Below are 57,671 nucleotides of genomic sequence, written 5' to 3' on the forward strand. Positions count from 1 at the left end.
TGAGCTAGGCAAAGAAGAAGGCCGTCGCCTTATTTACGAGGAATATGCGGAAATGCTTCGGCGAGCAGCCGCAATTCTTGAAGAGGCGCCTGCTGTTAAGCGAAAAATGATAGCGGAAGCTGAACCTTTTGTGCTTAATTTGACGCTGGCCATTGCCCGGAAAGTGATCGGGGAGCATCTTGAGATGGATAAGGATAATGTACTCGCTCTTATTCACAAGGCACTATCCCATACCAAAGAGTACAAATCAATGGTTGTGGCGGTAAGCCCGGATGTTTACCCGTACGTTCAGGAAAATCGTGCAAAGCTGCTTGAGGTTTTGGACAGCCAAGTAGAAGTAACCATCGTGCCTGATGGGTCAATCTCCGACGGTGGAGCAGTGATTCGGACTACAATGGGAAGTGTGGATGCGCGGGTGGACACGCAATTAGAAGAAATAAAAAAAGCGCTCCTAGAAACGATCGGAAATGAAAGCGAGTCGTAATCATGCTGCAGCTTAACAAGTATTTGGATGTGTTACAGAGAGTAAATCCGATTCGTGTTAACGGAAAAGTTTCACAAGTGATCGGTTTGACGGTAGAGTCTATGGGGCCAAATGTAAAAATAGGGGAAATATGCAATATTTATCCTGAATCTTCTCCGGCCCCTGTTCCTGCTGAGGTTGTCGGATTTAAAGATAATAAAGTATTGCTCATGCCATTGGGAGAATTAGGGGCGATTGGCCCTGGATGCGATGTTGTGGCTACCGGAAAGCCGTTAACGGTTCGAGTAGGTATGGAATTGCTCGGGCAAGTGCTGGATGGGACAGGCAAGTTAATGAATGGAGGACAACTGTCCAATGCGATGGTCGAATACCCGGTTGACAATCAGCCGCCCAATCCGCTTTCGCGCCCACGGATTTGCGAACCCCTTTCGGTAGGGGTACGAGCTATTGATGGCTTACTGACAGTTGGTAAAGGGCAACGTATTGGTATTTTCGCGGGGAGCGGCGTTGGAAAAAGTACGCTTCTTAGCATGATTGCGAGAAATACGGAAGCGGATGTAAGCGTAATTGGATTGATCGGTGAGCGGGGACGTGAGGTGGCGGATTTTATTGAACGCGATTTGGGAAAAGAGGGATTAAAACGTTCAGTCGTCGTGGTCGCCACATCCGACCAACCAGCGCTTATCCGCATTAAAGGGGCTTTGCTGACGACAGCAATTGCCGAATATTTTCGGGATCAGGGATTAAATGTCATGATGATGATGGATTCGGTGACGCGGTTCGCGATGGCGCAACGCGAAGTAGGACTGGCGATTGGAGAACCTCCGACAACAAAGGGATATACGCCGTCGGTTTTTGCTTTGTTGCCGCGCTTGTTAGAGCGGGCAGGCACATCAGATAAAGGTTCGATTACGGCCTTTTATACCGTACTTGTAGAGGGCGACGACATGAATGATCCGATTGCCGATTCTACGCGGGGGATTCTCGATGGTCATATCGTTTTAAGCCGCCGTATTGCTCATACTGGTCATTATCCTGCGATTGATGTGTTGGCGAGCGTAAGCCGGGTGATGAAAGAAATTGTCACGCCTGAACACTACGCTGCAGCCAATGAATTGAAACGCTTATTGGCAGTATATCGAGACGCCGAAGATTTAATTAATATTGGCGCATACAAAAGCGGTGCGAACAGGGACATTGATCAGGCCATCCGTTATAAAGACGCAATTATGCGGTATACCGGACAAGGTATAGAAGAACATTCGAATTTGGAGGAAGCGATTCGTCAGCTGATGACTGACTTTATTCCAAAGTAAGCGGGTGGTTATCATGGCGTTTACTTATACATTTCAAAAAATCCTGAATATGAAAGAAAAGGAGAAGGAACAAGCGCAGATGGATTACAGTAAATCTGTGCAACTGTTACAAAAAGAGCAGCAGCGCCTTGTTTCTCTTGAAAAAAACAAACAGGAGATGGAACGACGTATAATGCAGCAGGGCAAAAACATATCTCTTGCGGAATTGAAAATAAATTATGAGTATATTGGGCACTTGCAGCGTCTCATTATACAGGCAAATGAGTCAAAGGCACAGGCGGAAAAAGAAGTGGAAGCAAAACAGTTTATTCTGTCTGAGCGGGCGATAGAGCATAAAGTATGGGAAAAACTGAAAGATCATGTTTTCGAAAGATATAAAGCGGAGACGCGGCAGGCGGAGCAAAAAGAGTTAGATGAAATGGCGGTCGCTCGTTATTATAGGCAAAAAGTGAATCCGCGCTAGGGGTGTTTTTATGGAAGAAATGGCAGAAGAACGGAAATATAGCAAACTGGAATGGTTTTTTTACATTATTTTTATTCCGCTATTATTTACTCTTGTGCTTTCGGCTGTGATTGCCCAGATGTTTGGTTATAACGTTATGGGCATACTGGCGAAAGAGTTGAACAAAGTTCCCGTTCTGGAAAAAGTGATCCCTGATGCTGCCGTTGATTCATCTGCCCCAGCAGAAGACGGGAATAAAGCGGATGAAAAAGATAGCAAAATTAGCGAACTGGAAATTAAACTTGAGGCGAAAGAAAGAGAAATTGCAGACTTAAAAAGAAAAGCTGAATTAGAGAAGCAAAAAATGGACCAGGTGCTGCAGCAAGCGCAGAAGCACCAAGAGGCGACGAAAGCGGCAGAAAAAAAAGCGACTGAAGAAGAGCAAAAGAAAATAAAGAATCTCGCCAAGATTTATACGTCAATGTCTGCGGGAAAAGCAGCGCCGATACTAGAAAAAATGGCGCCGGAGGAGGCGGCCCAACTTCTTTTGACCATGAAGGCGGAAGAACGTTCAGCCATTATGGCGAAGATGGATCCGAAAAAAGCAGCCGACTTATCATTGTTGCTAAAAGAAGCATCACCTGAGGACTTGGCTGAACCGAGTGCCATACAACAGCAGCTTTTGGAACTTAAATATAACGCTTCTGTGCGTGAATTGGCTTCTTCTATTTCAAGCATGCAACCGGCAAGCGCAGCTGATTTAGTAGAAAAGCTGTTTAAAGCGGATGAAAAAAGAGCGGTGCTCGTTTTGAGCCAGATGAATGCCGAGCAGCGCGGCCAAATTTTATCAAAGCTGGCAGAGAATCCGAACGGTGCAGCCGTGGCCGCAAAAATTAGTCAAAAGCTGTTGACATATTGATAGTAAAGAAGAAATACATCTGAATACATGTATTTTTGCTAGAAAGGGGGTGAATGAAATAAATGGATGATATTCTAATAAATAGAATTAGCTTTTTTACTAAAAACGTGCCGAGCGCTGCTAAAACAAACAATATGGGCAGTGTTTCCGGTTTATTTGCGAGCGAAATGCAAACAGCGTTAAGCGCGCTCTTTTTGCAACCTTTATCAGATGGTGCAGAAGAAAAGCAAAATGCGGTGTCGGAAGTAGTTGCGCAAATTGAAAAGCTGGTAACCGTTATTGAAGAGCAGGTTCAAAAGACAAAAGAAACGGACAGCAGTGAAGCAACACAGGAAATATTCGCGGCGTTGCAGCAGCTTTATGTATTATTGCAGCAATTGCAGCAGATAACCGGACAAACGCAGCGCCGAAGCGATCTGCTTGGTGTCGCGCAAGCTGAAGCAGCCTGGAAACAATTTCCTAATCTCATTCCATTCGGAAGCAGAGAGAAGGTTCAGGAGCTTTCTTTGATGGTACAAAAAACACAGAATGTACTTGATGGAATAGGAGAGACAAAAGGGAATGTTTTACCGCCAGAACTGATAACCAGACTAAAAGCAGCGCTTTTGTTTCTGAAAGAACAAAGCGGTGAAGTTGCGACGGTACGTTCTGGAAACATGAATGGAATAGGGGCGTTGAATGCTGGAAGCGATAGCGGGCAAAAAGTGGCGAGCATGTTGAATGCTGGAAGCAGTAGTGAGCAGAAAGTGGCGGGCATGTTGAATGCTGGAAGCAATAGTGAGCAAAACGTGCCAGGTACGGGAATACAATCGGAGGCTGGTTCCGGTAAACGGGAGTCTGGATTTGCGCTGGAAGAAGGCACGCTTACGAAAGCTATGCACCACCAAATGCAGGGAACAGCTGCAGCAGGAAAAGCAGAAGCAAGCGTTGTTTTTAGCAACCGAAATGCGCATGTGCCACTTGTTCCTGCAAGATTTTTCGCGAATGAGATGGAAGTGTATATCGTGAAGCATATGCGGTTGAACCAGGGTACGGGCGCGATGGAAACGACGCTTCGTCTCTTCCCTGAAAATTTGGGCCGAGTTGACGTGAAGATTACGGCATTAAATGGCGCAATTACCGCACAATTTACGGCTGCTACTTCCGCCGGCAAAGAAGCGATTGAACAGCAGCTGCACCAGTTGCGACAGGCGCTCATTCAGCAGGGGCTTCAGGTGGAAAAAATAGAGGTCAATCATGTTTCGGTCACATCAAGCGAATCAGATAACCGTACGTTAGATCAGGAAAAAGAAGGGGGTTCCGGGCGCCAGGAACATGAGCAGCCAAAGGAAGAAACGTCTGACGAAGCTGTTTTTAACTTAGAAGAACTGCTAGAAGAACGAGCGGAGATGTTGACTGAAGCGTAGTGAAACGCACAAGAAGGGAGGGAAAAAGATGACGGTTATCGATGCCACTCATTACCGTACTTCATATGGAGCGAAACCAAAAACATTCGAGGAACAATCATCGCTGGGAAAAGAAGATTTCTTGCGTTTGCTGGTTACCCAGTTGACGCATCAGGACCCGACCCAACCGTTGCAGGACAGAGAGTTTATCGCACAGATGGCCCAATTCAGTATGCTGGAACAGATGGTCAATCTGAACGATATGTTTACAAGGTTCATGGAAGTGCAAAGTTTGAATGGTTTGTCCAGTATGATTGGCAAGAAAGTCACGTGGACAGAACACGTAAAGGAATCGGACGAAAATGGCAATGAAGTAATAAAAGAAACGCCGAAAGAAGGCACTGTCAAGGCGATTAGTTTCAAGGATGGCAAAGTGCAGCTCGTATTGGCGGACGGCTCAAAAATTGATGTTGGTGTGGTAGAGACGGTGGAGATGCAAGCCGCCCCGGCCGCAGAACAGGAGTCGCAACGTTTGTCTGAGGGTTCAGGTGGCCAAAATGAAAGCCGGACCAAAGAGACAGAAGGAAATGGCAGCGGAGAACAGCGGCAAACGAATGAAGGTGCAGGACGATGAACAGGATTAAAGCCGGGCACATCTTTTATCCGCAGCCGTTTACGCATGCTGTTGCAAAACCGAAACAGTCGAACACCGGGACTTCGTTTGATGCGGTTATGCAGCAGAAGCTGACGGAAGCAACAGCCGAGATCGATTTTTCGAATCATGCGCGCAAGCGACTGGAGGAGCGCGGAATTACGCTGAGCGGCGAAGAAATCGCCAGACTGGCAGGCGCGGTAGAAAAGGCGCAGAACAAAGGGGCAAAAGAGTCGCTCGTACTGATGAACAATGTGGCATACATTGTAAGTGTTCCACACAAAAAAGTAATCACGGCGGTTGACGGGGACTCGATGCAGGAAAGCGTGTTTACCAACATTGACAGCGCAATTATTTTATAAAAATGATAAAGGGCCGGACCTTTAGTGGGAAGCCCTGCGCCGCCGAGCGATTGACGCGGCGCACGAAATAAAGGAGGTAAAAGACATGTTACGTTCCATGTATTCGGGTATTAGCGGGATGCGCAATTTCCAAAATAAGCTGGATGTTATCGGAAATAATGTTTCCAATGTAAACACTGTAGGTTTTAAAAAGAGCCGTGTAATGTTTCAGGATATTTTGAGCCAAACGTTAGCAGGTGGAACAGCACCTAATCCTTCTGGAACACCGCCTGTAGGAGGGGTAAATCCAAAACAAATCGGGCTGGGCGCTACCATATCTTCAATCGATGTACTTCATACGCAAGGTGCACCTATGACCACAGGATTGCCTTCGGATATTGCTATTCAAGGAAACGGCTTTTTTGTGGTAGGAACAGGAACGAATGATTTCAATTTTACGCGTGCCGGAAACTTTATCGTTGATGCAAAAGGTGATTTAGTTACAACAAACGGACAGTACGTTTTAAGTAAGAGTGGAAGCAAGATTAATCTTTATGATATAGGTAGAGGAACGGCAGGTACCGACAATATCAAATCTTATTCGATTGGTCAGGATGGTACGATAACGGTTTCTATTCAAAAATCAGACGGAACCACTATAACGAATTCGAGTTCTGATCATGAAAAACCTGATGATAAAAAAATAGGAATTGCTTATATCACAAACCCTAGCGGCCTTGAAAAAATCGGGAATTCAATGTATAAGTGGGCGCCGGCAGCAGATACCAAAAAGAATTTTACTGATTTGGTAGGTTTGCCGGGAACATCAGGGCGTGGAGTTTTAATTGCTGGCCAACTTGAAATGTCCAACGTTGACTTGGCCGAGGAATTCACCGAGATGATCGTGGCACAGCGTGGCTTCCAGTCGAACTCCCGAATCATTACTACGTCAGATTCGATCTTGGAAGAACTCGTAAATTTAAAACGATAAAACGACGATGATGCAGCAGGGGAGGGCCGCTCCTCCCCTGTTTTATGTGGAGGGAGCGATATGATTCGTTTGACCCGGTTAAACGGAAAAGAGTATGTGCTCAATGCTTTGCTTATTGAAAGTTTGGAAGCGACGCCGGACACAATGATCACGCTTATCAATGGCAAAAAGTTCGTGATTAGAGAGTCGATTCCTGAGGTCATTCACACTCTTAAAGAATTTTACAGAGACATCAATGCCATAAAAGCAAGCATCATACAGCATACAGAAATCGAAAAAGGGGGGATGGAGAATGGCTAACAGCAGACTGCTGAGTATAACGCTAATTATTTTGATGTCGATCACACTTATCGTTGTCGTCAGCTTTATCCTGTGGCAGACTTACAAAAAACCTGAATCGGCTATGCAGATTCAGCAGGTTGAAGCAAAAGTTAGCGCTGAGGAATTCGAGAAAGCCACGCTGGAAACGGAAGAAATCCGTACGAACCTGCTCACAGGTGACTTAATTCTCGCGAAATTTGCCATCCAGGCGCAAAATGAAAAAACGAAGCATGAACTGGAGCTTCGTAAGCCGCAGGTAATACATATCATTTTAAAAACCCTTTCCTCCATGAAGCCGGAAGAAATTCAGGGGCCGGCCGGAATGAAGAAAGTGGAAGAGGCTATTAAGAAAGAACTGAATCAGCTTTTGGAGGAAGGAAAAGTAGTCAATGTAATAACCACTCATCGAATTGTTGATGTATAAAATGTATATAACGATGATTTATACTATTCGTTTCGTGCCTACCAGATGAGGAGAAGGGGGTGACACTTATGACAGAGGTATTGTCCCAGGCAGAGATAGATGCTTTGCTCGCAGCGATTTCTTCCGGAGAAATGAACGCGGAAGATCTAAAAAAAGAAGAAGCGGAGCGAAAAATAAAATCGTATGATTTTAAACGTGCGCTTCGCTTTTCAAAAGATCAGATCCGCACGTTGACACGCATTCATGAAAACTATGCCAGACTGCTTACCACTTATTTTTCGGCACAGCTGCGAACATTTGTCCAAATAAGTGTTGCGTCTGTTGACCAGCTTCCTTATGAAGAATTCATTCGTTCCATTCCGAAAATGACGATTCTGAATATCTTTGAAGCTGAACCGTTAGAGGGACGAATGGTCATGGAAGTAAATCCGAATATCGCCTATGCTATGCTGGAACGCCTGCTGGGCGGTCAGGGAGCGGCTCCTAATAAGCTCGGCGCGCTGACCGAAATCGAGACCATTATTATGGAGCGGATGTTTAGTCGGGCGCTATGTAATTTTGCGGAAGCATGGAAAGATGTGATTGAACTTGAACCGGAATTGGAGTTTCTTGAAATGAATCCGCAGTTCATGCAAATTGTTTCTCCAAACGAAACGGTGGCCGTCATTTCTTTTAGCACGAAGATTGGGGAAACGACGGGGATGATTAACCTTTGTTTGCCGCATGTCGTGCTTGAACCGTTGATGGTCAAGCTTTCGGCCCATTACTGGCTGTCCACGCAGAAAAAAGCGCGCAATGAAGTCGAAAAACAAGTTCTTGAAGAAAGAGTGCGGAAAGCGAAACTTCCTCTTATCGCAGAACTTGGAACTTCCGTCATTTCCGTGGGTGAATTTTTGAATTTAGCAATTGGGGATGTCATTCAGTTGGAACAACGTACGGAAGATAAAATTAGAGTTCGGATCGGGCAGAAGGTAAAATATCTCGCGCGACCGGGAACATCGAGAGGCCGCGTGGCGGTAATGATTGAAAACGTGTTGGAGGAAGAGGTGGAAGACGATGAGTAGGGAAATGTTATCTCAGGAGGAGATTGACGCCTTGCTGCGGCAGAATCATTTAGAAGATGAAATGGATGATGACAACGAGAGCGATGCGTTGGATATTAATGAAGTTTTGACACCGTTAGAACAGGACGCTCTCGGTGAGATAGGAAATATCACGTTTGGTAGCGCCGCCACCGCCCTGTCCAATTTGCTCGGGCAGGTGACAGACATTACGACCCCAAGAGTCGACATTATCCGGCGCGATGAAATTCAGACGGAGTTTCCGCGACCTTATGTGGCTGTACATGTTGAATATACAGAAGGGTTTCAAGGGATTAACTTGCTTGTGATCCGTACGGAAGACGCGAAAGTGATCGCTGATTTGATGATGGGCGGAGATGGAAGTTCCCCGCCAGAGGAATTGTCGGACATTCATTTGAGCGCTGTACAAGAAGCGATGAACCAGATGATGGGTTCAGCTGCTACGTCCATGTCGACGGTTTTTAATAAGCTTGTAAACATCTCCCCGCCGGGCATTGATATGATGGATTTGCCGCGCGGCAAGGGAGTGGAAAATGTTCCTGATGATGATATTCTCATAAAAGTTTCTTTTCGGCTAAAAGTCGGGCAATTAATTGATTCGAATATTATGCAGTTGATTCCTGTTCCGTTTGCCCGTTCTCTTGTCTCGACGTTGCTGGGCAATATGGGGAACGAAACAACGACAGCGGCATCGGAATCGGCGCCAGAAAGCCAGCAGCCGACTTCTTCGCCGGCGTCGGCATACGCCGAAACGACCGCTCAAGCTTCAGGAGGTTATGGAATGAATACCCCTTATCCACCACAGCCCCCTGCTTCAGCGCAAAGCCGTCCGGGAGGAATGCCTTATCCGCAGCAACCTGGGTATCAACAGCCGCCACAACAGCCGGCTTATGGAGGAAAGCAGACGCCGCCGGCGAATGTGCAACCGGTACAGTTTGCTTCGTTTGACACAGGATTCTCCCAGCAGGGAAATCCACAAAATCTAGGAATACTTATGGATGTTCCGCTTAAAGTTACAGTGGAGTTAGGAAGAACGAAAAAACAGATTAGGGAGATTTTAGATTTGTCGCCTGGTTCGATTATTGAATTAGATAAGCTTGCCGGAGAACCGGTGGACATTCTTGTAAATAACAAGCTGATCGCTAAGGGCGAAGTTGTTGTAATTGATGAGAATTTTGGTGTGCGCGTGACCGATATTATCAGCCAGTGGGATCGTATTCAAAACTTGCAATAAAAATCTATATTTTAAGGAGGAAATTACATTATGAGCAATCGTATACTCATTGTGGATGACGCAGCTTTTATGCGCATGATGATCAAGGAGATTTTGACGAAGAACGGGTACGACGTGGTGGGGGAAGCAAGCGATGGTGCACAGGCCGTTGAAAAGTACAAAGAATTATCTCCTGATCTCGTAACGATGGATATTACCATGCCGGAGATGGATGGAATTACAGCGCTTAAAGAAATTAAGAAAATCAATCCGGATGCTAAAGTGATTATGTGTTCAGCAATGGGGCAGCAGGCTATGGTTATTGACGCGATTCAATCTGGGGCCAAAGACTTTATCGTAAAGCCGTTTCAGGCGGATCGCGTCATTGAGGCAATTAAGAAAACGTTGGGATCATAGATGATGTTGAAGAAGTGTTTCTAAAGGGAAAGGATACGACCAATGAAACTGGATGAAATGGGGACGACGGCGCAGGAGTCGACTTCGATGTTTGCTTTGTTGCTGCAAACGATCATTGCACTGGCGTTAATCATTGCGGTTATTTATTTTTTGCTTCGCTTTGTTAGCAAGCGTTCAAACGCTTTGTTTGGAAGAACGGGAATTCGCATGCTGGGCGGCTGTTTGCTTGGGTCGCAGAAGTCGCTGCAAATTGTGCAAATAGGGACGACGCTTTATATCGTAGGCGTGGGAGAAAACGTTCATTTGCTGCGCTATATCGATGACCCTGATGAAGTGAATGAACTTCTTGATCTTCTGGAAGTGCGGGGAGCATCGGCATCGAACCCTGTATTTATGGGAGAGCTGGTGAATCGATGGTTCAGAAAGAAGGCTGGCACAGGAGAAGCCTTTGAAAGTATGTTTCAAATGAAGGTAAAAGAGGCAAGACAGCGGCGGGAATCTATGGAAAAAGAATTGTTCAATAATGGGGAGAAGGAAAAGGGAGAAGAGAAATGAAAAGAATGGGTATATTTGTGAGTCTGGCTACGCTCTTTATATTTTTTCTTCCCGAACATAGCGCCGCCGCTCAGGTATCGATTCCCGGGCTGGATATTAAGATAGGAGCATCTGACAAACCGGAAGATGTATCGCTGACATTGCAAATTCTCTTATTATTTACTGTTCTGTCGATCGCTCCTTCTATTCTTGTCATGATGACTTGCTTTACGAGAATCGTGATCGTGCTTTCCTTTACTAGAACGGCGCTGTCCACGCAGCAGGCGCCACCGACACAAGTATTAATTGGGCTTGCTCTGTTTTTAACGTTTTTTATTATGGCGCCGACGTTTTCCCAGGTGAATAGCCAGGCGTTGCAACCATATTTCAAAAAGCAAATTACTCAGGAGCAGGCGATTGAACGGGCGGTACTTCCCTTTAAAAATTTTATGGTGAAACATACAAGAGAAAAAGATTTAAAGCTTTTTCTTGATTATGTGAAGTCCCCAAAGCCAAAAACGGTAAAAGACATTCCTTTAACTGCTCTGGTGCCGGCCTATGCGATTAGCGAATTGAAAACCGCGATGCAAATGGGATTTATGATATTCATCCCATTTCTCGTGATCGACATGGTTGTAGCGAGCGTATTGATGGCCATGGGAATGATGATGCTTCCACCAGTTATGATTTCACTTCCTTTTAAAATTCTATTGTTTATTTTGGTCGACGGTTGGTACCTTGTCGTAAAATCGCTGTTACTAAGTTTTCAATGAGGTGAAGGGATAGGATATGTCACAGGAGTTTATTATTTCACTTGCGCAAAAAGCTGTATTTACGGTTCTGCTAACAAGTGCGCCTCTTGTAGGTGTGGCGCTGATTGCCGGGCTCATTATTAGCATATTCCAGGCTACAACATCCATTCAGGAAGCGACGCTGGCATTCGCCCCGAAAATTGTCGCTACACTCATTGCACTCGTTATTTTTGGACCGTGGATACTGAGTCATATTCTGGAATTCACCTCAAATATACTATCGAACCTCTACAAATTTATAGGATAACGAAAGTATGCAATTGCTAGAGTTGTTGCCTGCGTTTTTGCTTGTATTCGTTCGGCTTACTGCTTTCTTTGTAACAGCACCTATTTTTTCGACAAGAAGCATTCCGGCCGTATTCAAAATTGGTCTTTCTTTTTTTATTGCTTTTATCGCTTTTCCGCTTGTGAAAGCGAATCATGTGATTCCGGTTGACTGGACTTATGTATATCTTGTTATAAAAGAAGTGCTAACCGGCCTATTGCTTGGATTTCTTGCAGCCTTGTTTCTGGCTGCCGTCCAGGTAGCGGGTTCCATTATTGATATGATGCTGGGATTGGCAATGGCGTCGGTCGTTGATCCGCTAACGGGAACACAAGCACCATTGATGGGAAACTTTAAGTACATTCTTACGATGTTATTTATTTTATCGGCAAATGGTCACCATTTATTAATTCAAGGTGTACTGTCAAGCTATCAAGTTGTGCCGCTGGATCGTTGGTTTAGCGGGATGAGTGATGGGACATTGTCCACGTTTTTGATCGAGAAGTTTTCATATATGTTCATGTCGGGAATGTTGCTGGCCGCACCGTTGGTAAGCTCTTTGTTTGTCATTGATCTTGCGCTTGGCATCATGGCGAAAACGGTGCCGCAAATGAATATTTTTGTAGTGGGGATGCCGGTCAAAATTCTCGCAGGCTTTCTGATTCTGGTTGTTGTTTTTCCGGGTTACTTTTTTGTTATGACCCGCCTTCTGGAAGTATTGTTTTCCGCAATGGCACGCATGATCGAAATAATGGGGGCAGTTCCATGAACACGATTCGCTTTCAGGTAGACTTGCAGTTTTTTTCAGGGGAAAAAACCGAGAAAGCAACGCCGCATAGACGGAAGAAAGCGAGAGAAGAAGGACAGGTTGCCAAAAGTCAGGAAGTGCCTGCCGCCCTTGTTCTGTTCAGTTTGTTTTTGTTTTTACTCTTTATGGGCAAGAGCATGGGAGATAGAATCTATCAATTTTTTCAAGCTTTTTTTAATAGGTATTTGTTATTTGAACTTACTGAAGAAACAACGGAAAAATTAATGACGGAGATGGTATACCAAGCTGCGCTGATGGTCTGGCCGATTTTTTTGATTTCCATGGCCATTGCTTTTTTTGCGAATTATCTTCAGTTTGGTTTATTGTTTACCACAAAGCCTTTGCAACTGAAGCTGGATAAGCTTGACCCGATTAAAGGAGCAAAAAGAATTTTTTCGTTGCAGGCTCTGGTTAATTTAATCAAATCCATTCTAAAGGTCGTGTTTGTTGGAATAGCAGTATGGCTGGTACTGTGGGCTGGCAAAGAGGAATTATTGACGCTGGCGACTAAATCCGTAGGGGACATGCTGACCGTTGTAGGAAAGCTTACACTGCAGATGGGATTTATGGTCGCCGGGTTGCTCGTTGTTTTATCCATCCTTGATTATATGTATCAAAAATTCCAATACGAAAAGCAGCTTCGCATGTCCAAGCAGGATATTAAAGATGAGCACAAAATGATAGAAGGCGACCCGCAAATTAAAGGAAAGATTAAACAGAAGCAACGTGAAATGGCTATGCGGCGCATGATGCAGGAGGTGCCAAACGCTGACGTCGTAATCACGAACCCGACGCACTTTGCAGTGGCGCTTAAGTATGATGGAACCACAATGCAGGCGCCGACTGTGGTGGCGAAAGGACAGGATTTTGTTGCGTTGCGAATAAAAGAGATTGCTGAACGGCACGAAGTTGTGACAATAGAAAACAAGCCGCTTGCGCGCGCATTGTACGCGCAAGTAGAAATCAACCAGCAAATTCCTGAAGAATTGTTTCAGGCGGTAGCTGAGATTTTGGCTTACGTCTACAGAGTAAAAGGAAAAATTTAAGGAATGAAAGGGGGAGAAAAAGATGAATCGCAAGGATTTACTTGTTATGGGATTTGTTATCTGCGTCGTTATTATGCTTGTTATTCCCATGCCGAATCCTCTCCTCGACTTTCTTTTAATCATTAATCTTTCATTGTCTCTAACGATTCTTTTGGTGGCAATGAACACTAATGAGCCCGTTCAATTTTCGATCTTCCCGTCCTTGTTGCTGATTACGACGATTTTTCGTTTGGCGTTAAACGTTTCGTCAACGCGTAACATCTTATCGCTAGGGGAAGCGGGAAATGTCATTGAGGCTTTCGGCTCGTTTGTGATCAGCGGGAATGCAATTGTCGGCTTTGTCGTTTTCTTAATTTTAACATTGATTAATTTCATGGTTATCACGAAGGGCTCGGAGCGTGTCGCTGAAGTGGCGGCCCGTTTTACGCTTGACGCGATGCCCGGAAAACAGATGGCCATTGACGCTGACTTGAACGCTGGTGCGATATCGGACGCGGAAGCGCAGGCGAGACGGAAGAAAATCAGTCAGGAGTCCGAATTTTTCGGCGCGATGGACGGTGCGACCAAATTTGTCAAAGGTGATGCGATTGCCGGCATTGTTATTTTTATTATCAATATTATCGGCGGACTTGTCATAGGGATGGTTATTCATGGGATGGATTTTGCCGAAGCAGCCAAAACCTTTACCTTGCTTTCGGTTGGTGACGGCTTGGTGAGTCAAATCCCCGCTTTGCTGTTATCCACCGCGACAGGGATTATCGTAACCCGTGCGGCATCGGAGGATAATATCGGCGATGATCTAATGAAGCAAATGCTTTCTTATCCGCGATTATTGTATGTGGTAGCGGCCACTGTCGCTTTGATGGGAATCTTTACACCGATTGGCGTGTTGCGCACGTTTCCGGTGGCAGGGGTGCTTGCATTTGGCGGATTTCGCCTGCAAAAAAGCATAAGAGCAAAAGAAATCGAACTCGAGTCTGTGCCGGAAGAGGCGGATATGGAAGATGTGCGCAGTCCGGAAAGCGTGGTGAGCCTGCTCTATATCGACCCGATTGAGTTTGAATTTGGTTACGGGCTGATTCCGCTTGCTGATGCGAATCAGGGAGGGGATTTGCTTGACCGGGTCATTATGATTCGCCGGCAATGTGCGCTTGAACTCGGTCTTGTCGTGCCTGTTATTCGCATTCGCGACAATATCCAGCTACGCCCGAACGAGTATGTGATTAAGATAAAGGGGAATCAGGTAGCACGCGGCGAGATTATGCTTGACCACTATTTGGCAATGAGCCCTGGGATTGATGACGAATCCGTTGTCGGAATTGAAACGGTTGAGCCAGCCTTTGGATTGCCGGCTCTTTGGGTAACGGAAGAAGTAAAAGAGCGCGCGGAAATGGCCGGTTATACGGTGGTTGATCCACCTTCTGTAGTAGCTACGCATCTTACCGAGATCATTAAGCGGTATGCGCACGAACTGCTGAACCGTCAGGAAACGAAGGCGTTAATTGACAATGTGCGTGAGACCGCCCCTGCTTTGGTAGAAGAGCTAATCCCGAACATTATGGGGGTTGGAGATGTACAAAAAGTACTGCAAAAGCTGCTGAAAGAGAAGATCTCGATTCGCAATTTGCCGACCATTCTCGAAACACTGGCAGATTACGGTACATATACGAAAGATACAGATCTGTTAACGGAATATGTACGTCAGGCACTTTCGCGGCAAATTACGCTACAATTTGCTAACCCGGGTGAACCCCTGCAAGTCATTACCGCGGGTCCAAGTTTGGAAAAAGCGATTTCTGATTCTATCCAGCAGACGGAGCAGGGGAACTATATGGCGATTGATCCAGATACGTCGCAACGGATTTTTAACGCTTTATCCGAACAGGTAAACCGTATGCTCCAAATGGGTCAGCAGCCGATTATTTTAACTTCGCCGGCCATTCGCATGTATTTGCGCCAATTGGTGGAGCGAATGATGCCGGAAGTCCCTGTTTTATCTTATAACGAATTGGAGCCGCAAATTGAAATTCAAAGCGTAGGGGTGGTGAGCATCTAATGCGCGTAAAAAAATATGTTGTTAATTCGATGGCAGAAGCGCTACAGCAAATCCGAAGCGATTTGGGCAAAGACGCGGTCATTCTTACTACAAAACCCATCAAAACAGGTGGGTTTTTAGGTATGTTTCGCAAGCGACAGCTTGAAGTGATCGCCGCTATCGAGCCAGAGGAAGAAAAGGGGGCCGAGCGTTCCCAAAAAACAATGTTGTCGCCCTCGAAACATTCCAGGCTTTCTACGCCCGTTCCAGCAACAAAAGAAGAAACAGGAGAAAAAGCGCCATTTTCCGCTATTCTTCAAACGGCGGCTTTTCGGACGCAAAGCGCATCAAACCATGATCGGAAAAAAGAGGAGCAGGAAAACCGCGTTTCGCGGGAGTTGGACGAGATGCGAAGCATGCTGTGGAAACTTGTGATGGCGGATACAGCCGGAGCTTCGCTTCCTAAGCCCTTTCTTCCTATTCGTCAACGCCTGATAGGTCAAGATGTTGCGCAAGATATCGTAGGCTTGATTTTCGAAAAAGTAATAAAAGAATTGGAACTGGAAAAGTTGCAAGATGAACGGCAGGTGCGCCAAAAAGTAAAAGAAACGATTATTGATATAGTAAGGGAAGCCAATTCCGCCCATGGACCGCTCCGAGATACGACTGCATTTGTGAATGTTGTCGGACCGACCGGAGTGGGAAAAACGACGACACTGGCGAAGCTGGCCGCGGAAAGTGTACTTCGGGACAAAAAAAGGATTGGAATGCTCACATCTGATACGTATCGGATGGCGGCTGTGGAGCAATTGAAAACATACGCCAATATTTTAAATGTGCCGCTTAAAGTCGTTTATTCACCGGAAGAGCTAGCTACTAGTGTGGAGCGTCTTGCCGGGTGTGATTTACTATTTATGGATACCGCAGGACGCAATTACCGTAATAAAGAGTATGTAGATGAAATTAACAAGCTTTTACAGTCCCCTTTGCCGAGCGAAACGTTTCTTGTGTTGAGCCTGACTGCTAAACATGGCGATCTGGAAACTGTTGTTGAAAGTTTTAAAGAAACGCGGATTGACAAGGTGATTTTTACGAAAATCGATGAGACAGGAACGTATGGCTCGATCCTGAATTTGGTGGTAAAGTACAAACTCGCTCTTTCTTATTTTACGACAGGACAAAATGTACCTGATGACATTGAAATCGCAACCCCGGAAAAAGTGGCGACCATGCTTTTGGGAGAGTTATGCGAATGAGTGATCAGGCACAGCGCTTAAGGGAGAAACTTAGCGTACGCTCAGCCGCGTCCTCAAGCTATTCTTCCAAAACGGCAAAAACAAGGGTGATTGCGGTAACAAGCGGAAAGGGCGGAGTGGGAAAATCGAATGTTTCCCTTAACTTTGCTTTGTGTTTACAGCAAAAAGGGCAAAAAGTTGTGCTTTTTGATATGGACGTAGGGTTCGCTAATATTGATGTGTTAATGGGTATTTCGACCCGAAGAAATATTGTCGATTTAATAGACAAGAGGCTCTCTATTTGGGATATTATTGAAAGAGGGCCTAATGACCTAGAATTTGTTGCTGGCGGATCGGGACTCTCGCAAATTTTTGAGCTTGACGAGATAAAATTACATTATTTTTTCGAACAATTAACCCATTTGCACGGATATGCTGATACAATTATTTTAGACACGAGTGCAGGTATGTCCAAAGACACGCTTCGCTTTTTGCTCGCTGCGGATGAAGTGATCCTGGTCACGACTCCTGAACCGACTGCCATAACAGATGCTTATGCTTTGGTTAAAATGGCGCATAGCCAAAAGTATGATATTCGCTTCAACATTGTGGTTAATCGTGCGGTAGGCGGGAAAGAAGGGAAAGTGACTGGAGAAAAATTAGTGCTTGTAGCCCGGGAATTTCTAAATTTAGAAATGAACATGCTTGGCTTTATATACGACGATGTTCATGTTTCAAAAGCGGTAAAAAAGCAGCAGCCTTTTTGTCTTGCTTACCCTCGAAGCAAAGCGGCGAACTGCATTCGAAACTTGACAGAAGCATATCTTACGGGTGGCAAAGAGGCAAACACAGAAGGGATGAAAGGGTTTATTTCACGGCTACGGGTGTTATGGAAATAAAGCAGAAGGGAGGGAGCATGCAGTGTATCCAATTCGAGCTGTCGTTGTCGATGACTCAGCTTTTATGAGAAAAATAATCAGCGATTTGCTTGCGGGAGATCCCGATATTCAAGTAGTGGGAAAAGGGCGCAATGGCTTGGAGGCCATCGAGTTGGTAAAAAAGTTGTCGCCTGACGTGATCACGTTAGATGTGGAAATGCCGGTGATGAGTGGGATTGAGGCGCTTGAGCAAATTATGAAAGTTTCTCCTCTTCCGGTTGTCATGTTGAGCAGCCTTACACAGCACGGGACAAGTGAAACCATTCGCGCCCTTGAAATGGGAGCGGTTGACTTTATTTCTAAGCCGTCTGGAGCCATTTCCCTTGATCTGCACAAGATAGGCGCAGAGATTGTACAGAAGGTGAAAGAGGCAGCGGGTGTAAAAGTTTCCCGGCTTATTAAGAGTGAAATAGCGCCGCTTCGTGTGTCCCCCTTGCTTCGGTCAGGCGGTCAGCACCATCCGGGTTCTGTCTTAGCTGAAAAAGAAACGGTTCGAGACGACAACGAGAAAAAAATATGGCATGCAGAAGATGGAAGAAGAAATGTGCATAATTTGGTAGCGATCGGTACTTCTACAGGAGGGCCAAAAGCGCTTCAGGTGCTATTGCGTGATTTTCCCCGCGATTTTAGAGGAGCGGTGGTAATCGTCCAGCATATGCCCCCTGGTTTTACAAAGTCGTTGGCCCAGCGTCTGAACTCGTTGTGTGAAATTGAGGTAACAGAAGCGGAAGATAATCAGGTTCTTAAGGAAGGTCACGCGTACATCGCGCCTGGAAACTATCATATGGAAATCAGGCAACGTACTGATGGAGAGCTGTACATATCGCTGAACCAATCACAGCCGCGTGGAGGACACAGACCTTCTGTTGATATGTTGTTTGAATCCATTGCACGCATCCATCATCCCGCTAAATACGCCATTATTATGACGGGAATGGGAAGCGATGGTACAGCAGGGTTAAAAAAGTTAAAAGAAACTGGAAACTGTACTGTGATTGCTCAGGATGAATCAACATGCGTCGTATTTGGTATGCCAAGGGCTGCCATTCGAGCTGGAACGGTTGACATTGTAGCGCCGCTTCATGAAATTTCTGTCCAGCTTATGCGGTGTTTAAGCAGTTAGGGAGGGGGATGGTTTATGGAAATGAATCAATATTTAGATATGTTTATTGAAGAATCAAAAGAACACATTCAGGCGATCAATGACAATTTGCTCGTATTAGAGAATGAGCCGGAAAATGTAAATTTGATCAACGAAATTTTTCGCTCTGCTCATACGTTGAAGGGAATGGCGGCTACCATGGGCTTTGAAGATATGGCGGCCCTTACTCATGAAATGGAAAATGTGCTTGATCAGGCTCGGAACCATAAGCTTGTACTTAACACGGACATTATGGATGTGATTTTTCAGTGCGTAGACTTATTGGAAACGATGTTGTATTCCATCGCGGGAGGCGGTGACGGAAAGGAAGACGTATCTCGTGTTGTTTCCGCGCTTAAAGCGATTCTGCGGGGAGAGGCGCCAGGAACTGCGCAGAAAAATACAGGCGAACATATCGTGACGACCGGGGAAACAGCCGCCACAACGGAGGTAGTTGCAGCGCCCAGTCACTATAGCTTGGATGCCTACGAAATTACAGTCATTGAGCAATCGATTCAGTCGGGATTTTGCGCCTATTGGATTAAAACGTTAATTCGGGATGATTGCGTGTTGAAAGCGGCGCGTGCGTATATGGTATATGACGGTTTGGAATCGCTCGGGGAAGTCATCAAAACGACGCCTCCCGTCGAAGAAATTGAAGAAGAAAAGTTTGATAAGTCGTTCGAAATCGTTCTGATCAGCAAAGAACCACGCGAAAAAATAGAGCAAACGGTAATGAACGTATCAGAAATCGAAGCGGTAGAAGTGGAAGTTATTGACCTTGCAGCCCATAAGGTAGAGAAAAGAAAGCAGGAAGAAAAGCAGGTATCAGCAGTCACGGCTGCACGGACGGCACGAAAAGGGGCGGAAAGTATCAAAGAAGAGAAGACGTCGCAGACGCCCGTACTGAAAAAAGCAGCAGCAAGTAAGACCATTCGTGTCGATATTGAGAGGCTTGATGTATTAATGAACCTGTTTAGCGAGCTGGTGATCGATCGCGGCAGGCTGGAGCAGTTGGCTCGCGAATCTGGACAAAGTGCCCTGATGGAAACGGTGGAGCACATGAGCCGTATTAGCGGCGACTTGCAAAATATCATCCTTACGATGCGCATGGTGCCGGTGGAGCAGGTGTTTAATCGTTTTCCGCGCATGGTTCGCGATTTAGCGAAAGAATTAAACAAGAAAATCAATCTCGAAATTGTCGGTGCCGAAACAGAGCTTGACCGTACCGTTATTGATGAAATTGGTGACCCCCTTGTTCACTTGTTACGCAATTCTATTGACCATGGCATTGAATCGGTGGAAGAACGGCGCGCGGCCGGTAAGCCAGAGGAAGGGTTAGTACAGCTTAAAGCGTATCACAGCGGCAATCATGTATTTATTGAGGTAAAGGATGACGGCAGAGGCATTAATCGCGAAAAAGTGCTGAAAAAAGCGATTGAGCGCGGGATTGTGACAGAGCAAGCGGTAAGCTCTTTTTCGAATAAGCAAATCGATGAATTGTTGTTTGCTTCTGGTTTAAGCACAGCGGACAAAATTTCCGATGTTTCCGGTCGCGGTGTCGGGCTTGACGTTGTAAAAACAAAAATCGAGTCGCTTGGCGGTTCATGCAGCGTCGATTCAACCCCTGGAGCAGGAACTACATTTTTGATTCAGCTTCCGCTTACGTTGTCTATTATTTCGGCGATGCTTGTGCAGGTGGAAGATGAAAAATTTGCTGTACCTTTAAGTTCCATTATCGAAACGGCCATCTTTTCGCCAGATGAAATTATGCATGCACATCAGCAGAACGTCATCGATTTTCGCGGGCGGATTGTGCCGCTTGTTTCGCTCAAGTCGATTTTCAACATTCCGGATAACGGAAAGCCGAAAGAAAGTGACATTTCGGTTGTTATTGTACGCAAAGGGGACAAAATGGCCGGACTTGTTGTAGATTCTTTTATCGGTCAGCAGGAAATCGTATTGAAATCGCTTGGCAAATATCTTACGAATGTCTTTGCCATTTCCGGAGCGACGATTCTTGGGGATGGTCAGGTAGCCCTTATTATCGATTGTAACGCCTTAATTAAATAGAGGAGGAATAACCATGCTGGATCATAAAGATATTGAAGAAGAAATTAAAGTGATCGTGTTTCGTCTAAAAGATGAAGAATACGGGGTCGAGGTGGGTCAGGTTAAGTCTATTGAACGCCTTGAACATATTACCCGGGTTCCGCGTACGCCGCATTTTGTTAAAGGGGTCATTAATTTGCGCGGCGTTGTCACTCCGATCGTCGACTTGCGCCGCCGCTTTGGTATTGAAGAAACCGCTTATAACGAGGTGACGCGGATCATTATTGTGGCTGTTGGGGAAGTGGAAGTTGGTTTGATTGTTGATTCAGCAAATGATGTTATTGATATTCCTGTCAATGCGATCGAGCCGCCACCGGCAGTGGTCGGAGGCGTTGAGGCGGTATACTTGCGCGGTGTGGCGAAGCTGGATCGCCGTCTGCTGATTCTTCTTAATCTTGATAAAGTATTAAGCACTGAAGAAATCAAGCAACTGGAGAATATTGAGGCATAGGGCGATGAAATTCGAAAGTTTTGGTGATTTTCAGCTTGATGTCCTGCGGGAAATAGGGAATATCGGGGCCGGGAATGCGGCCACCGCTCTTTCAAAGCTGATTTCAAAAGAAATTGATATGCAGATTCCGCAGGTGAATATTATTTCTTTTGACGAAATTGCAGATGTTGTCGGCGGAGCGGAGGCACTTGTCGTGTGCGTATTTTTGCGGGTGTTAGGAGATGTCCCGGCCAGCATGTTTTTTATTATCTCTATAGAATCGGCCAAAAATTTAATGAAAGAACTGCTGGGAATGGAAACAAAGGAAGAAGGCTCTTTCGATGATATGGAACTGTCCATGCTTAACGAAATCGGCAATATTCTTGCTGGTTCCTACTTATCCTCATTGGCCGATTTTACGAACCTGAACATGCAACCGTCAGTACCGGCGGTTGCCATTGATATGGCCGGTGCAATTTTGTCTTATGGTTTGCTTGAAGTTGGTTACAGTGGAGATTTTGCCCTTACTATTGACACGGCCTTTTTTCAGGGGAATGAAGAGATATCCGGTCACTTCTTTCTCATTCCTGATCCAGACGCTTTCTCTCGACTTTTCCAGGCGCTAGGGGTTCCTTTTGAATGAATATTATTAAAGTAGGTATGGCGGATTTAAACGTGGCAAAATCTCCAGATCGGATTCGCACGACAGGTCTAGGCTCCTGTGTAGGGGTTGTATTGTTTGATGGACAGAACAAAATAGGAGGTATGGCTCATATTATGCTTCCTGATTCCTCTTTGAGCAAAGGGCCGCTAAATGTGGCGAAATACGCGGACACGGCCATTCCAAAATTAATAGAAGATATGGAAAGAGCGGGAGCAAATCGCCGCAAGCTGGTGGCAAAGCTGGCCGGAGGAGCGCAAATGTTTGCGTTTTCTGTTGCGAGCGATACCATGCGAATTGGCCCACGCAATGTGGAGGCTTGCAAGCAGGTGTTACATGAGGCACGTATTCCAATTGTTGCCGAAGATACGGGAGGAAATTGCGGGCGTACGATTGAACTAGATAGCTATACCGGTATTTTAAACGTTCGTACGGTAAATCAAGGAGTAAAGGAATTGTAATATGCGGGTAGGTTCAATAAAATGGAACTTTATTGTTGCGGGAATGATCGGCGGTTTCACGCTATTGTTTTCGCTTATGAATAACCTCTTTTGGGAGAGCTTTTTACGTTCTCTGCTTGCTTTTTTGCTATTTTTTCTTCTTATGTTTTTGTTTCGTTATCTAGCAGGTAAAGCCGTCGGCAAAGAAGCTTTGCAGCATATCCCTTCGGAGACAAAAGGACGGCACGTAGATTTGATAACGCCGGAAGATCTTGAATATGAACGCAGTCAGCAGAGCGGTGAAGACGAGAGCCGGGAGAAGCAACCGTCCCGGGCGGACTTTTCGCAATTCACCGCTACTGATTTCCCCACCATTACGCGCAGCAACAGGGAAAATATCAACCCGGAAGAGATCGCGCGGGCTCTGCGTGTATTCTCCGATGAATAGAAGGGAGTGGGCGTATGATGGCGCGAAAACCTAAGAAACAAATTGATATGAATAAATGGAAACGGTGGCGGGAAGAAGGGGATCGGCAGGCAGAAATTGAATTAATTGAGGAGTATCTACCGCTGGTTAACTACGTTGCTAACAGGTTGTCCATCGGCTTGCCGGATATCGTGGACAGAGATGATTTAATTAGCTTTGGTCGCTTGGGCTTGTTAGACGCTTTAAAGAGATTTGATTATACGCGCGGGCTTCAATTTGAAACGTATGGAATGTGGAGGATCCGGGGGGCGATGATTGATGGCTTGCGTGAGAATGATGTGCTTCCCCGTTCTATCCGCGATAAAGCGAAAAAAATCGAAGAGGCGTATGCACAATTGGAGCAGCAATATCTTAGATCCGCTACCGATGAGGAGGTAAGCAGGCATCTAAATATGTCCGTAGAGGAACTGAATCAGATATTGCAGGATGTAGCATTCGCTTCCATGTTTTCACTAGATGAGCCGATTCAGGACGAAGAGGATCAGAAGCATTCCCGGCAATCGGTGATTATTGATGAGCAAGCAGAGAGACCGGAGGCGGCGCTTCACAGGGAACAAAGGAAACAAATTCTCGCGGAAGCCATTGATCGCCTTCCGCCAAAAGAAAGAACAATTGTCGCGTTGTTTTACTATGAGGAATGCTCTTTAACGGAGATTGCGGAAATCATGGGGCTGTCCGCCTCGCGTATTTCCCAGCTGCATTCCAAAGCTATTTTTCGGATGCGGGGAGCGTTGCAGCGGGCGAGAGATTACTTATTAAATGAGTAAAAGGGGGAGAAGGAGTTTGAATATGGAAGAATCAGAAAGTAAAGTAGAGCAAACTTCTACCTCAGAAGCGCTGGCGGATATGGTGAAAATCAAGATTTCCAAAGATAAAATGGAAGCAACCATGGAATTGTTTTTGGAAGATAAAATAAATGTCACATATGAAGAACTTCTGGCGATTTTACACCGTAACCGTGTTACATTTGGAATTGATGATGAGCTGCTTCGGCAAGTCGTCGAAAATCCTTACCTTTATACAGGAAAAAGGTTGATCGTTGCGCGTGGAAATCCGCCGGTTGCCGGCAAAGATGGTTCTATCGAACTTCTTGTGCGTTCGTCCGGCAAAAAAGGCCCGCAGGAGCGCGAAGACGGAAGTGTCGACTATTATAGCGTTCTGGAATTGCTAAATGTTAAAAAAGGACAGTTGCTTGCTAAGAAAATTCCACCGACCAAAGGGCAACCGGGAACAAATGTTAGCGGGGAGAGCGTGCGGAGCAAAGATGGGAAAGAAGCGCGTTTTCGAATCGGAAAAAATGTGTTGCTTGATCAAGATAAGATGCGTGCTTACGCTGCGATAGATGGCCAGCTTTCTATGACTGGAAGAGGAAGGCTGAATGTTCTTCCGGTGTTTGAAGTAAAAGAGGACGTGGATTTCAGCGTTGGAAATATTGACTTTATCGGCAATGTGATTGTACATGGAAACGTGCACCCTGGTTTTACCATTCGGGCGGGAGGCGATATCCGGATCGCTGGTACTGTGGAAAGAGCAACGTTGGAAGCGAAAGGAACCATTGAAATCAGGGGAGGTGTTATCGGTCATCATAAAGGGACAATTACAGCAGGCGTTGATGTGAAAACAAGCTTTATTCAGAGTGCGGTTGTCAAAGCAGAAAATGATGTCATTGTGTCACAGGTCATTATGCACAGCAACGTGAGCGCGGGTCGTGACATTATCTGTAGGTCGACGAAAGGTCTGATTGTCGGTGGGATCGTGCAGGCCGGGCAGAAGGTTGTGGCTAACATTATCGGCAATGCCACGAATACTCCGACCACCGTTGAAGTAGGGACGAATCCTCAATTGCGTGAAGAATTGCACACTTTGCGGAAAGACATAAAAGAATGTATGGAGTCGATTGAAAAGTCGGCTCAGGGGCTTCGTTTTATTGACCGATTGGCGATGCAAGGGAAGCTTACTCCTGAGAAGCAGGCCATGCAAATCAAGCTCAAAAACACTAAACTATTGGCTGAAAAGAAACTGGCTCAGGCAAAAGAAAGAATGGATGAAATCGAAGCAAAATTAAATGGAATGGAAAATGCACGGGTGGAATGTCGTCATGTTATGTACAGCGGAACCAAGTTAGTTTTTGGTAATGCGGTGCGGTTCATTAAGGATAATTGTAGCAAAGTCGCATTCATTCTTGGAGAAGACGGTCAGATTACCTCAACGCTGTTGGAAAGCAAATAAGGGAAAGAAGGGACTCGGATGACGTTACGCGCCCTAGAATTGCAAATTGCGATTCCACGTATGCAGGATATTGGAAAAATTCAGGAGCATTTGAAGGAAAGACCTCAGCAGGAGCAGATGAATCTTAGTTTAGAGCGGGAACAAAAAGATGAAGTGAACCGAACGCGTGTGGCAAAAGCAGAAGAAGCGGTTGAAAGCCGTGTGGCCCGTGACGGAAAGCAAGGAGCTGATTACAGGGGACAGGACGAAGCTAAAAAGCGCAGGCGAAAAAAGAAATTCATTCAGAGTGAAAAGCAAAACCTGCATCCTTATAAAGGACATAGTTTGGATATTTCGCTTTAGATTCCCTTTAATCTTTTGATATTCGTTGTGTAGTAAGAGAGAGGAAATACAGAGGGACGCCAAAGGAACTCATAAAATATCCAAGAATATTTGTATAGTTGGTGAATGTGCATGGTTGAAATTTGGCTTTCCGGTCTTACTGTTGTTATGCTGCTGATAGTGCTGCGTCTTTTGAAAAACAGTGGGGGAGGATCGCAGAACACGGCAGATGAAGAGAGGCTTCAAACATTGATCACCGAGTTTGATCAAGAAAATAAGGAGCTTGTACGTTCGATTGCCCAGTTAAAACGGACGACGGATTTAGAATTGACCGGAGTGAAAGAAGAACTGAAAACGCTTCAGGAACAAGTAAAGGCGCTTACGAGGCAAAATGAGCAGTTGCGACAGTCGCTATCTTCGCTTCAATATCACCATCAAGCTGGTCTTTCAAGTGGTGTAATGTTTTCCGGTTCGACTTCTATTCCTGTTTTTTTGAAGGATGACTACAAAGACATCCCCGATCTATACGTGCAGGGGATGTCTTCGCATGATATCGCCCGCAAGCTCGGGATCGGCAACGGAGAAGTTGAGATGGTATTGCAAATGTTGAAAAAACAAGGTTTTCTTTCCTAAAATATAGCCTTGCTTCATTTGTCATAAAATTTTCTTGACGGCTTGTTGCATTTTTTTAACACCTATGGTATATTTACAGACGGTGTAAAAATACACACGTTCTTCAATTTGGGTGAGGGTGCTTGCGCTTTCAGGTGTGAGTCTCATCTAAAAATGCGAAGGGCGGAGGAATTTTTAAAAACCATTTAAGGAGGTGTCGTTGAAGATGGCAGTAATTTCTATGAAGCAATTACTGGAAGCCGGTGTACACTTTGGTCACCAGACTCGTCGTTGGAACCCAAAGATGGCCCGCTATATCTTCACGGAGCGTAACGGAATTTATATCATTGACCTGCAAAAAACTGTGAAAAAAGTGGAGGAAGCATACAACTTTGTTCGTGAGTTGGCTGCTTCTGGAGGTAAAATCCTGTTTGTAGGTACAAAAAAGCAAGCGCAGGAATCTGTAGCTGAAGAAGCTGAACGCTGCGGTATGTACTACATCAACCAGCGCTGGTTAGGTGGTACGCTGACGAACTTCGCTACAATCCAAAAACGCGTAGCACGTCTTCACCAACTGGAAGAAATGGAGAACGACGGCACTTTTGAAATTCTTCCGAAAAAAGAAGTGATTTTGCTTCGTAAAGAAAAAGAGCGCCTGGAGAAATTCCTCGGCGGTATTAGGAACATGAAAGAACTTCCGGATGCGATTTTCGTAATCGATCCCCGCAAAGAGCGCATTGCAGTTGCTGAAGCTCGCAAGCTTGGTATCCCGATCGTTGGTATCGTTGATACAAACTGTGATCCGGATGAAATTGATTACGTAATTCCTGGTAACGATGACGCGATTCGCGCTGTGAAACTGCTCACTGCAAAAATGGCAGACGCGGTGCTCGAAGCGAACCAGGGTTCTGGTGAAGAGGTCGCAGCTACTGTATAAGTTCCGCAAGCAATGTAAGGGTGGGCGGAGGGTGTAACCTTTCTCCACCCTTTTGTTACACTAAGAACATGAAGCACAACATAAGTGTATCCTTTTATTTTCTGAACATAACTAAGGTGTAGGAGGATTTTCTCATGGCGATTACTGCAAGCATGGTAAAAGAACTGCGCGAAAGAACAGGCGCGGGCATGATGGATTGTAAAAAAGCGCTGCAAGAAGCGAATGGAGACATGGAAAAAGCGATTGACATTCTTCGTGAGAAAGGAATCGCAAAAGCCGCGAAAAAATCTGACCGGATCGCTGCCGAGGGTCTCACTGCTGTGGCTGTTCAGGGAAATGCGGCTTGCATTGTAGAGGTAAACTCTGAAACAGATTTCGTAGCTAAGAATGAACAATTTCAAAGCTTTGTAAAAGACATTACAGAACATCTTTTGAGCCAGCGTCCGACGAACGTAGAGGAAGCGCTTGAACAACCGTTCAAGGGAGAAGGCGCAAAACTGCAAGATGTGCTGAATGAGAAAATCGCTACCATTGGCGAAAACATGAACATTCGCCGTTTTGAAATTCTTGAGAAGCCGGAAGGTAATCTGTTCGGGCAATATTTACATATGGGTGGCCGCATCGGCGTGCTGGTTGAACTTGCAAACACGACAAATGAAGAATTGGCCAAAGATATTGCGATGCAAATCGCGGCTGCGCGTCCGACTTACGTAACTCGCGACCAAGTAGACGCGAAAGAACTTGAAAGAGAACGTGAAGTTTTGACAGCGCAAGCGCTTAACGAAGGCAAACCGGAAAATATTGTGCAAAAAATGGTGGAAGGCCGCCTGAACAAGTATTATGAAGAAGTTTGCCTTGTCGAGCAAGCATTCGTGAAAGATCCTGATAAGAAAGTAAAAGATTTGCTGAAAGCTGAAAACGCGGAAGTTGTGCGTTTCGTTCGCTATGAAGTGGGCGAGGGCATCGAGAAAAAAGCTGATAACTTCGTGGAAGAAGTAATGGCGCAAACGAAAAAACAATAATGCCTAATGACCGAATAGGGAACACACCGTGTTCCCTATTTTATAAACTGCTGAAAAGCAGGAATTTGCCTTTGTATTCACGAAGAATTTAAAAAGGATTGGAGTTGTTTTTCAATGCCACTTCCCGCGTATAAGCGTGTTGTATTAAAATTAAGCGGAGAGGCCCTCGCCGGAAATGTGGGGTATGGGATCGATTCCGACGTAATTACATCCATTTCCCATCAAATCAAAGAAATCGTGGAGCTTGGCGTGCAGGTTGCCATTGTGGTCGGGGGTGGAAATATTTGGCGTGGCCTTGCTGGAAGCGCTAAGGGCATTGACCGTACAACCGCCGATTATATGGGAATGCTTGCTACGGTTATGAATAGCTTGGCACTGCAGGATGGTCTTGAGAAAGTAGGCGTTCCGACACGCGTGCAAACCTCGATCGAAATGCGGCAAGTTGCCGAACCTTACATAAGAAGAAAAGCCGTGCGCCATCTGGAAAAAAACCGTGTCGTGATTTTCGCGGCCGGTACGGGTAATCCTTATTTCTCTACCGATACAACAGCGGCGTTGCGTGCGGCTGAAATTGAAGCGGAAGTTATCCTTATGGCCAAAAACAAAGTGGACGGGGTATATTCTGCCGATCCGGTGCTTGACCCCAACGCCGTGAAATACGAAACACTTACGTTCCTCGAAGTGTTAAATAAGGGATTGGGCGTGATGGATTCCACCGCTTCAAGCCTGTGCATGGATAACAATATTCCGCTTATTGTTTTCTCGATTCTTGAAGAGGGGAATATTAAGCGAGTGATTATGGGCGAAAAAATCGGTACGATTGTGAAAGGAGAATAGCGACGATGCCACAGCAAGTAATAAAAGAAGCCGAAGAAAGAATGGATAAAGCGATCGCTTCTTTAAAACGCGAGTTGTCAACTCTGCGTGCCGGTAGAGCGACTCCGGCTTTGCTTGATAAAGTAATGGTTGATTACTACGGCTCTCAAGTACCGGTGAACCAGACTGCGAATATTAGTACGCCGGAGCCGCGCTTGATTGTTATCCAGCCGTGGGAAAAAAGCATGCTGGGACCGATTGAAAAAGCGATTCTTAAATCCGAACTTGGATTGACGCCGACAAACGACGGAAACGTCATCCGTATCGCGATTCCGCCGTTAACAGAACAACGCCGGACGGAGCTGGTGAAACTGGCGAAAAAAGAGGGCGAGGAAGCGAAAATCGCCATCCGCAACATTCGCCGAGATGCCAACGATGCAATTAAGAAAATGGAGAAAAACGGCGAAATTACGGAAGACGACATGAAGCATAATCAGGATTTGGTGCAAAAAGTAACGGATAAACATGTGAATCTGGTGGATCAAATCGTTTCTGAAAAAGAAAAAGAAATCATGGAAGTGTAACGCGTAAACCCCCTCTTCGATGAGGGGGTTTATGATATATTCCTTTGTACGGGGGAACGTACGTATGCTTAATAAACTAACCAGGTGGATGCAAAGAAGTGAAGAAGATTCTCTGCCGGGCGAATGGAATCTGAACCCGCATAACATTCCGAAGCATGTGGCCATTATCATGGATGGAAACGGCAGATGGGCGAAGCAGCGCGCTTTGCCGCGCGTAGCTGGGCATCGAGCCGGGATGAAGACAGTGAAAGAAATTACGAAAGCAGCGGACGAAATTGGGATTGAAGTGCTGACGTTGTACGCTTTTTCAACGGAGAATTGGAAGCGCCCCGCGGATGAAGTTGAATATTTGATGCGCCTGCCACAGGAGTATCTGGCAACAGAACTGAAAGAACTGATTGAGCGCAATGTGCAGGTGCGCATGGTGGGATATGAGGAAAGTCTCCCCGAATATACGTTGAAAGCGGTTCGTGAAGCAAGGGAAAAAACACGCCACAATACCGGGCTGATTTTGAATTTTGCGCTGAATTACGGTAGCCGTGCGGAAATGGTCACGGCCGTGAAGCAAATCGTGCAGGAAGTGCAAGAAGGTAAATTGGATATAGAGCAGATTAATGAAGAGATGTTTGGCTCTTACCTGACTACAAGAGGACTGCCTGATCCTGACTTGCTTATCAGAACAAGCGGCGAGCTTCGTCTGAGTAATTTTATGCTATGGCAGCTTGCGTACAGTGAATTCTGGTTTAGCGACGTGTATTGGCCTGATTTTTCCCGGAACCATTTTTTTGAGGCTATTAAAGCGTATCAGCAGCGCAACAGAAGATACGGAGCGCTAACGTAACAGCGGGCGCGCCGGATAAGAGGTGGAACGCTTGAAAACACGGGTAATTACAGGGATTTTTGGAGGGGCAGGCTTTCTTCTTGTTGTTTATCAGGGGGGAATTTGGTATACTGCCCTTGTTTTTTTTCTTGCTACGCTTGCATATTATGAGCTCATTTGCATGAACCGAATCCGCCTGGTGGATTGGCATGGGCTGACAGGCCTTGTTTTTCTTTGGGTTTTGCTTTTCCCAAATGTAGTATGGGATGAAAAAATGTTGCGCGGCGATGTCGTGTTCCTGTTTGTATTAGCGTTTTTGTTTATTACCGTTGCCTCTAAAAACCGTGTCGAATACCACCAGGTCGCTTACCTTTTGTTTAGCGCGTTTTATTTGGGCATCGGGTTCCATTTTATGAATGAAACCCGGATTACAAACGGGCTGATGGTGACACTGGCTATTTTATTCAGTACGTGGGCGACGGACACAGGCGCCTACTTCGTCGGAAAAGCGCGGGGAAAAACGAAGCTATGGCCATCTATCAGCCCGAACAAAACGGTGGAAGGTGCCCTTGGCGGAGTGATATTGGCTATTCTTACGATGGTTATTTTTTCCCTCGTAACAGATTCACTGACGCTTCCGCGCGCTGTGCTGATCGCATTTATTATTTCGATAAGCGGCCAGATTGGTGATCTAATGGAATCGGCCATCAAGCGTACGCTGAACGTTAAGGACTCGGGTACAATTCTGCCCGGTCATGGGGGCGTGCTTGACAGGTTTGACAGTTTAATCATTGTCTTCCCTGTTCTGCATTTGCTTCATTTGTTATAAAATGAGAAAAAGAGAGAAAGAAGGTAGACCATCCATAGGAGGAAATATGAAAAAAATCGCCATCCTAGGTTCTACAGGATCAATAGGGACACAGGCGCTCGATGTGGTACGGCAGCATCCGGAGCGCTTTTCCGTTGCGGCACTCGCGGCGGGACAAAACATTGGGCTTTTGGCCGAGCAGGCCAGAGAATTTAAGCCGCGTATTGTTTCGGTAAGTACAAAAGAACTGGCTGAAAACATTAAACTGCAACTGCCTTCTGAAATTCAGGTAACATGGGGAGAAGAAGGAGCCTTTGCTGTAGCGACTCATCCTGACGCAACTTTTGTCATTTCTGCTATGGTAGGCAGCGCAGGTCTAGCGCCGACGCTCGCCGCCATTGAAGCGGGGAAGTGCATTGGCCTGGCCAATAAGGAAACGCTGGTTACCGCCGGCCATATTGTGATGCAAAAAGCGAAAACGCGTGACGTTTCCGTCATTCCGATAGATAGCGAGCATTCCGCCATTTTCCAATGTTTACAGGGAGAAGATAGAAGGACGATAAAACGCCTGATTATTACTGCATCTGGCGGATCTTTTCGCGATTTAAGCCGGGATCAGCTTCGGAATGTAACCGTGGAACAGGCGCTTGCCCATCCAAATTGGAGCATGGGGGCTAAAATTACAATCGATTCGGCTACAATGATGAATAAAGGGCTGGAGATTATCGAAGCCCACTGGCTGTTTGATTTGCCGTACTCGAAAATCGACACGATTCTCCATAAAGAAAGCATTATTCATTCCATGGTGGAGTTTACGGATCGAGCGGTAATGGCCCAGCTGGGGACACCCGATATGCGCATTCCGATTCAATATGCGCTTAGCTATCCAGAAAGGGTGCCGCTGGAAACGGAACCGTTAGACCTCGTAAAAATTTCTAGCCTTCATTTTGCGACGCTGGATTTTGAGCGTTACCCCTGTCTTCGTTTTGCTTATGAAGCGGGCCGAATAGGCGGTACGATGCCGACTGTGTTGAACGCTGCTAATGAAGTCGCAGTAGCGAGATTTTTACGTAAGGAAATTCCGTTTCTGGCCATTGAGGATACGATCGCGCACGTGATGGCAAAGCACCAGGTCGCGGAACATCCGAACCTGGATGAGATTTTTGAGGCGGACATGTGGGCGCGTCAGGTAGCGACGCAGTATCAACCGGTCTAATGGAAAGGTCAAACAATCAGGAAAGGTGGAACCCCGTTGGTACAAGTTTTAGCCATTGTTCTTGTGTTCGGACTGTTAGTGTTTATTCATGAGTTAGGACATCTTCTTCTTGCCAAACGCGCAGGAATTTTATGTCGAGAATTCGCCATTGGCATGGGGCCGAAATTGTTTTCGTTTGTAAAGGGCGAAACGCGGTATACGCTTCGCCTGCTGCCGATTGGCGGATTCGTGCGCATGGCCGGAGAGGATCCGGAAGTGATTGAGATTCATCACGGACAAGATGTAGGCCTTACGTTTGACAAAGACGGGAAAGTGACGCACATTATTCTTACGAACATCCGCAATCACCCGGAAGCGACTGTAGTGACGGTGAAAGAAGCTGATTTGGAGCATCAGCTGTTGATCCGGGGGATAGAGGACGGGGAAGAAGTGAGTTATCCTGTCCATCCGAAAGCGGTGATTTTGCAGCATAACCAAGAGACGCAGATCGCGCCTTATGATCGTCAGTTTGGCAGCAAAACGGTAGGACAACGCGCGGCTGCCATTTTTGCAGGACCGCTGGCTAATTTTTTGCTTGCGTTTGTATTGCTTACTGGATTGGGACTGGCTTACGGCGTTCCTGTAGATAAACCGATCATCGGGCAGACGATCCCGGATCAGCCAGCGGCGCAGGCCGGCCTGAAACAAGGGGATAAAGTGCTGTCCGTGGCCGGCAAGCCGATGAATACGTGGAAAGATATTGTTCAAATTGTGAGTGCATCACCCGGAAAAGAGCTAACTTTTGTTATTGAGCGAGAGGGAGAACAGTTTTCCGTGCCTGTTACCCCGGTGAAAGAGGGAGAGATCGGGAAGATCGGCGTGTATTCGCCGACATCCAAATCTCCGCTCGGCGCAGCCAAGTACGGGGCGGTAACGACATACGAGTTTTCCAAATTGATTTACCAAATGCTTGGTAAATTGTTTACCGGTCAAGTTCCGGTACAGGAGCTGTCGGGGCCGGTGGGGATTTTCAATTATACCTACAAAGCAGCGGAAAACGGGCTTGTCGTTCTTGTTCAGTGGGCGGCAGCGCTTAGTGTGAACTTAGGGATCATGAATTTGCTTCCGTTGCCGGCGCTCGATGGAGGAAGGCTGGTGTTTATTGGGATTGAAGCGTTGCGGGGACGACCGATTGACCCGCAAAAAGAAGGCATGGTTCATTTCCTTGGCTTTGCTTTCCTAATGGTGCTTATTCTCGTGGTAACATGGAACGACATTCAACGTTTCTTTTAATAAAACCATCATGGTTTGTCAGTTACAAGCCCCGGTATGAAAGCAACATATTCATGCTGTCATCCATTTTCACAGAAGTTACAAGTCGTATTTATGAGGAGGTAGAGTGTTGTGAAGCAATCCAAACTATTTCTCCCGACGCTTCGGGAGGTGCCGGCAGAGGCGGAAATTGCAAGCCACCAGCTAATGGTGCGCGCGGGGCTGATGCGTCAGCTTGTATCTGGCGTTTATACATATTTGCCGCTTGGACTTAGAGTTCTGCGCAAGGTGCAGGAGATCGTCCGCGAAGAGATGGATAGAGCAGGTGCGCAGGAAATTTCCATGCCGGCCATTCAACCCGCTGAATTATGGCAGGAAACAGGACGCTGGGATGCCTATGGCCCTGAATTAATGCGCCTCAAAGATCGCCATCATCGCGACTTTGTGCTCGGTCCGACGCATGAAGAGGTTGTGACCAGCCTTGTGCGGGATAACTTGAATACGTACAAAAAATTGCCGATTAACCTTTATCAAATTCAAACAAAATACCGTGACGAGGTGCGGCCACGCTTTGGGGTCATTCGTTCCCGCGAATTTATCATGAAGGACGCATACAGTTTTGATGTAAGCCGGGAAGGGTTGGACAAAAGCTACCAAAGCATGTACGATGCGTACACCCGCATCTTTACGCGGGCCGGGCTTACATTCCGGGCGGTCGAAGCGGATGCGGGAGCCATTGGAGGCAAGGGCACGCATGAATTTATGGCGCTGTCTGAAATCGGGGAAGATACCATCGCCTATTGCACGTCTTGCGACTACGCGGCAAACCTTGAAAAGGCCGAAGTTGTGTACAAGCCTGTTGCAGAGCGTACTGTGACAGAAGCGCCGATGGAAAAAGTGCCGACACCGGGCGTGAAAACGATCGAACAACTAATGAATCATTTCAATATGGAAGCGCGTCAGTTTATTAAAGCGCTCGTCTTTAAAGCGGACGATCGCTTTGTTGTTGCCCTTGTGCGCGGGGATCATGAGCTGAACGATGTGAAACTGAAGAATCTTGTCGATGCCAACGTGCTAGCGATGGCAACGGAAGAAGAAATGAAGAAACTAGGCATTCCGCTCGGCTTTGTCGGTCCGTTCCATCTGCCGGAGGGAGTGGAAGTGTACGCTGACCTCGCTGTGCAGGATATGGGAAGTGCGGTTGCGGGCGCAAACGAAAAAGACTACCACTATACACATGTGGTGCCAGGTCGCGATTTTACGGTACAAGCGTATGCGGATTTGCGCAATATTGTAGAGGGCGATGAATGTTCGCGCTGTGGCGGCCATATAGCGTTTGCACGCGGAATCGAAGTGGGTCATGTCTTCAAGCTAGGTACACGCTACAGCGAGAAGATGGGCGCAAAGTTCCTCGATGAGAATGGCAAAGAGCAACCGATGATTATGGGATGCTATGGTATCGGCATTTCTCGTATGGTGGCTGCGTGCGTGGAGCAGAACCATGACGAAAACGGTATTATTTGGCCTTGGTCGCTGGCGCCGTACCACATCCATGTTGTGCCGGTCAATGTGAAAAATGAAGAACAAAAACAACTGGCAGAATCCATTTACGAAATGCTTGGGCGAGCGGGATATGAAGTGCTACTTGATGACCGTCCGGAGCGCGCTGGTGTAAAATTCAAAGACGCGGATCTCATCGGCTTGCCGATTCGTGTGACGGTGGGCGGCAAAGCCAGTGAGGGGATTGTGGAATGTAAGGTGCGTAAAACCGGTGAAAGCCAGGATGTGCATGTGGACGAACTTTTGGCCCATATTCAACACTTTGCTACTTCACTACAATAATAAATAAGAAGCGGACAGGGTACTCCTTTTTTGGGGTACCTGCTTACTCTTGCAGGAGGAAGGTGCTATCATGGGGAATCACTTGGCGAAGCAGGAGCGTTTTAACCTTTTGCTTCAACAATTGGCCATTCCGCCTGAATTTGTCGAGAAATATTTTGTCGGCGGCCTGATTGATAAAGTGGATGTCTACCGACAGGAAAAGCGCTGGCACTTTTTTTTTGAGCTTCCGGAACTTTTGCCGTTGAATGTATATCAGGCATTTTATGCTAAGCTAACGCAAACGTTCAGCAATATCGCCGCCGTTGATTGCGATATGCGCTACGCGCAGCCGGTTCCGTTAGCGGGTTTTGTCAAAGAATATTGGCCGCTCATCGTGGAGAAAGTAACACCTCACATCAACTCCACGGCAACCTATTTAAAGAACGCTACTTATGAGGTGGAAGATAACAAATTGAAGCTGGGCGTGCTTGACACGTTTGCGATAGAAAAAATGAAGCAGCGCAAAGTGGATGACTGGATTAACCAGACGGTAAAAAAGCTGTGCGGGGAATCGTTGGTGGTCACCTATTACGTGGCGCGAAACGAAGAAACGTATCAACAGTTCGTGGAGCAGCGGGAGGAAGAAGATAGAACCCGTGCGATGGAGGCGCTGCTTGAAAAGCAGAAAGAGAAAGAAAAAATCGAAGCGAGCAAAGAGGCTGCCGTGGCAGGGAATGAACTGCAAATCGGTTACGAAATCAAAGAAGAGCCAATCCCGATCCGTGAGATTCAAGAAGAGATGGGCCGCACGGTTATTCAGGGACTGGTGTTTGGTACGGATATTCGCGAACTGCGCAGCGGGCGCACGCTGTGTATGTTTAACATTACCGACTACACGGATTCCCTACAGGTAAAAGTTTTTGCCCGCGACAAAGAAGACGTGCCAAAGCTGATGGCGATTAAAAACGGCATCTGGGTCAAAGTACGTGGTACAATCCAAGAAGATACATTTGCACGTGAGCTTGTCATGACGGCAAAAGATATTGTCCAGGTGCAGCCGACCGCTTCCCGGATGGACAACGCCACGGAGAAGCGCGTAGAATTTCATTGTCATACCAACATGAGCGCGATGGATGGCGTTGCTTCAGCGGAACGGTTAATCAAGCAGGCAGCTGAATGGGGACACAAAGCGATTGCCATCACCGATCACGCAGTAGCGCAGGCATTTCCAGAGGCGTTTTCTGCTGCGAAGAAATACGGCATTAAAGTGATCTACGGTATGGAAGCGAACGTGGTGCCTGACTCTGCAGTGATCGTGCACCAGCCGCAGAGCAGGGAACTTGCAGACGATACGTATGTTATTTTCGACGTGGAGACGACCGGTCTTTCCGTTGTTAACAACACGATTATTGAGATTGCTGGCGTTAAAATGAAAAACGGTGAAATTATCGGCCGCTACGAATCGTTTGTCAATCCGCACGAGCCGATTCCGCTGAATATCCAGCAACTGACCAACATTACTGACGATATGGTAAAAGATGCCCCGGAACTTGATCAAGTCATTCGTGAGTTTGTCGACTTCGTCGGTGACGCGGTGCTTGTAGCGCATAATGCGAAGTTTGATATGGGTTTTTTGCAGGCAAGCTTAAAGAAGGTTGGTTTGCCTCCGATCGGGAATCCGTTCTTTGATACGCTCGAACTTGCACGATTTCTATACCCCGGCATGCGCAACCACCGGCTGAATACGCTTGCGGAAAAATTCAATGTTAGCTTAGAGAATCATCACCGCGCTGTGGATGATTCCGAAGCAACCGGTCATATCTTTTTTCATATGCTAAAAGACGTGCTGGCACAGGATATTACCAACTTGGACGATTTGAACAACCATGTTGGGCTTGATCTGCAAAATGCGCGTCCGTTCCATTGCAATATTTACGCGCTGAATGAGATAGGCAAGAAGAACCTGTATAAGCTCATTTCCTTGTCTCATACTGAATACTTGTACAAAACGCCGCGCATTCCGCGCGCGCAAATTCAAAAGCATCGAGAAGGTTTGCTGATTAGTTCAGGCTGCGAAAAAGGCGAATTTTTTGAAACGGTCTTGAATAAAAGCCAGGAAGAAGCGGAAGAAGTTGCCCGTTTCTATGACATCTTGGAAATTCAGCCGATTGAGATCAATCGCCATCTGATTGAAAAACAGTTGGTGCCGAACGAGGCGGCGCTAATGGAAGCAAACCGCAAAATCGTGGAAATTGGTGAGAAGCTTGGTATCCCGGTTATTGCGACAGGCAATGTGCACTATGTGCATCCTTACGAAAAAGATTACCGGGAGATTTTAATTCACGGCATTACCGGCTTCAGCCCGCTGAAAGAGCAGTACAAGCCGGATGCTCATTTCCGCACGACCGAAGAGATGCTGGAAGAGTTCAGGTATTTGGGCGAAGAAAAAGCGAAGGAAGTTGTTATTACGAACCCGAATATGCTGGCCGACCAGTTTGAAGAGCTGGAAATTATTCCGAAAGATTTGTACACTCCGAAAATCGAAGGAGCGGACGAAGAAATCCGCACGATGAGCTATAACAAAGCAAAAGAATTATATGGAGACCCGCTCCCGGAAATTGTGGAGAAACGGCTGGAAAAAGAATTAAACAGTATTATCACGCATGGATTTGCCGTTATTTATTTGATTTCGCACAAGCTTGTAAAAAAATCAATCGAAGACGGCTATCTTGTTGGTAGCCGGGGCTCGGTCGGTTCGTCATTTGTCGCCACTATGACGGAAATTACGGAAGTAAATCCACTGCCCCCGCATTACCGCTGTCCAGAGTGCAAGCATAGCGAATGGTTTACGAAAGGCGAGTATGGTTCCGGGTTTGACCTTCCATCTAAGGATTGTCCGAAATGCGGCACGACGATGGTAGGCGACGGCCACGATATTCCGTTCGAAACGTTCCTTGGGTTTAAAGGAGATAAAGTTCCCGATATCGACTTGAACTTCTCAGGGGAATATCAGCCGCACGCCCATAACTACACGAAAGTGTTGTTTGGCGAGGATTATGTGTATCGCGCGGGAACGATCGGTACAGTGGCTGAGAAAACGGCGTATGGCTTTGTCCGCAAATACGCAGAAGAAAAAGGAAAGAACTGGCGCAACGCTGAAATGAGTCGCCTTGCGGCCGGGTGTACAGGTGTTAAACGAACAACGGGTCAGCACCCCGGGGGGATTATCGTCGTACCGGATTACATGGAGATATATGACTTTTGCCCGATCCAGTATCCAGCGGACGATAAAAATGCGGAATGGCGTACAACCCATTACGACTTCCACTCCATCCACGATAACCTGCTCAAGCTGGATATTCTCGGTCACGACGATCCGACGGTGATTCGGATGCTGCAAGATTTGACAGGCCTTGATCCGAAAAAAATTCCAGTCTGCGATCCGAAGGTCATGAAGATTTTCAGTGGCACTGAAGTGCTAGGCGTAACGCCTGAACAAATTGAAAGCAATGTCGGAACACTTGGTATTCCGGAATTTGGAACAAAGTTTGTCCGTCAAATGCTCGAAGATACCCGTCCATCTACATTTGCGGAACTTGTGCAGATTTCCGGTCTGTCACACGGCACAGACGTATGGCTCAACAACGCCCAGGAACTTGTGCGCAATGGTACATGTGAATTAAAAGACGTGATCGGATGCCGCGATGATATTATGGTCTATCTTATGCACAAAGGGCTTGAGCCTTCGTTTGCGTTTAAAATCATGGAGTCCGTAAGGAAAGGGAAAGGTCTTACGCCGGAGATGGAAGAAGAAATGAAGAAACACAACGTGCCGGATTGGTACATCTGGTCATGCAAGCAGATTAAGTACATGTTCCCGAAAGCGCACGCGACAGCGTATGTACTGATGGCGGTGCGGATTGCGTACTTTAAAGTGTATTATCCGATTCATTTCTATGCGACGTATTTTACCGTACGTGCAGACGACTTTGATATTGAGCTTGCAGTGCAGGGTTCCGCTGCGATTCGTGCACGTATGAAAGAAATTGCTGAAAAAGGCAATGACGCGCAACCGAAGGAAAAATCGCTGTACACGGTGCTTGAGATGTGTCTGGAGATGTGTGAGCGCGGTTTCAGCTTTAAAAATGTTGATCTGTACCGCTCGGACGCCACTAGGTTTATTATTGACGGCAATAGTCTGATTCCGCCGTTTAACGCGCTGGCAGGCGTGGGTACAAGCGCCGCGATTAACATTGTTAAAGCACGCGAGGAAGGCGAATTTCTGTCGATTGAAGACTTGCAGCAACGCGCACGTTGCTCGCGTTCCGTTATCGAATTGCTACAGCAACAGGGATGCCTTGACAGTTTGCCGGAAACGAACCAGTTGTCCCTATTCTAAAGAACGGCAACGCTCCTTGTTGGCACGTTATAGATGGCACCTGTTGCCTGAACGCGGTAATTATGCTATAATGCGTTTTGGTAATACTAAGTATACGTATCTAATGACGCGAAGAGTGGGGAAACCCACTCTTTCCTTTTAGCCAAATAAGCGTTCTAGCTATTTGCTGCACGATTCTATCGAACTTTGCTTAGGGGGTTTATGTTCTTGAGCCAACACGTAATCGCCGTGACAGAAGAACTTGTCACACCGATTCTTGAAGAAGAAAACTTGGAACTTGTCGAAATTGAGTACACAAAAGAAGGCGCTAACTGGTTTCTTCGCGTCTATATCGACAAAGAAGGAGGTGTGGATATCGAGGACTGCGGACGAGTCAGCGAAAAGTTAAGCAAGAAGCTGGATGAAGCGGATCCGATTCCAGGAGCTTATTTTCTCGAAGTTTCTTCTCCTGGAGCTGAGCGCCCGTTGAAAAAAGAAAAAGACTTTGAACGTGCCGTGGGCAGGCATGTGCATGTTACCACATACGAACCGATTAACGGAGCTAAAGTGTTCGAAGGCGAGCTCATATCTTACGATGGAAAACAATTGGAGATTAAAGAAGGGAAAACAAGCGTGGTCATTCCACGGGAAAAAGTGGCCAGTGCCCGGCTTGCCATTGTGTTTTAATGTTTGAAAGGAGGATAAGGGATAACGATGAATGCCGAATTCATTGAAGCTTTAAACGAGATAGAAAGAGAAAAAGGAATTAGCAAAGAGGTGCTAATTGAAGCGATTGAAGCGGCGCTGGTCTCCGGTTATAAACGCAATTTTAACTCCGCGCAAAACGTGCGTGTTGATATTAACCGCGAGCTGGGGAACGTCCGAGTTTTTGCCCGCAAAACAGTGGTAGAAGAAGTAACAGACCCTCGTTCGCAAATTTCACTCGAAGAAGCCCAAGAAATCGATCCTAACTACATGGTTGACGACATTATTGATATGGAAGTTACGCCGCGTGATTTCGGCCGCATTGCCGCACAGACGGCCAAGCAGGTTGTAACGCAGCGCATTCGTGAGGCTGAGCGTGGCATTATTTATAACGAGTTTGTCGATCGTGAGCAAGATATTATAACAGGTATTGTCCAACGCCAGGATCATCGTTTTTATTATATTGATCTTGGCAAAGTAGAAGCGCTTATGCCGCTCAATGAAAAAATGCCGAACGAGACATTTAAGCAGGGAGATCGCGTTAAAGCATTTATTACGAAGGTTGAAAAGACGACGAAGGGGCCACAGATCTTTGTGTCTCGCACGCACCCGGGTTTGCTCAAGCGTCTATTTGAATTGGAAGTGCCGGAGATTTTTGATGGTGTAGTAGAGATTAAATCGGTAGCGCGCGAAGCAGGCGATCGCTCCAAAATTGCAGTATATTCATCCGATCCAAATGTGGATCCGGTTGGCGCTTGTGTTGGACCTAAGGGAATGCGCGTGCAGACGATTGTCCAGGAGCTAAAGGGCGAAAAGATCGATATCATGAAATGGTCAGAAGACCCCGCAGAGTATGTAGCCAATGCTCTTAGCCCGTCCAAAGTCATGCACGTAACGGTATACGAAGCGGAAAAAATGACGCGCGTCATTGTACCTGACTATCAGCTATCTCTCGCCATCGGCAAGCGTGGACAGAACGCGCGTTTAGCTGCTAAGCTGACCGGTTGGAAGATTGACATTAAGAGCGAGAGCCAGGCCGCAGAGGAAGGTTTTGTCTACAGTGAGCCGGTGTCCGTCGTATCCAAAGACAAAGCCGATGAGTCGAAAGACGAATGGATGCAGAACGAGGCGTACGAACAGGAGAACGAAGAGGAAAACAAGCCGGTGGAAGAAGCACCTGCTTCAAATGCCGGGGATGAAAGGGAGTAGATTTTCGTGAAAACGAGAAAAACTCCACAAAGAAAATGCATCGCCACCCAGGAGATGTTCGATAAGCGCGATTTGCTGCGCATCGTGCGGACGCCGGAGGGTGAAATCAAAATTGATCCAACTGGCAAAGCCTCCGGGCGTGGCGCGTATGTTTCCCGTTCTTGGGAAGCTTTTGAAATTGTGAAGAAGAAGAAGCTTCTCAATCGCGCCTTGAAGGCAGAAGTGACGGATGAAATGTATGAGGAGCTAGAACGCGAATTTGCGAGGCTTGTGCGCAAATGAACAAAGTGGAGCAAATGCTCGGCCTCGCGCAGCGGGCCCGCAAGATTATTACGGGTGAAGAATTCGTCATCAAAGCGATCCGCCAGGGACAGGTGCGCTTGGTCATCTTGGCGGAAGACGCATCCCCGAACACTCGCAAAAAGGTAATGGATAAGTGCAGCAGTTACCATGTCCCCTGCGAGACGTACGGCGACCGCTGTACGCTCGGCGCTGCGCTTGGGAAGGAGCAACGAGTCGTCATCGGCGTAACTGACGTCGGCTTTGCAGCAAGATTGACACAGTTGATTCACCAATAACTGTCGGGGGTGGATACATGAGTAAGCTAAGAGTGTATGAGTATGCTAAGCAGCTTGACATTAGTAGCAAGCAGCTAATTAATTTGCTTCATAAACTTGACATATCGGTTAATAACCATATGAGCACGCTGGAAGACAGCATAGTGCAAAAGGTAAAACAACATTTAAAACAAGTTAAAGAACGCGCAGACAGTCAACAACAAAAGCGCGATACGGAAAAGAGTGGTAAGATGGAGAAAAATCAAGAACAGGCAAAACGGAATGTAAAAAATGAAGGTAAAGGAAACGGAAGTCAAGGAAACAAAGGAAATGGAAAAAGTAAGCAGGGTAACAAGCCGAAAGTGGGGGCAAAACCGCCGCGTGAAGATCGTCACCATTTGAGTCGCGGTAAAACAATGCAGAAGTCAAACGCCCGCCCGAAACGTTTCGACGATAACAAAAAATCGGCTGAATCGAATAAAGCGCTTAAACGTCCAAGTAAATCACAACAACCAAAGCCGGAGGTGAAGGTGGATAAAATCACTGTATCCGGTTCGATGACGGTAGCGGAGCTGGCCAAAAAAATTAAAAAATCACCTTCCGAAATTATTAAAAAATTGTTTGGACTTGGCGTAATGGCTACGATTAACCAAGAACTTGATCTGGATACCATCCATTTGATTGCCTCCGATTATGACATTGAAGTTGAGGAAAAAATCGAAGTGGACTATAGTGATTTTGAAAATATCGAAGAAGTGGATGATCCGGAAAGCTTAGAAGAACGTCCGCCGGTTGTTACGATTATGGGGCACGTTGACCATGGAAAAACGACGTTGCTTGATGCCATCCGCGAGACAAACGTAACATCGACGGAAGCCGGCGGTATTACGCAGCATATCGGTGCATACCAGGTTGTAAAACACGGCAAGAAAATTACATTCCTTGATACGCCAGGACACGCTGCGTTCACAACGATGCGCGCGCGCGGCGCACAGGTTACAGACATCGCCATTATTGTGGTGGCGGCCGATGACGGTGTTATGCCACAGACAGTAGAAGCCATTAGCCATGCGAAGGCGGCCAACGTGCCAATTATTGTGGCGGTAAATAAAATGGATAAACCGACCGCCAACCCTGACCGAGTAAAACAGGAATTGATGGAACATGGGCTTGTGCCGGAAGATTGGGGCGGTGACACAATTTTTGTGCACGTTTCGGCCCTTAAGCGCGAAGGATTGGACGACATTTTGGAAATGATTTTGCTTGTAGCGGAAGTGCAAGAGTTGAAAGCCAACCCGAATAAGCGCGCGCGCGGCACGGTTATCGAGGCCGAGCTTGATCGAGGAAAAGGTCCGGTAGCGACCGTTCTTGTGCAATCCGGTACGCTGAGAGTCGGAGATCCGATCGTTGTTGGTACGGCGTATGGACGCGTTCGTGCGATGATGAACGACAAAGGCCGCCGTATCAAAGAAGCTCCGCCGTCCACCCCAGTGGAGATTACCGGGTTGAATGACGTGCCGCAGGCTGGTGACCAGTTCATGGTATTCGAGGACGAAAAAATGGCGCGCCAAATTGGTGAACGCCGGGCAGCGACCCGCCGTGAAAAGGAACTGCGCGCCTCCGCACGCGTATCGCTTGACGATTTGTTCAATCAAATCAAAGAAGGCGATATGAAGGAAATTAACGTCATTATCAAAGCGGACGTGCAAGGTTCGGTAGAAGCGTTGCGCGGCTCGCTTGAAAGAATCGATATTGAGGGCGTGCGCGTAAAAATTATTCACACAGGCGTCGGGGCAATTACGGAATCCGACGTAATTTTGGCTTCTGCATCCAACGCGATTATCATCGGCTTCAACGTGCGTCCGGAACCGAACGCGCGTGCGACCGCGGAAGCGGAAAAAGTCGATATTCGTCTCCATCGCATCATTTACAAGGTCATCGAAGAAATCGAAGCGGCTATGAAAGGTATGCTTGAACCGGTATACGAAGAGAAGGTGATCGGTCAGGCCGAGGTGCGCCAGACATTTAAAGTATCCCGCGTCGGAACGATCGCAGGTTGCTATGTAACGGACGGCAAAATTCAGCGCGACGCCGGCATTCGTGTGATTCGTGATGGTATTGTGATTTATGAAGGAAAAATCGACACGCTCAAGCGTTTTAAAGACGATGCGCGCGAAGTGGCACAGGGTTACGAGTGCGGTGTGACGATTGAAAAATTCAATGACATCAAAGAAGGGGACATCCTCGAAGTGTTCGTCATGGAGGAAGTCGCCCAATAACCTTGGCTGCGCAAGCACAGATAGAACGAGGTGAATATGATGGGCAACATTCGTACGAATCGTGTAGGCGAACAAATTAAAAAAGAATTAAGCCAAATTTTACAACAGGAAATAAAAGATCCGCGCATCGGATTCGTTACTATAACCGGCGTGGAAGTATCTGGCGACTTATCGATTGCCAAAGTGTTTATCAGTGTGCTCGGCGGAGATGAACAGAAGGTAGATACGATGCGAGCTCTTGAAAAAGCGAAAGGATTTATGCGCTCTGAAATTGGGCGCCGCATTACTCTCCGGCATACGCCCGATTTGGTGTTCAAGTTCGATGAATCCGTTGAGTACGGCAGTCGAATTGAGTCGCTGCTGAACCAAATTAATCAGGGAAAAGGGGAAGACAGACAATGAGTTCCTATCAGGCATCCCTGGAAGCGGCTGTACGTTTTATTCATCGGCATCAGCATTTTCTCGTTGTAAATCACGTAAATCCTGATGGGGATGCCACCGGCTCCCTGCTTGCGATGGGCTGGCTTTTGCGCCAGCTCGGCAAGCGGGTGACGCTTGTGAATGAAGGAGAAACTCCTGCCAAATTTAGTTTTTTGCCTGGGGCGGATGCGATTGTGAACATGTCCACCCGGACAGAGCACGATACATACGATGCCGTTATTACATGCGATTGTGCTGATTTCGCCCGCATCGGGGAAGTGGCGGCATGGTTCGCTCCGAAATGCGAATTGCTTAACATTGACCACCATCCCACAAATGATTTATTTGGAGATGTAAATCTGGTGCGTATAGACGCGGCCGCAACGGCGGAGGTCATCTTTGATCTGGTGAAATTTATGGAGCTTACCATTAACGCTGAATTGGCAACTTGCCTGTATACCGGTCTGTTGACGGACACCGGCGGGTTTCGCTATTCCAATACGACGCCGCGCGTGATGGAAGCTGCGTCCGAATTATTGAAGCACGGGGTAGAACCTGCGCGCATCGCAGAGCAGGTGCTTGAGACCATTACAAAGGCGCATGTCGAGCTATTGCGTCGTGCTTTGCAAACGCTGGAACTAATGGACGGCGACCGCGCCGCTTACCTAACCGTTACGCTCGCTGATATGGCGAAGACAGGCGCGGGCAATGATGATACGGAAGGGCTTGTTACTTATGCTCGTAACATCGAAGGTGTGGAAGTAGGCGTACTGTATAAAGAAGTTGCGGGCGGCAAAGTGAAAGTCAGCTTTCGTTCGCGCAGTGAAGTCGATGTCGCGGCGATCGCCAAATCACTGGGCGGTGGCGGGCACATTCGTGCTGCCGGCTGCACGGTGGAAGGGACACTTGCGGAGGTTAAAGCAGTCGTTTCACAAAAAGTAAGCGCGGTGTTGCGAAAATGTGGTGAGCGGGCATGAGCATACTTTCAGGCATCCTTCCTTTATACAAGCCAGCTGGAATGACGTCGCACGACTGCGTAATGAAAGTGCGGAGAATTACGCGCATGAAAAGAGTGGGCCACACCGGTACGCTGGATCCAGGTGTCACCGGAGTGCTTCCCATTTGCATCGGCCCGGCGACCAAAGTTGCAGATTATCTGCATGAGGTGCCGAAAGTGTATCGGGCGACGATGAAGATAGGAACGGCGACCGATACGCAGGACGCTAGCGGAGTGGTCGTTGAGCGTAAAAGCGTCGAGCCACCGTTAACCGAAGCGCAAGTTCGCGCCGTACTCGCCCGCTTTATTGGCGAATTCGAACAGGTGCCACCAATGTATTCAGCGGTAAAAGTGGGCGGCAAGCGATTGCATGAATGGGCGCGGCAGGGCAAAACGGTAGAAAGGAAACCGCGCCGCGTCACCGTTTATGAGATGACAATCGAAAACATGGCGCTTGAGCGCGAACAACCTGAGGTTACGTTCACCGTGACATGCTCCAAAGGAACGTATATTCGAACGCTGTGCGTCGATATTGGTGCTGCGCTTGGGTTTCCGGCCCATATGACTCGTTTGCAGCGCATTAAAAGCGGGCCCTTTACTTTGGACGAGTGCGTAACGCTAGAACAAGTGGAACAGGCTCAGGCCGAGGGGAGGCTTGCGGAACTGCTGTATTCACTTGATCAAGGGCTGACGCAGTATCCGGCAGTGACAGTCCCCGCAGGCCGTGTCAAGGCGATCCTCAACGGACTAAATCAGCGTCACTTGAAGGGCGGTAACTGGCAAATCGGGGACAGGCTTCGCTTATACAGCCCGGATGGATCTTTTCTTGCGCTACACGAAGTGATAGATATAGATAGAGAAAAAGGTGTCGAATCCAAACCTGTCAGAGTGTTTCCGGAGGGGGAGGCATAAATGGAAATTCAACGTTTGCATTATCCGCTGCCGCCTGATTTTCAGGGCGAGGTGTGCGTACTGGCTATGGGGTACTTCGACGGTGTGCATGTTGGACATCGCCGCGTTATTCAAAAAGCGATTGATATAGCGAAATCGCTCGGCGTAAAGTCGGCGGTTATGACATTTGATCCACACCCGCGCGAAGTGCTTGGTCAAAGCGGGTATACCCAGTACTTAACGCCTATCGATGAAAAGCTTGAACAGATGAAGAAAATGGGGGTAGATATTGCTTACGTTGTTTATTTCGACATTTCGTTCGCCGCCATTTATCCGGAGGACTTCATTGACGAGTTTTTGGTGCAGCTTTGTCCGAAACATGTAGTGGTCGGATTTGATTATACGTTCGGACATAGGGGGAAAGGTACGGCCATTACGCTCAAAGAACACGCGAACGGCCGCTACGGCGTTGAGGTGATTGCACCGGTAAACCGGTTCGGCGAAAAAATTAGCAGCACGTTGATTCGTGAATATTTGTACAGTGGAAAAATTGTTGAAGCGACACAATTCCTTGGTCGTCCATACCGGGTGCGCGGCACTGTTGTGCACGGGGAAAAACGTGGGCGAACCATCGGATTTCCGACAGCCAATATCCAGCTGTCTGCTCCATACATCGTTCCGCGGAACGGTGTGTACGGTGTGCGTGTCAAACTGGAAGATAAAACGTATTATGGTGTCATGAACGTGGGAATTAAGCCCACGTTTGAAAACGAGCGGAAAGAAAAGTCGCTGGAAGTGCATCTGTTTGATTTTGCGGGTGATATCTACGGCAAAGCGATAGAAGTAGAGTTTTGGTTTTTTATTCGCGAAGAACAGAAGTTTTCCAGTGTCGACGCGCTGGTTGTGCAGATTCACGAAGATGTCGAAACGGTGAAAAAACAGTTTGCGAAATATTCAATTGTGTAGGGACAGGGGTTTACTCTATCTTGTGCGTATGATATAATATGTTTCGTTAAGTTAATAACCATGGCTTGGAAGATCGACTCACCGACGGTTTTCTAGGGCATTGGGGATTTTTATGAGGAGGTGAACAGGATGGCACTGACGCAAGAACGGAAGCAACAGCTGATTCAGGAATTCCGTACTCATGAATCTGATACAGGATCTCCAGAAGTACAAATCGCTATCCTTACTGAGAAAATTAACTACCTGAACGAGCATTTGCGCGTGCACAAGAAAGACCACCATTCTCGTCGTGGTCTTCTGAAGATGGTAGGTCAACGCCGCAACTTGCTTGCTTATCTGAAAGATAAGGACATTGCTCGTTACCGTGAGTTAATTGACAAATTAGGCTTGCGCCGATAAGCAAAAGCGGGGTTTCCCCGCTTTTTTCATGCCTGAAAATTTTGGATATGTTTGGATACATTTTTTCCTTATTATTTCTATTCAGTGCAGGAAATACTAAAAAAATGACGAAATGATACTTTTTGTTGAGCAAGAGAGGAGGCATTTATAGGTTTATGGATATGGATGTGAAAATATACGAGTTTGACCTTGCGGGACGAAAAATGTCGATCGAATACGGCAAACTCGCTAAGCAGGCCAACGCAGCGGTGCTCGTCCGCTATGGCGATTCTGCGGTACTGAGTACGGTAACGGCATCCAAAAAGCCGTCTCAACTCGATTTTTTCCCGCTTACAGTAAACTATGAAGAGCGGTTATATGCCGTTGGAAAAATCCCGGGCGGTTTCATTAAGCGTGAGGGACGTCCAAGCGAAAAAGCAACGTTGGCGAGCCGTCTGATTGACCGTCCGATCCGTCCGCTATTCCCGGAAGGTTTTCGCAATGAAGTGCAGGTTGTCAATACGGTGCTATCCGTAGATCAGGATTGCTCAACAGAAATTGCCGCCATGATTGGAACGTCCGCCGCGCTTTCCATTTCTGACATTCCGTTTCATGGACCGATCGGCGGCGTTATTGTAGGCCGTGTAAATGGCGAGTTCTTCATCAATCCGACCGTCGAACAGATGGAAAAAAGCGATTTACACCTAACTGTAGCCGGTACGTATGACGCAATCAACATGGTGGAAGCAGGCGCTAACGAAGTGCCGGAAGAAACGATGTTAGAAGCGATCATGTATGGCCATGAAGAAATTCGCAAAATCGTAAAAGAAATTGAGAAAATGGTTGCCGAAGTCGGTAAAGAAAAAATGGAAGTGGAACTGCATTCCATCGATCCGGAGATGGAGGCAGCCGTTAAAGAATATGCGGAAGCCCGACTGCTTGAAGCGGTACGGATTGAGGAAAAGCAGGCGCGCTACGACGCGATTGAGGCGATTAATGAAGAAACGCTCACGCATTTCGCGGAAATCTATCCGGAACAGGAAGCGATGTTGCTAGAAATTTTGCATGACATTGTGAAAAAAGAAGTGCGCCGTCTTATTACGCATGAAAAAGTTCGTCCAGATGGTCGTGCGCTGGATGAAATCCGGCCGATTTCCTGCGAGGTCGACCTGTTGCCGCGCACGCACGGTTCCGGTCTGTTCACGCGCGGACAAACCCAGGTGCTTAGCGTATGTACGCTTGGGGCGCTTGGTGATGTGCAAATTCTCGATGGCCTCGGCCTTGAAGAATCGAAGCGGTTTATGCACCACTATAATTTCCCACCTTATAGCGTAGGAGAAGCCCGTCCATTGCGCGCGCCGGGACGCCGTGAAATCGGGCATGGTGCGTTGGGTGAACGCGCGCTGGAGCCGGTTATTCCAAGCGAAGATGTGTTCCCTTATACGATTCGCCTTGTGTCCGAAGTGCTTGAATCGAACGGTTCTACTTCCCAGGCAAGTATTTGTGCAAGCACACTGGCGTTGATGCAGGCCGGGGTGCCGATTAAAGCTCCGGTAGCCGGTATCGCGATGGGGCTTGTAAAAGATGGCGAGCATATCAGCGTTTTGACGGATATCCAAGGGATGGAAGATCATCTGGGCGATATGGACTTCAAAGTGGCAGGCACACGTAAAGGTGTTACCGCGCTACAGATGGACATTAAGATTGAAGGAATTAACCGTCAAATTCTCGAGCAGGCGCTCAAGCAGGCACGCGAAGGCCGGTTGTTTATTCTCGACAAAATGGAAGAGGCGATCAAGGAGCCGCGCAAAGGGCTGTCACCGTATGCGCCCAAAATTACGACTCTGCGTATCAATCCGGACAAAATCCGTGATGTTATCGGGCCAAGCGGCCGTGTCATCAACAAGATTATCGAAGAAACTGGCGTGAAAATCGACATTGAACAGGATGGCCGCGTTTATATTGCTTCCGTGGATTCGGAAATGAACGAAAAGGCGAAGCGCATCATCGAAGATATTGTGCGTGAAGTTGAAGTCGGACAAGTATATAATGGCACCGTGAAGCGCATCGAGAAATTTGGCGCGTTTGTGGAGCTATTCTCCGGCAAAGAGGGGCTTGTTCACATTTCCCAGCTTGCGGAAGAGCGCGTAGGCAAAGTAGAAGATGTCGTAGCCATTGGGGATAAACTAATGGTAAAAGTTACGGAGATCGATAATCAAGGCCGTATTAATCTTTCGCATAAAGCGGTATTAAAAGAACAAAAGCAAAAAGAACGAGCGGCCGCTCAGGTTAACAATAAACAGTAAGCCAGAAAATAGCGACGTGTGACTCTGAGTCAGTCGCTATTTAATTTTTTATATTCTATCAAATAGGACAGAAAAAAGCATATTTGTTGCTAGCTATAGTCATTTTTCTGCTTTGTCCGCATACGATGGTACAAACCTATTGGTGTGCGGGAGTGGTGGATATCATGAAAAGATTGCTTGCGGTGCTTTGTTTTACTTTTCTTTTATATAGTGTTATGACTTCGGAACCCGTAAATTCCTATATTGCATCACGCAAAAAGGATCAGGAGACGCTTCAGACCCAAACGGTGCAATGGGAGGCAAAGATAAAGGAGCTTGCGAGAACGAAAAATGTCCCTCCGGTGGACGCGCGCATTGATCCGATTTGGAAAGGGATTCCCGGCTATAACGGATTGGTTATTGACGAAGAAGCGAGCATAAAGCGGATGCTTCATGCTGGCAAATGGGACGAGTCACTTATTGTTTACCGCGAAGTTGAGCCGTCCGTCCAGATTGACCAACTGTCTCCGGCTCCTATCTATCGTGGAAATCCGGCCAAGCCAATGGTTTCAATTATGATTAACGTTGCTTGGGGGAATGAATACTTGGATTCTATTTTAAAGACGCTTGAGAAAGAAAATGTAAAAGCAACGTTTTTCTTGGACGGCAGTTGGACGAAAAAATATCCGGACGAAGCGAAAAAAATTGTCCAATCAGGCCATGAAATTGGCAGTCATGCGTATTCGCATCCGAATATGAGCAAGCTTTCTTTAACAAGGATCGAACAGGAAATCACAAAAACAAACGCGGTAATTACAGAAGCGACAGGGATTACACCGACGTTATTCGCACCTCCTTCTGGAGATTTTGACCAACGGGTCGTTAATATGGCCGCGCGTTATCATTTGAAGACAATTCTTTGGACGGCGGATACAGTGGATTGGCGTAAACCATCTCCAGAAATATGGTTCCGTACAGTTGTCCCAAAAATCAATAATGGCGCTCTCATTCTGATGCATCCAACGTCTCCGACCGCCGAAGCACTTCCACGGCTCATTCAGTATATAAAAGAAAAGAAATTGGCGCTCGGCACGGTAAGCGAAACCCTATCTACCAGGCGCGTTCCCCCTATTGAGTGAAAAACATAAGTTTGCTATAGTAAGAAAATATGTGACATTCTTGTCATCTGGAGGAGGAAGGCGTAGTGATAGAAAAATACACGCTAGAAAACGGCGTGCGCGTCATTATCGAAAAAATTCCAACGGTTCGCTCTGTAGCCCTTGGTGTTTGGATCGGAACAGGGTCGAAATTTGAAAGCATAGAATGGAACGGAATTTCTCATTTTATTGAACATATGCTTTTCAAAGGCACAGCAACGCGGTCGGCCAAACAAATCGCCGAAGCATTTGACCAAATTGGCGGACACGTGAATGCCTTTACTTCCAAAGAGTATACATGCTATTATGCGCGGGTGCTTGATGAGCATGCGGCGGTCGCGCTTGATATTTTGGCCGATATGTATTTTAATTCGGTATTTGATGAGCAGGAATTACAAAAGGAAAAAAATGTGGTAATTGAAGAAATCCGCATGTATGATGATACACCTGACGATTTAGTACACGATATCGTGGCTAAGGCGTGTTATGAGACCCACCCGCTCGGTTACAGTATTCTTGGCACGGAGGAAGTGCTGAATCGTCTTACTCGCAATGATATCCACCGTTACATAGAGGCGCGTTATACGCCGGAGCAAACAGTGATTGCGGTAGCAGGCAATGTATCGGATAAGCTGCTTAGCGAAATTTCTCGCTATTTCTCCGGATACAAGCGCGTTACTAAAGAACTAACACCGGATGTAAAACCGGATTTTACAGCTGGCGCGATTTGCAAGCAGAAAGATACGGAACAAGCGCATCTTTGTCTTTCATTTCCCGGATATGAGGTGGGACACAAGGACATTTATTCGTTAATTTTGATGAATAACGTGCTCGGCGGTAGTATGAGTTCGCGTCTGTTCCAGGAAGTACGTGAAGAACGCGGGTTGGCCTACTCCGTATATTCTTACCATTCCGCATTTAAAAATGCAGGTACATTTACGCTGTATACCGGAACGGCGACCAAGCAGCTTGAAGAAGTATATAACGTAATGATACATACGGTCGCCGAATTGCGTGACAAGGGGATTACGGCCGAAGAACTGAAGAAAGGGAAAGAGCAGTTGAAAGGCAGCTTGATGCTGAGCTTGGAGAGCACCAACAGCCGCATGAGTCGTCTCGGCAAAAATGAGCTTTTACTTAAGCGTCATATAGAGCTGGACGAAATGATTCAGCGTGTGGAAAATGTTACACTAGAGAATGTGAAAAAAGTAGCGGAAGATATCTTTTCACAGCCGATGGCAATGGCGCTTGTTAGTCCGCTTGAAGCAATTCCAGATTATATGAGGAGCGATATCTTTGTACGATGCTAATGTAGATGTAACGGTAAAGATCACGGTTTTTCCTGGTAACGAAGACATTGGTTTGCCTGAGAAAATGACGGAGCTTGCGAGCGGCTTTGACCTTAAAGCCGCGGTAGACGCTCCCGTAACGCTTCAGCCCGGTGAGCGCGCGCTGATTCCGACCGGTTTTGCGATGGCGATGCCAGCGAACTTGGAAGCACAGGTGCGTCCGCGCAGCGGATTGGCATACAAAAAAGGAATTACCACACTGAATTCGCCCGGTACCATTGATGCGGATTACCGGGGAGAGGTCGGCGTTATTTTAATTAACCACGGATCGGAGCCGTTTGTGATTGAGCGGGGAGACCGCATCGCCCAGCTTGTATTTCAGTGGGTGCCGCGCGTGCATCTGAAGCAAGTGGACAGGCTTGAAGAAACAGAGCGCGGTAGCGGAGGCTTTGGACATACAGGAGTGTAAAGAAAGAGGGAGATGTTTTTCTTCCTCTTTTTTTAATTGTGGAAAAGACGAATGTCCTCCCCTTGTTTTATCTATTTATATTGTATAAAAGCAAATTCAGCATGCGGGGAGGCGGTTCAATGCGGTACAGCGAACTTGGCGGAAAAGAAATTATTGATTTGGATAATGGTGAGCGAATGGGGGTAGTGGGGCAATCCGATCTGGTTATTGATCCAGATACGGGCAAAATCGAGTCCATTATTATTCCGGCAAGCGGTTTACTTGGATTTGGCAAGAAAAAAGAAGAGATGATGATTCCGTGGAAAGCCATCCGTAAAATCGGAAGCGAAATGATTATTATCGAAATGAAGCCGGGAACGTTGATAAAAGAATAGTGGAAAGGATGGGTGGGCATTTGTCACCACACCGGGCACCTACGAATACGATGAGGGTAGAAATGCAACGAATTTCGGGAAACCATGGCTGCGGCGGTCGTTTTGTGCTTTATCTTGGCGCAGGTTTGCAGTAAAATGGTTTGAAAGGGGTTATCTTATGCTGACAGGAATTCATGCTGCCTTCATCGGGGGCGATGCCCGCCAGCTTGAAGTCATCAAGAAATTTATCGAATTGGATGCCGCGGTAACCCTCATCGGCTTTGATAATTGGGAGAGCAACTTCACTGGAGCGGTGAAGCGTCCGCTTTCTGCTGATGTCTTGCGCGATGTGGATGCTTTGATTCTACCGATTGTAGGGTCGGACGATAAGGGGTATGTTGAAAGTATTTTTTGTTCTAAACCCCTGCAATTAACGGAAGAGCTTTTGACGGTGCTTCCTTCCCACTGCTGCATTTATACGGGGATGGCCCGCAGCTTTCTGAGAAACATGGCTGCGCTTCACAATCTCAGTTTGCAGGAATTTCTGAACCGTGATGATGTGGCGATTTATAATTCCATTCCCACAGTGGAAGGCGCGCTTATGATGGCAATCCAAAATACTGATTTTACTATTCATAACTCTATCAGTCTGGTTCTCGGATTGGGCCGGGTTGGTTTATCCATGGCGCGCGTTTTGCACGCGCTTGGTGCTCACGTGCGCGTGGGTGCCCGCAAGTCGGCAGATTTGGCCCGTATCTTCGAGATGGGATTGACCCCATTCCATATCGATGAACTAAGCCAACATGTTGATGACGCGGACTTGATTTTTAATACGATCCCCCACCTTGTCATTACAGCAAAGGTGATTGCCAATATGCAACACCACGCTTTAATTATTGATTTGGCCTCCAAACCGGGCGGCACCGATTTCCGGTATGCGGAGAAGAGGGGGATTAAAGCGATCCTTGCTCCTGGTTTACCTGGAATCGTTGCTCCGAAAACAGCGGGACAGATTACTGCCAATATACTGTCACGTCTCGTTTTTGAACAAATGGTAAACGGGAGGAATCAAAATGGATCTCAAGGGTAAAACGATCGGCTTCGGGCTGACAGGTTCGCATTGCACATTTGCAGAAGTAATGCCAGAGATTCAAAGGTTGGTAGATGCAGGCGCGAACATTATTCCTGTTATTAGCCATACGGTGGCTACGACGGATACCCGTTTTGGCAATTCTAGCGATTGGCAGGCGCAATTGCGCGCGATTACCGGAAATGAAATTATCTCGACGATTGTGGACGCGGAGCCGTTCGGACCGTCGAAAAAGTTGGACCTTATGATCATTGCCCCTTGCACGGGCACGTCCATCAGCAAACTTGCCAATGCAATGACGGACAGCGCAGTAATGATGGCGACAAAAGCAACGCTTCGCAACTTGCGGCCGGTCGTCATCGCGATATCGACGAACGACGGACTCGGTCTGAATGCGGCGAATATTGCAAAACTTGTTGCAACCAAGAATATTTACATGGTGCCGTACGGCCAGGATGCGCCGGACAAAAAGCCGAATTCTCTTGTCGCCCGCATGGAACTGCTTAAGGAGACGTGCGAAGCGGCGCTCGAAGGAAGACAGCTTCAACCGATGTTGGTGGAGAAATACCGCTATATGCAATAGTAATTTTTGCTATTTTCATCTATAAAAATATTATGTAGGCTGTGCAATATGTTCAGTAAAATGCGAAGGAGTGGGGAAGATGGAGAAAAAGAATGGATATCATGTTGCAGTTGTAGGTGCTACTGGCGCAGTAGGAGAACAGATGCTGAAGATGCTGGAGGAGAGGCAATTCCCACTTACGTCTTTGAAGGTACTGGCTTCCGCCCGTTCGGCTGGTAAGACAGTTAAGTTCAAAGGAGAAGATATCGTTATTGAGGAAGCGACTCCGGACGCATTTGAAGGCGTACAAATCGCCCTGTTTAGCGCAGGCGGCAGCGTAAGCAAGGCGCTCGCCCCGGAAGCGGCAAAGCGTGGCGCGATTTGCATCGACAATACAAGCGCGTTCCGCATGGACCCGAATGTGCCGCTTGTTGTACCGGAAGTAAACGCGGATGCGCTCAAGGAGCATCATGGTATTATCGCTAACCCGAATTGCTCAACAATTCAGATGGTGGTTGCTCTGGAGCCGTTGCGTCAACAATACGGAATTGAGCGTATTATTGTGTCTACTTATCAGGCGGTATCCGGTGCAGGGGCCAAGGCGATTCAGGAACTGTGCAACCAAACGGAAGCGATTATTCGCGGCGAAGAAGTGAAAAAAGAAGTATTGCCGGTCGGATCACTGCCGAAAAAGCATCAAATCGCCTTTAATGCCATTCCGCAAATTGATGTGTTCTTGGATAATGGCTTTACGAATGAAGAGATGAAAATGGTGCGCGAAACGAAGAAAATTTTTTCTGATGACTCGATCGCGGTCGCTGCGACATGCGTACGTATTCCGGTTATCAAAGGTCATTCGGAGTCCGTATATGTAGAGCTTAAAAACGATTATGACCTGGCGGAAGTACGCTCACTCCTTGCGAACGCGCCAGGCATTGTTGTTCAGGATAATCCCGAAGAACAGGTATATCCGATGGCGATCGATGCGGCTGATAAAGTCGAAACGTTCGTCGGTCGCCTGCGCCGCGATCTTGACAATCCGCGGGGCTTGCATATGTGGATTGTTTCCGATAACCTGTTAAAGGGTGCGGCATGGAACGCAGTGCAAATCGCCGAGGAACTTGTGAAACGGAACTTAATTAAGGAGCAATGAGAGCAGCATGAGAATAATTGTCCAGAAATTCGGGGGTTCGTCTTTGACGACCGCCGAAAAAAGAGAGCGTGCGATTTACCACATTCTTAAAGCGCTGGAAACAGGGTACAGAGTATGCGTCGTTGTATCTGCTATGGGGCGAAAAGGCGATCCGTACGCGACCGATACTTTACTTGATTTGATTAAAGAAAATGGGAACACTCTCGGTAAGCGGGAGCTTGATATGCTGATGGCGTGCGGCGAGGTCATTTCGGCCGCGACGATGGCCAGTATGCTAAACGCCAAGGGGCTTGATACGATTGTACTTACAGGCGGCCAGGCCGGCATTTTGACAAATGATGACTATACAAATGCCCAGATCTTAACGATTAATCCGCAGCGCATTCAGCGTGAACTGGAACAGGGCAAAGTGGTTATCGTAACCGGCTTTCAAGGCCGGACGACCGAATGGGATACAACAACGCTTGGTCGCGGTGGCAGCGATACGTCAGCTACAGCGCTGGGTGTCGCCTTGAAAGCGGAGATGGTCGATATTTTTACAGACGTGAACGGTATTATGACGGCGGACCCGCGGATTGTAGAGGAAGCTCGCTCGCTGTCTACCATTACGTACACGGAAATTTGCAACATGGCGTACCAAGGAGCAAAAGTGCTTCACCCGCGCGCGGTGGAAATCGCGATGCAGACAAATACGCCGATTCGTGTTCGTTCGACGTTTTCAGATGACGAGGGCACGCTTGTGACAAGTGTGGCGGAAGTCAATCGTTTGGCAGGTGAAATGAACGATCGGCTGATCACAGGTATTGCGCATGTACCTAACGTAACACAGATTAAAGTGATGGCCAGAGAGGGCGAATATGATCTGCAAATGCGGGTATTTAAAGCGATGGCTGAGAATGGGATTAGCGTCGACTTCATTAACGTCAATCCGCGTGGCGTCGCTTATACGGTACGCGATGAAGTAGTAGAGAAAGCGGTTGGTATTTTACAGGAGATGGGGTATGAACCACTTTTGACTCGCCATTGCGCGAAAGTATCTGTCATCGGTGCCGGAATGGCTGGCGTTCCCGGTGTTATGGCGCGCATCGTTGAAGCGCTGACGAAAGAAGACATCCAGATTCTGCAGTCTGCCGATTCCCATACCACGATCTGGGTGCTTGTCCGC

Annotated in this window: 60 protein-coding genes (2 of these 60 running past the window's edge); all 60 read left to right on the top strand. The window is 47.0% G+C overall.

Translation table 11 applies throughout. The features are described 5' to 3' along the window. Nucleotides 1-484, top strand: partial view of a FliH/SctL family protein gene (locus BLR88_RS00850; protein ID WP_057898405.1) — the 3' portion only. 314 nt of this gene lie to the left of the window's left edge; the window shows 484 of its 798 coding nt (coding positions 315-798); the start codon falls outside the window, past its left edge; its stop codon occupies nt 482-484. A 2-nt stretch (nt 485-486) separates the two neighbouring features. Continuing rightward, the gene (gene fliI, locus BLR88_RS00855) at nt 487-1,800 is read left to right on the top strand and encodes a flagellar protein export ATPase FliI (RefSeq protein WP_057898406.1); all 1,314 of its coding nucleotides are present in this window, start codon (nt 487-489) and stop codon (nt 1,798-1,800) included. Between the two features lie 13 nt (nt 1,801-1,813). After that, nucleotides 1,814-2,263, top strand: a complete 450-nt coding sequence (fliJ, locus tag BLR88_RS00860; protein ID WP_057898407.1) for a flagellar export protein FliJ — start codon at nt 1,814-1,816, stop codon at nt 2,261-2,263. 10 nt (nt 2,264-2,273) lie between these two features. Beyond that, nucleotides 2,274-3,161, top strand: a complete 888-nt coding sequence (locus BLR88_RS00865) for a MotE family protein (RefSeq protein WP_057898408.1) — start codon at nt 2,274-2,276, stop codon at nt 3,159-3,161. Between the two features lie 62 nt (nt 3,162-3,223). Continuing rightward, a complete protein-coding gene (locus BLR88_RS00870) occupies nt 3,224-4,567 on the top strand; it encodes a flagellar hook-length control protein FliK (protein WP_057898409.1) in 1,344 nt (447 codons plus the stop codon). 28 nt (nt 4,568-4,595) lie between these two features. Beyond that, entirely contained in the window at nt 4,596-5,180 is a 585-nt protein-coding gene (gene flgD / locus BLR88_RS00875; RefSeq protein WP_057898410.1) for a flagellar hook assembly protein FlgD, read from the top strand. After that, entirely contained in the window at nt 5,177-5,560 is a 384-nt protein-coding gene (locus BLR88_RS00880; RefSeq protein WP_057898411.1) for a TIGR02530 family flagellar biosynthesis protein, read from the top strand. Before flgD ends, BLR88_RS00880 begins: the two co-directional genes overlap by 4 nt. An 85-nt stretch (nt 5,561-5,645) precedes the next feature. Then, the gene (locus BLR88_RS00885) at nt 5,646-6,530 is read left to right on the top strand and encodes a flagellar hook-basal body complex protein (RefSeq protein ID WP_091259624.1); all 885 of its coding nucleotides are present in this window, start codon (nt 5,646-5,648) and stop codon (nt 6,528-6,530) included. Nucleotides 6,531-6,590: 60 nt separating this feature from the next. Then, on the top strand, nt 6,591-6,830 hold the full coding sequence (locus BLR88_RS00890) for a flagellar FlbD family protein (RefSeq protein ID WP_057898413.1): 240 nt from the start codon (nt 6,591-6,593) through the stop codon (nt 6,828-6,830). After that, nucleotides 6,823-7,275: a flagellar basal body-associated FliL family protein gene (locus BLR88_RS00895; protein WP_057898414.1), complete on the top strand. Its 453-nt coding sequence runs from the start codon at nt 6,823-6,825 to the stop codon at nt 7,273-7,275. The genes BLR88_RS00890 and BLR88_RS00895 overlap by 8 nt, the downstream gene beginning before the upstream one ends. 68 nt (nt 7,276-7,343) lie before the next feature. Further along, the gene (gene fliM / locus BLR88_RS00900; RefSeq protein WP_057898415.1) at nt 7,344-8,339 is read left to right on the top strand and encodes a flagellar motor switch protein FliM; all 996 of its coding nucleotides are present in this window, start codon (nt 7,344-7,346) and stop codon (nt 8,337-8,339) included. Then, nucleotides 8,332-9,591 (top strand): flagellar motor switch phosphatase FliY, encoded by a 1,260-nt coding sequence (fliY, locus tag BLR88_RS00905; RefSeq protein WP_057898416.1) that lies wholly within the window; start codon nt 8,332-8,334, stop codon nt 9,589-9,591. Before fliM ends, fliY begins: the two co-directional genes overlap by 8 nt. Before the next feature lie 30 nt (nt 9,592-9,621). Further along, entirely contained in the window at nt 9,622-9,987 is a 366-nt protein-coding gene (locus BLR88_RS00910) for a response regulator (RefSeq protein WP_057898417.1), read from the top strand. A gap of 42 nt (nt 9,988-10,029) precedes the next feature. After that, the gene (locus BLR88_RS00915; protein ID WP_091259625.1) at nt 10,030-10,542 is read left to right on the top strand and encodes a flagellar biosynthetic protein FliO; all 513 of its coding nucleotides are present in this window, start codon (nt 10,030-10,032) and stop codon (nt 10,540-10,542) included. 5 nt (nt 10,543-10,547) lie between these two features. Further along, a complete protein-coding gene (gene fliP, locus BLR88_RS00920) occupies nt 10,548-11,294 on the top strand; it encodes a flagellar type III secretion system pore protein FliP (protein WP_082706168.1) in 747 nt (248 codons plus the stop codon). Nucleotides 11,295-11,310: 16 nt separating this feature from the next. Then, nucleotides 11,311-11,580: a flagellar biosynthesis protein FliQ gene (fliQ, locus tag BLR88_RS00925; RefSeq protein ID WP_057898419.1), complete on the top strand. Its 270-nt coding sequence runs from the start codon at nt 11,311-11,313 to the stop codon at nt 11,578-11,580. Between the two features lie 7 nt (nt 11,581-11,587). Then, nucleotides 11,588-12,367 carry a flagellar biosynthetic protein FliR gene (gene fliR / locus BLR88_RS00930; protein WP_057898420.1) on the top strand — a complete coding sequence of 260 codons (780 nt, stop codon included), beginning with the start codon at nt 11,588-11,590 and terminating at the stop codon, nt 12,365-12,367. Then, a complete protein-coding gene (gene flhB, locus BLR88_RS00935; RefSeq protein ID WP_057898421.1) occupies nt 12,364-13,452 on the top strand; it encodes a flagellar biosynthesis protein FlhB in 1,089 nt (362 codons plus the stop codon). The genes fliR and flhB overlap by 4 nt, the downstream gene beginning before the upstream one ends. 22 nt (nt 13,453-13,474) lie before the next feature. Beyond that, nucleotides 13,475-15,508, top strand: coding sequence for a flagellar biosynthesis protein FlhA (gene flhA / locus BLR88_RS00940; RefSeq protein ID WP_057898422.1), 2,034 nt, complete (start codon nt 13,475-13,477; stop codon nt 15,506-15,508). Next, the gene (flhF, locus tag BLR88_RS00945) at nt 15,508-16,743 is read left to right on the top strand and encodes a flagellar biosynthesis protein FlhF (RefSeq protein WP_057898423.1); all 1,236 of its coding nucleotides are present in this window, start codon (nt 15,508-15,510) and stop codon (nt 16,741-16,743) included. The genes flhA and flhF overlap by 1 nt, the downstream gene beginning before the upstream one ends. Continuing rightward, on the top strand, nt 16,740-17,621 hold the full coding sequence (locus tag BLR88_RS00950; RefSeq protein ID WP_057898424.1) for a MinD/ParA family protein: 882 nt from the start codon (nt 16,740-16,742) through the stop codon (nt 17,619-17,621). Before flhF ends, BLR88_RS00950 begins: the two co-directional genes overlap by 4 nt. A 22-nt stretch (nt 17,622-17,643) precedes the next feature. Continuing rightward, nucleotides 17,644-18,783: a protein-glutamate methylesterase/protein-glutamine glutaminase gene (locus BLR88_RS00955; protein ID WP_091259629.1), complete on the top strand. Its 1,140-nt coding sequence runs from the start codon at nt 17,644-17,646 to the stop codon at nt 18,781-18,783. 15 nt (nt 18,784-18,798) lie between these two features. Then, complete coding sequence (locus BLR88_RS00960) at nt 18,799-20,874, top strand: chemotaxis protein CheA (protein WP_057898425.1); 2,076 nt, start codon at nt 18,799-18,801, stop codon at nt 20,872-20,874. A 13-nt stretch (nt 20,875-20,887) separates the two neighbouring features. Further along, nucleotides 20,888-21,364: a chemotaxis protein CheW gene (locus BLR88_RS00965; RefSeq protein ID WP_091259632.1), complete on the top strand. Its 477-nt coding sequence runs from the start codon at nt 20,888-20,890 to the stop codon at nt 21,362-21,364. A 4-nt stretch (nt 21,365-21,368) separates the two neighbouring features. Continuing rightward, complete coding sequence (locus BLR88_RS00970; protein ID WP_057898427.1) at nt 21,369-21,986, top strand: chemotaxis protein CheC; 618 nt, start codon at nt 21,369-21,371, stop codon at nt 21,984-21,986. Continuing rightward, complete coding sequence (locus tag BLR88_RS00975) at nt 21,983-22,465, top strand: chemotaxis protein CheD (protein ID WP_057898428.1); 483 nt, start codon at nt 21,983-21,985, stop codon at nt 22,463-22,465. Before BLR88_RS00970 ends, BLR88_RS00975 begins: the two co-directional genes overlap by 4 nt. Before the next feature lies 1 nt (nt 22,466). Beyond that, on the top strand, nt 22,467-22,892 hold the full coding sequence (locus BLR88_RS00980; RefSeq protein ID WP_091259634.1) for a hypothetical protein: 426 nt from the start codon (nt 22,467-22,469) through the stop codon (nt 22,890-22,892). Between the two features lie 17 nt (nt 22,893-22,909). Next, complete coding sequence (locus tag BLR88_RS00985) at nt 22,910-23,698, top strand: FliA/WhiG family RNA polymerase sigma factor (RefSeq protein ID WP_057900286.1); 789 nt, start codon at nt 22,910-22,912, stop codon at nt 23,696-23,698. A gap of 22 nt (nt 23,699-23,720) precedes the next feature. Then, nucleotides 23,721-25,160, top strand: coding sequence for a DUF342 domain-containing protein (locus BLR88_RS00990; RefSeq protein ID WP_057898430.1), 1,440 nt, complete (start codon nt 23,721-23,723; stop codon nt 25,158-25,160). A gap of 18 nt (nt 25,161-25,178) precedes the next feature. Then, nucleotides 25,179-25,502 carry a hypothetical protein gene (locus BLR88_RS00995; RefSeq protein ID WP_057898431.1) on the top strand — a complete coding sequence of 108 codons (324 nt, stop codon included), beginning with the start codon at nt 25,179-25,181 and terminating at the stop codon, nt 25,500-25,502. 111 nt (nt 25,503-25,613) lie between these two features. Next, nucleotides 25,614-26,114 carry a DUF6115 domain-containing protein gene (locus BLR88_RS01000; RefSeq protein WP_057898432.1) on the top strand — a complete coding sequence of 167 codons (501 nt, stop codon included), beginning with the start codon at nt 25,614-25,616 and terminating at the stop codon, nt 26,112-26,114. 205 nt (nt 26,115-26,319) lie between these two features. Then, entirely contained in the window at nt 26,320-27,030 is a 711-nt protein-coding gene (gene rpsB / locus BLR88_RS01005; RefSeq protein ID WP_057898433.1) for a 30S ribosomal protein S2, read from the top strand. Nucleotides 27,031-27,164: 134 nt separating this feature from the next. Next, nucleotides 27,165-28,052, top strand: a complete 888-nt coding sequence (tsf, locus tag BLR88_RS01010) for a translation elongation factor Ts (RefSeq protein WP_057898434.1) — start codon at nt 27,165-27,167, stop codon at nt 28,050-28,052. A 114-nt stretch (nt 28,053-28,166) separates the two neighbouring features. Further along, nucleotides 28,167-28,889 (top strand): UMP kinase, encoded by a 723-nt coding sequence (gene pyrH, locus BLR88_RS01015; protein WP_057898435.1) that lies wholly within the window; start codon nt 28,167-28,169, stop codon nt 28,887-28,889. Nucleotides 28,890-28,894: 5 nt separating this feature from the next. Next, entirely contained in the window at nt 28,895-29,452 is a 558-nt protein-coding gene (gene frr / locus BLR88_RS01020) for a ribosome recycling factor (RefSeq protein ID WP_057898436.1), read from the top strand. Nucleotides 29,453-29,516: 64 nt separating this feature from the next. Further along, nucleotides 29,517-30,293, top strand: a complete 777-nt coding sequence (locus tag BLR88_RS01025; RefSeq protein ID WP_057900287.1) for an isoprenyl transferase — start codon at nt 29,517-29,519, stop codon at nt 30,291-30,293. A gap of 22 nt (nt 30,294-30,315) precedes the next feature. Next, nucleotides 30,316-31,101, top strand: coding sequence for a phosphatidate cytidylyltransferase (locus BLR88_RS01030; RefSeq protein WP_236781983.1), 786 nt, complete (start codon nt 30,316-30,318; stop codon nt 31,099-31,101). 46 nt (nt 31,102-31,147) lie between these two features. Beyond that, nucleotides 31,148-32,296: a 1-deoxy-D-xylulose-5-phosphate reductoisomerase gene (locus BLR88_RS01035; RefSeq protein ID WP_057898438.1), complete on the top strand. Its 1,149-nt coding sequence runs from the start codon at nt 31,148-31,150 to the stop codon at nt 32,294-32,296. Between the two features lie 36 nt (nt 32,297-32,332). Continuing rightward, nucleotides 32,333-33,568: an RIP metalloprotease RseP gene (gene rseP / locus BLR88_RS01040; protein WP_057898439.1), complete on the top strand. Its 1,236-nt coding sequence runs from the start codon at nt 32,333-32,335 to the stop codon at nt 33,566-33,568. A 111-nt stretch (nt 33,569-33,679) separates the two neighbouring features. Beyond that, complete coding sequence (locus BLR88_RS01045) at nt 33,680-35,389, top strand: proline--tRNA ligase (RefSeq protein WP_057898440.1); 1,710 nt, start codon at nt 33,680-33,682, stop codon at nt 35,387-35,389. A gap of 70 nt (nt 35,390-35,459) precedes the next feature. Next, on the top strand, nt 35,460-39,767 hold the full coding sequence (locus BLR88_RS01050; RefSeq protein WP_091259637.1) for a PolC-type DNA polymerase III: 4,308 nt from the start codon (nt 35,460-35,462) through the stop codon (nt 39,765-39,767). A 207-nt stretch (nt 39,768-39,974) separates the two neighbouring features. Next, complete coding sequence (rimP, locus tag BLR88_RS01055) at nt 39,975-40,433, top strand: ribosome maturation factor RimP (protein ID WP_175493530.1); 459 nt, start codon at nt 39,975-39,977, stop codon at nt 40,431-40,433. Nucleotides 40,434-40,460: 27 nt separating this feature from the next. Next, the gene (gene nusA / locus BLR88_RS01060; RefSeq protein ID WP_057898442.1) at nt 40,461-41,660 is read left to right on the top strand and encodes a transcription termination factor NusA; all 1,200 of its coding nucleotides are present in this window, start codon (nt 40,461-40,463) and stop codon (nt 41,658-41,660) included. 6 nt (nt 41,661-41,666) lie between these two features. Then, nucleotides 41,667-41,942 carry an RNase P modulator RnpM gene (gene rnpM, locus BLR88_RS01065; protein WP_082705944.1) on the top strand — a complete coding sequence of 92 codons (276 nt, stop codon included), beginning with the start codon at nt 41,667-41,669 and terminating at the stop codon, nt 41,940-41,942. Next, entirely contained in the window at nt 41,939-42,238 is a 300-nt protein-coding gene (locus tag BLR88_RS01070; protein WP_057898443.1) for a YlxQ family RNA-binding protein, read from the top strand. Before rnpM ends, BLR88_RS01070 begins: the two co-directional genes overlap by 4 nt. Before the next feature lie 17 nt (nt 42,239-42,255). Beyond that, nucleotides 42,256-44,496 carry a translation initiation factor IF-2 gene (infB, locus tag BLR88_RS01075; RefSeq protein ID WP_057898444.1) on the top strand — a complete coding sequence of 747 codons (2,241 nt, stop codon included), beginning with the start codon at nt 42,256-42,258 and terminating at the stop codon, nt 44,494-44,496. 39 nt (nt 44,497-44,535) lie between these two features. After that, on the top strand, nt 44,536-44,898 hold the full coding sequence (rbfA, locus tag BLR88_RS01080) for a 30S ribosome-binding factor RbfA (RefSeq protein ID WP_057898445.1): 363 nt from the start codon (nt 44,536-44,538) through the stop codon (nt 44,896-44,898). After that, the gene (locus tag BLR88_RS01085; RefSeq protein WP_057898446.1) at nt 44,895-45,893 is read left to right on the top strand and encodes a DHH family phosphoesterase; all 999 of its coding nucleotides are present in this window, start codon (nt 44,895-44,897) and stop codon (nt 45,891-45,893) included. The genes rbfA and BLR88_RS01085 overlap by 4 nt, the downstream gene beginning before the upstream one ends. Beyond that, complete coding sequence (gene truB / locus BLR88_RS01090) at nt 45,890-46,825, top strand: tRNA pseudouridine(55) synthase TruB (RefSeq protein WP_091259639.1); 936 nt, start codon at nt 45,890-45,892, stop codon at nt 46,823-46,825. Before BLR88_RS01085 ends, truB begins: the two co-directional genes overlap by 4 nt. Further along, complete coding sequence (locus BLR88_RS01095; protein WP_091259641.1) at nt 46,826-47,770, top strand: bifunctional riboflavin kinase/FAD synthetase; 945 nt, start codon at nt 46,826-46,828, stop codon at nt 47,768-47,770. 129 nt (nt 47,771-47,899) lie between these two features. After that, nucleotides 47,900-48,169 carry a 30S ribosomal protein S15 gene (rpsO, locus tag BLR88_RS01100; RefSeq protein WP_057898449.1) on the top strand — a complete coding sequence of 90 codons (270 nt, stop codon included), beginning with the start codon at nt 47,900-47,902 and terminating at the stop codon, nt 48,167-48,169. Between the two features lie 161 nt (nt 48,170-48,330). Beyond that, a complete protein-coding gene (gene pnp / locus BLR88_RS01105) occupies nt 48,331-50,454 on the top strand; it encodes a polyribonucleotide nucleotidyltransferase (RefSeq protein WP_409359879.1) in 2,124 nt (707 codons plus the stop codon). 164 nt (nt 50,455-50,618) lie between these two features. Beyond that, a complete protein-coding gene (locus BLR88_RS01110; RefSeq protein WP_091259643.1) occupies nt 50,619-51,572 on the top strand; it encodes a polysaccharide deacetylase family protein in 954 nt (317 codons plus the stop codon). Nucleotides 51,573-51,637: 65 nt separating this feature from the next. Further along, a complete protein-coding gene (locus BLR88_RS01115) occupies nt 51,638-52,900 on the top strand; it encodes a M16 family metallopeptidase (protein ID WP_057898452.1) in 1,263 nt (420 codons plus the stop codon). Beyond that, nucleotides 52,887-53,348 (top strand): dUTP diphosphatase, encoded by a 462-nt coding sequence (dut, locus tag BLR88_RS01120; protein WP_057898453.1) that lies wholly within the window; start codon nt 52,887-52,889, stop codon nt 53,346-53,348. Before BLR88_RS01115 ends, dut begins: the two co-directional genes overlap by 14 nt. Nucleotides 53,349-53,467: 119 nt before the next feature. Then, complete coding sequence (locus BLR88_RS01125; protein ID WP_057898454.1) at nt 53,468-53,722, top strand: YlmC/YmxH family sporulation protein; 255 nt, start codon at nt 53,468-53,470, stop codon at nt 53,720-53,722. A gap of 157 nt (nt 53,723-53,879) precedes the next feature. Next, nucleotides 53,880-54,791 (top strand): dipicolinate synthase subunit DpsA, encoded by a 912-nt coding sequence (dpsA, locus tag BLR88_RS01130; protein ID WP_091259644.1) that lies wholly within the window; start codon nt 53,880-53,882, stop codon nt 54,789-54,791. After that, nucleotides 54,775-55,374 carry a dipicolinate synthase subunit B gene (locus BLR88_RS01135; protein ID WP_057898456.1) on the top strand — a complete coding sequence of 200 codons (600 nt, stop codon included), beginning with the start codon at nt 54,775-54,777 and terminating at the stop codon, nt 55,372-55,374. Before dpsA ends, BLR88_RS01135 begins: the two co-directional genes overlap by 17 nt. A gap of 79 nt (nt 55,375-55,453) precedes the next feature. Continuing rightward, nucleotides 55,454-56,506, top strand: coding sequence for an aspartate-semialdehyde dehydrogenase (locus BLR88_RS01140; RefSeq protein ID WP_057898457.1), 1,053 nt, complete (start codon nt 55,454-55,456; stop codon nt 56,504-56,506). A 7-nt stretch (nt 56,507-56,513) separates the two neighbouring features. After that, nucleotides 56,514-57,671, top strand: partial view of an aspartate kinase gene (dapG, locus tag BLR88_RS01145; protein ID WP_057898458.1) — the 5' portion only. It continues 69 nt past the right edge of the window; the window shows 1,158 of its 1,227 coding nt (coding positions 1-1,158); its start codon is at nt 56,514-56,516; its stop codon lies beyond the right edge, outside the window.

It is taken from the genome of Aneurinibacillus thermoaerophilus (assembly GCF_900099925.1).
Classification (GTDB): Bacteria; Bacillota; Bacilli; order Aneurinibacillales; family Aneurinibacillaceae; genus Aneurinibacillus; species Aneurinibacillus thermoaerophilus.

Bases quoted from the DNA above. Each gene is read 5' to 3' on its own strand.
- fliI (WP_057898406.1), top strand. From the start codon at position 487: ATGCTGCAGCTTAACAAGTATTTGGATGTGTTACAGAGAGTAAATCCG.
- fliJ (WP_057898407.1), top strand. From the start codon at position 1,814: ATGGCGTTTACTTATACATTTCAAAAAATCCTGAATATGAAAGAAAAG.
- BLR88_RS00865 (WP_057898408.1), top strand. From the start codon at position 2,274: ATGGAAGAAATGGCAGAAGAACGGAAATATAGCAAACTGGAATGGTTT.
- BLR88_RS00870 (WP_057898409.1), top strand. From the start codon at position 3,224: ATGGATGATATTCTAATAAATAGAATTAGCTTTTTTACTAAAAACGTG.
- flgD (WP_057898410.1), top strand. From the start codon at position 4,596: ATGACGGTTATCGATGCCACTCATTACCGTACTTCATATGGAGCGAAA.
- BLR88_RS00880 (WP_057898411.1), top strand. From the start codon at position 5,177: ATGAACAGGATTAAAGCCGGGCACATCTTTTATCCGCAGCCGTTTACG.
- BLR88_RS00885 (WP_091259624.1), top strand. From the start codon at position 5,646: ATGTTACGTTCCATGTATTCGGGTATTAGCGGGATGCGCAATTTCCAA.
- BLR88_RS00890 (WP_057898413.1), top strand. From the start codon at position 6,591: ATGATTCGTTTGACCCGGTTAAACGGAAAAGAGTATGTGCTCAATGCT.
- BLR88_RS00895 (WP_057898414.1), top strand. From the start codon at position 6,823: ATGGCTAACAGCAGACTGCTGAGTATAACGCTAATTATTTTGATGTCG.
- fliM (WP_057898415.1), top strand. From the start codon at position 7,344: ATGACAGAGGTATTGTCCCAGGCAGAGATAGATGCTTTGCTCGCAGCG.
- fliY (WP_057898416.1), top strand. From the start codon at position 8,332: ATGAGTAGGGAAATGTTATCTCAGGAGGAGATTGACGCCTTGCTGCGG.
- BLR88_RS00910 (WP_057898417.1), top strand. From the start codon at position 9,622: ATGAGCAATCGTATACTCATTGTGGATGACGCAGCTTTTATGCGCATG.
- BLR88_RS00915 (WP_091259625.1), top strand. From the start codon at position 10,030: ATGAAACTGGATGAAATGGGGACGACGGCGCAGGAGTCGACTTCGATG.
- fliP (WP_082706168.1), top strand. From the start codon at position 10,548: ATGGGTATATTTGTGAGTCTGGCTACGCTCTTTATATTTTTTCTTCCC.
- fliQ (WP_057898419.1), top strand. From the start codon at position 11,311: ATGTCACAGGAGTTTATTATTTCACTTGCGCAAAAAGCTGTATTTACG.
- fliR (WP_057898420.1), top strand. From the start codon at position 11,588: ATGCAATTGCTAGAGTTGTTGCCTGCGTTTTTGCTTGTATTCGTTCGG.
- flhB (WP_057898421.1), top strand. From the start codon at position 12,364: ATGAACACGATTCGCTTTCAGGTAGACTTGCAGTTTTTTTCAGGGGAA.
- flhA (WP_057898422.1), top strand. From the start codon at position 13,475: ATGAATCGCAAGGATTTACTTGTTATGGGATTTGTTATCTGCGTCGTT.
- flhF (WP_057898423.1), top strand. From the start codon at position 15,508: ATGCGCGTAAAAAAATATGTTGTTAATTCGATGGCAGAAGCGCTACAG.
- BLR88_RS00950 (WP_057898424.1), top strand. From the start codon at position 16,740: ATGAGTGATCAGGCACAGCGCTTAAGGGAGAAACTTAGCGTACGCTCA.
- BLR88_RS00960 (WP_057898425.1), top strand. From the start codon at position 18,799: ATGGAAATGAATCAATATTTAGATATGTTTATTGAAGAATCAAAAGAA.
- BLR88_RS00965 (WP_091259632.1), top strand. From the start codon at position 20,888: ATGCTGGATCATAAAGATATTGAAGAAGAAATTAAAGTGATCGTGTTT.
- BLR88_RS00970 (WP_057898427.1), top strand. From the start codon at position 21,369: ATGAAATTCGAAAGTTTTGGTGATTTTCAGCTTGATGTCCTGCGGGAA.
- BLR88_RS00975 (WP_057898428.1), top strand. From the start codon at position 21,983: ATGAATATTATTAAAGTAGGTATGGCGGATTTAAACGTGGCAAAATCT.
- BLR88_RS00980 (WP_091259634.1), top strand. From the start codon at position 22,467: ATGCGGGTAGGTTCAATAAAATGGAACTTTATTGTTGCGGGAATGATC.
- BLR88_RS00985 (WP_057900286.1), top strand. From the start codon at position 22,910: ATGGCGCGAAAACCTAAGAAACAAATTGATATGAATAAATGGAAACGG.
- BLR88_RS00990 (WP_057898430.1), top strand. From the start codon at position 23,721: ATGGAAGAATCAGAAAGTAAAGTAGAGCAAACTTCTACCTCAGAAGCG.
- BLR88_RS00995 (WP_057898431.1), top strand. From the start codon at position 25,179: ATGACGTTACGCGCCCTAGAATTGCAAATTGCGATTCCACGTATGCAG.
- BLR88_RS01000 (WP_057898432.1), top strand. From the start codon at position 25,614: ATGGTTGAAATTTGGCTTTCCGGTCTTACTGTTGTTATGCTGCTGATA.
- rpsB (WP_057898433.1), top strand. From the start codon at position 26,320: ATGGCAGTAATTTCTATGAAGCAATTACTGGAAGCCGGTGTACACTTT.
- tsf (WP_057898434.1), top strand. From the start codon at position 27,165: ATGGCGATTACTGCAAGCATGGTAAAAGAACTGCGCGAAAGAACAGGC.
- pyrH (WP_057898435.1), top strand. From the start codon at position 28,167: ATGCCACTTCCCGCGTATAAGCGTGTTGTATTAAAATTAAGCGGAGAG.
- frr (WP_057898436.1), top strand. From the start codon at position 28,895: ATGCCACAGCAAGTAATAAAAGAAGCCGAAGAAAGAATGGATAAAGCG.
- BLR88_RS01025 (WP_057900287.1), top strand. From the start codon at position 29,517: ATGCTTAATAAACTAACCAGGTGGATGCAAAGAAGTGAAGAAGATTCT.
- BLR88_RS01035 (WP_057898438.1), top strand. From the start codon at position 31,148: ATGAAAAAAATCGCCATCCTAGGTTCTACAGGATCAATAGGGACACAG.
- BLR88_RS01050 (WP_091259637.1), top strand. From the start codon at position 35,460: ATGGGGAATCACTTGGCGAAGCAGGAGCGTTTTAACCTTTTGCTTCAA.
- nusA (WP_057898442.1), top strand. From the start codon at position 40,461: ATGAATGCCGAATTCATTGAAGCTTTAAACGAGATAGAAAGAGAAAAA.
- BLR88_RS01070 (WP_057898443.1), top strand. From the start codon at position 41,939: ATGAACAAAGTGGAGCAAATGCTCGGCCTCGCGCAGCGGGCCCGCAAG.
- infB (WP_057898444.1), top strand. From the start codon at position 42,256: ATGAGTAAGCTAAGAGTGTATGAGTATGCTAAGCAGCTTGACATTAGT.
- rbfA (WP_057898445.1), top strand. From the start codon at position 44,536: ATGGGCAACATTCGTACGAATCGTGTAGGCGAACAAATTAAAAAAGAA.
- BLR88_RS01085 (WP_057898446.1), top strand. From the start codon at position 44,895: ATGAGTTCCTATCAGGCATCCCTGGAAGCGGCTGTACGTTTTATTCAT.
- truB (WP_091259639.1), top strand. From the start codon at position 45,890: ATGAGCATACTTTCAGGCATCCTTCCTTTATACAAGCCAGCTGGAATG.
- BLR88_RS01095 (WP_091259641.1), top strand. From the start codon at position 46,826: ATGGAAATTCAACGTTTGCATTATCCGCTGCCGCCTGATTTTCAGGGC.
- rpsO (WP_057898449.1), top strand. From the start codon at position 47,900: ATGGCACTGACGCAAGAACGGAAGCAACAGCTGATTCAGGAATTCCGT.
- pnp (WP_409359879.1), top strand. From the start codon at position 48,331: ATGGATGTGAAAATATACGAGTTTGACCTTGCGGGACGAAAAATGTCG.
- BLR88_RS01110 (WP_091259643.1), top strand. From the start codon at position 50,619: ATGAAAAGATTGCTTGCGGTGCTTTGTTTTACTTTTCTTTTATATAGT.
- BLR88_RS01125 (WP_057898454.1), top strand. From the start codon at position 53,468: ATGCGGTACAGCGAACTTGGCGGAAAAGAAATTATTGATTTGGATAAT.
- dpsA (WP_091259644.1), top strand. From the start codon at position 53,880: ATGCTGACAGGAATTCATGCTGCCTTCATCGGGGGCGATGCCCGCCAG.
- BLR88_RS01135 (WP_057898456.1), top strand. From the start codon at position 54,775: ATGGATCTCAAGGGTAAAACGATCGGCTTCGGGCTGACAGGTTCGCAT.
- BLR88_RS01140 (WP_057898457.1), top strand. From the start codon at position 55,454: ATGGAGAAAAAGAATGGATATCATGTTGCAGTTGTAGGTGCTACTGGC.